At 70.2% G+C, this 57134-nt stretch carries 50 protein-coding genes (1 of these 50 running past the window's edge); 26 read left to right on the top strand and 24 right to left on the bottom strand.

Translation table 11 applies throughout. The features are described from left to right. The 4 genes from truB to ACWD4B_RS16805 form a co-directional block, all read left to right on the top strand. On the top strand, nucleotides 1-783 hold the 3' portion of the coding sequence (truB, locus tag ACWD4B_RS16820; protein WP_451421440.1) for a tRNA pseudouridine(55) synthase TruB. It extends 120 nt beyond the left edge of the window; the window shows 783 of its 903 coding nt (coding positions 121-903); the start codon falls outside the window, past its left edge; the stop codon is at nucleotides 781-783. 224 nt (nucleotides 784-1007) lie between these two features. Next, entirely contained in the window at nucleotides 1008-5234 is a 4227-nt protein-coding gene (locus ACWD4B_RS16815) for a trypsin-like peptidase domain-containing protein (RefSeq protein ID WP_451421439.1), read from the top strand. 50 nt (nucleotides 5235-5284) lie between these two features. Then, nucleotides 5285-6250, top strand: coding sequence for a bifunctional riboflavin kinase/FAD synthetase (locus ACWD4B_RS16810; protein WP_451421438.1), 966 nt, complete (start codon nucleotides 5285-5287; stop codon nucleotides 6248-6250). A gap of 145 nt (nucleotides 6251-6395) precedes the next feature. Next, nucleotides 6396-8162 (top strand): acyl-CoA dehydrogenase family protein, encoded by a 1767-nt coding sequence (locus ACWD4B_RS16805; protein WP_451421437.1) that lies wholly within the window; start codon nucleotides 6396-6398, stop codon nucleotides 8160-8162. Between the two features lie 37 nt (nucleotides 8163-8199). Here ACWD4B_RS16805 and ACWD4B_RS16800 read toward each other — a convergent pair whose 3' ends face one another. The 3 genes from ACWD4B_RS16800 to eccE all read right to left on the bottom strand — a co-directional run bounded on the left by ACWD4B_RS16800 (nucleotide 8200) and on the right by eccE (nucleotide 13441). Then, nucleotides 8200-11016, bottom strand: coding sequence for an SCO5717 family growth-regulating ATPase (locus ACWD4B_RS16800; protein ID WP_451421436.1), 2817 nt, complete (start codon nucleotides 11014-11016; stop codon nucleotides 8200-8202). A gap of 317 nt (nucleotides 11017-11333) precedes the next feature. Continuing rightward, the gene (locus tag ACWD4B_RS16795; protein ID WP_451421435.1) at nucleotides 11334-12077 is read right to left on the bottom strand and encodes a hypothetical protein; all 744 of its coding nucleotides are present in this window, start codon (nucleotides 12075-12077) and stop codon (nucleotides 11334-11336) included. Further along, the gene (gene eccE, locus ACWD4B_RS16790; protein ID WP_451421434.1) at nucleotides 12077-13441 is read right to left on the bottom strand and encodes a type VII secretion protein EccE; all 1365 of its coding nucleotides are present in this window, start codon (nucleotides 13439-13441) and stop codon (nucleotides 12077-12079) included. The genes ACWD4B_RS16795 and eccE overlap by 1 nt, the downstream gene beginning before the upstream one ends. 169 nt (nucleotides 13442-13610) lie before the next feature. On the opposite strand from eccE, the gene eccB reads away from it, so the two are divergent. The 4 genes from eccB to ACWD4B_RS16770 are packed head-to-tail and all read left to right on the top strand — an operon-like array spanning nucleotide 13611 to nucleotide 19387. Continuing rightward, the gene (gene eccB, locus ACWD4B_RS16785; RefSeq protein WP_451421433.1) at nucleotides 13611-15176 is read left to right on the top strand and encodes a type VII secretion protein EccB; all 1566 of its coding nucleotides are present in this window, start codon (nucleotides 13611-13613) and stop codon (nucleotides 15174-15176) included. 12 nt (nucleotides 15177-15188) lie between these two features. After that, the gene (gene mycP / locus ACWD4B_RS16780) at nucleotides 15189-16424 is read left to right on the top strand and encodes a type VII secretion-associated serine protease mycosin (RefSeq protein ID WP_451421432.1); all 1236 of its coding nucleotides are present in this window, start codon (nucleotides 15189-15191) and stop codon (nucleotides 16422-16424) included. A 46-nt stretch (nucleotides 16425-16470) separates the two neighbouring features. After that, nucleotides 16471-17943 carry an outer membrane protein assembly factor BamB family protein gene (locus ACWD4B_RS16775; protein ID WP_451421431.1) on the top strand — a complete coding sequence of 491 codons (1473 nt, stop codon included), beginning with the start codon at nucleotides 16471-16473 and terminating at the stop codon, nucleotides 17941-17943. A gap of 40 nt (nucleotides 17944-17983) precedes the next feature. Then, a complete protein-coding gene (locus ACWD4B_RS16770) occupies nucleotides 17984-19387 on the top strand; it encodes an outer membrane protein assembly factor BamB family protein (RefSeq protein ID WP_451421430.1) in 1404 nt (467 codons plus the stop codon). Between the two features lie 51 nt (nucleotides 19388-19438). Here ACWD4B_RS16770 and ACWD4B_RS16765 read toward each other — a convergent pair whose 3' ends face one another. Then, nucleotides 19439-19699, bottom strand: coding sequence for a DUF397 domain-containing protein (locus ACWD4B_RS16765; protein ID WP_451421429.1), 261 nt, complete (start codon nucleotides 19697-19699; stop codon nucleotides 19439-19441). 173 nt (nucleotides 19700-19872) lie between these two features. Here ACWD4B_RS16765 and ACWD4B_RS16760 point away from each other — a divergent pair, with 173 nt between their 5' ends. The 5 genes from ACWD4B_RS16760 (at nucleotide 19873) to ACWD4B_RS16740 (ending at nucleotide 23923) form a co-directional block, all read left to right on the top strand. After that, nucleotides 19873-20298 (top strand): hypothetical protein, encoded by a 426-nt coding sequence (locus ACWD4B_RS16760; RefSeq protein ID WP_451421428.1) that lies wholly within the window; start codon nucleotides 19873-19875, stop codon nucleotides 20296-20298. A gap of 13 nt (nucleotides 20299-20311) precedes the next feature. Then, on the top strand, nucleotides 20312-21841 hold the full coding sequence (locus ACWD4B_RS16755; RefSeq protein WP_451421427.1) for a WXG100 family type VII secretion target: 1530 nt from the start codon (nucleotides 20312-20314) through the stop codon (nucleotides 21839-21841). Nucleotides 21842-21876: 35 nt separating this feature from the next. Beyond that, on the top strand, nucleotides 21877-23088 hold the full coding sequence (locus ACWD4B_RS16750) for a S8 family serine peptidase (RefSeq protein WP_451421426.1): 1212 nt from the start codon (nucleotides 21877-21879) through the stop codon (nucleotides 23086-23088). A gap of 109 nt (nucleotides 23089-23197) precedes the next feature. Continuing rightward, nucleotides 23198-23587, top strand: coding sequence for a WXG100 family type VII secretion target (locus ACWD4B_RS16745; RefSeq protein ID WP_451421425.1), 390 nt, complete (start codon nucleotides 23198-23200; stop codon nucleotides 23585-23587). A 51-nt stretch (nucleotides 23588-23638) separates the two neighbouring features. Then, entirely contained in the window at nucleotides 23639-23923 is a 285-nt protein-coding gene (locus ACWD4B_RS16740; RefSeq protein WP_451421424.1) for a WXG100 family type VII secretion target, read from the top strand. Nucleotides 23924-24113: 190 nt separating this feature from the next. On the opposite strand, the gene ACWD4B_RS16735 is transcribed toward ACWD4B_RS16740, so the two are convergent. Both ACWD4B_RS16735 and ACWD4B_RS16730 read right to left on the bottom strand, forming a co-directional pair. Continuing rightward, nucleotides 24114-24323: a DUF397 domain-containing protein gene (locus tag ACWD4B_RS16735; protein WP_451421423.1), complete on the bottom strand. Its 210-nt coding sequence runs from the start codon at nucleotides 24321-24323 to the stop codon at nucleotides 24114-24116. Between the two features lie 8 nt (nucleotides 24324-24331). Then, nucleotides 24332-25213 (bottom strand): helix-turn-helix domain-containing protein, encoded by an 882-nt coding sequence (locus ACWD4B_RS16730; protein ID WP_451421422.1) that lies wholly within the window; start codon nucleotides 25211-25213, stop codon nucleotides 24332-24334. Here ACWD4B_RS16730 and ACWD4B_RS16725 point away from each other — a divergent pair. Further along, nucleotides 25107-25895, top strand: coding sequence for an ATP-binding protein (locus tag ACWD4B_RS16725; RefSeq protein WP_451421421.1), 789 nt, complete (start codon nucleotides 25107-25109; stop codon nucleotides 25893-25895). The two genes, ACWD4B_RS16730 and ACWD4B_RS16725, sit on opposite strands and share 107 nt — an antisense overlap. A 230-nt stretch (nucleotides 25896-26125) precedes the next feature. Here ACWD4B_RS16725 and ACWD4B_RS16720 read toward each other — a convergent pair whose 3' ends face one another. The 5 genes from ACWD4B_RS16720 to ACWD4B_RS16700 are packed head-to-tail and all read right to left on the bottom strand — an operon-like array spanning nucleotide 26126 to nucleotide 29605. Further along, nucleotides 26126-26647 carry a hypothetical protein gene (locus ACWD4B_RS16720; RefSeq protein WP_451421420.1) on the bottom strand — a complete coding sequence of 174 codons (522 nt, stop codon included), beginning with the start codon at nucleotides 26645-26647 and terminating at the stop codon, nucleotides 26126-26128. Between the two features lie 23 nt (nucleotides 26648-26670). Next, nucleotides 26671-27198, bottom strand: coding sequence for a hypothetical protein (locus ACWD4B_RS16715; RefSeq protein ID WP_451421419.1), 528 nt, complete (start codon nucleotides 27196-27198; stop codon nucleotides 26671-26673). Continuing rightward, nucleotides 27198-28505, bottom strand: coding sequence for a hypothetical protein (locus tag ACWD4B_RS16710; RefSeq protein ID WP_451421418.1), 1308 nt, complete (start codon nucleotides 28503-28505; stop codon nucleotides 27198-27200). The genes ACWD4B_RS16715 and ACWD4B_RS16710 overlap by 1 nt, the downstream gene beginning before the upstream one ends. Nucleotides 28506-28543: 38 nt before the next feature. After that, complete coding sequence (locus ACWD4B_RS16705; RefSeq protein ID WP_451421417.1) at nucleotides 28544-29014, bottom strand: hypothetical protein; 471 nt, start codon at nucleotides 29012-29014, stop codon at nucleotides 28544-28546. A 36-nt stretch (nucleotides 29015-29050) separates the two neighbouring features. After that, nucleotides 29051-29605, bottom strand: coding sequence for a M55 family metallopeptidase (locus tag ACWD4B_RS16700; RefSeq protein WP_451421416.1), 555 nt, complete (start codon nucleotides 29603-29605; stop codon nucleotides 29051-29053). Between the two features lie 294 nt (nucleotides 29606-29899). On the opposite strand from ACWD4B_RS16700, the gene ACWD4B_RS16695 reads away from it, so the two are divergent. Together ACWD4B_RS16695 and ACWD4B_RS16690 are read left to right on the top strand one after the other, a co-directional pair. Then, on the top strand, nucleotides 29900-30334 hold the full coding sequence (locus ACWD4B_RS16695) for a hypothetical protein (protein ID WP_451421415.1): 435 nt from the start codon (nucleotides 29900-29902) through the stop codon (nucleotides 30332-30334). A gap of 450 nt (nucleotides 30335-30784) precedes the next feature. Beyond that, nucleotides 30785-31102, top strand: a complete 318-nt coding sequence (locus tag ACWD4B_RS16690) for a hypothetical protein (RefSeq protein ID WP_451421414.1) — start codon at nucleotides 30785-30787, stop codon at nucleotides 31100-31102. Between the two features lie 446 nt (nucleotides 31103-31548). Here the strand turns inward: ACWD4B_RS16690 and ACWD4B_RS16685 are convergent, their stop codons facing one another. The 7 genes from ACWD4B_RS16685 to ACWD4B_RS16655 form a co-directional block, all read right to left on the bottom strand. After that, nucleotides 31549-33711 carry a hypothetical protein gene (locus ACWD4B_RS16685; protein ID WP_451421413.1) on the bottom strand — a complete coding sequence of 721 codons (2163 nt, stop codon included), beginning with the start codon at nucleotides 33709-33711 and terminating at the stop codon, nucleotides 31549-31551. A gap of 40 nt (nucleotides 33712-33751) precedes the next feature. After that, on the bottom strand, nucleotides 33752-34183 hold the full coding sequence (locus ACWD4B_RS16680; protein ID WP_451421412.1) for a hypothetical protein: 432 nt from the start codon (nucleotides 34181-34183) through the stop codon (nucleotides 33752-33754). Between the two features lie 120 nt (nucleotides 34184-34303). Continuing rightward, nucleotides 34304-34588, bottom strand: a complete 285-nt coding sequence (locus ACWD4B_RS16675; RefSeq protein WP_451421411.1) for a hypothetical protein — start codon at nucleotides 34586-34588, stop codon at nucleotides 34304-34306. A gap of 106 nt (nucleotides 34589-34694) precedes the next feature. Continuing rightward, a complete protein-coding gene (locus ACWD4B_RS16670; RefSeq protein ID WP_451421410.1) occupies nucleotides 34695-35525 on the bottom strand; it encodes a M55 family metallopeptidase in 831 nt (276 codons plus the stop codon). Nucleotides 35526-35555: 30 nt separating this feature from the next. Then, nucleotides 35556-36212, bottom strand: a complete 657-nt coding sequence (locus tag ACWD4B_RS16665) for a TetR family transcriptional regulator (protein WP_451421441.1) — start codon at nucleotides 36210-36212, stop codon at nucleotides 35556-35558. A 147-nt stretch (nucleotides 36213-36359) separates the two neighbouring features. Then, nucleotides 36360-36788: a thiol-disulfide oxidoreductase DCC family protein gene (locus ACWD4B_RS16660; RefSeq protein ID WP_451421409.1), complete on the bottom strand. Its 429-nt coding sequence runs from the start codon at nucleotides 36786-36788 to the stop codon at nucleotides 36360-36362. A gap of 5 nt (nucleotides 36789-36793) precedes the next feature. Then, nucleotides 36794-37228, bottom strand: a complete 435-nt coding sequence (locus ACWD4B_RS16655; protein ID WP_451421408.1) for a hypothetical protein — start codon at nucleotides 37226-37228, stop codon at nucleotides 36794-36796. Nucleotides 37229-37526: 298 nt separating this feature from the next. Between ACWD4B_RS16655 and ACWD4B_RS16650 the strand changes: the two genes are divergently transcribed. Further along, entirely contained in the window at nucleotides 37527-37892 is a 366-nt protein-coding gene (locus ACWD4B_RS16650) for a hypothetical protein (protein WP_451421407.1), read from the top strand. A 132-nt stretch (nucleotides 37893-38024) separates the two neighbouring features. Here ACWD4B_RS16650 and ACWD4B_RS16645 read toward each other — a convergent pair whose 3' ends face one another. From ACWD4B_RS16645 to eccCa, 4 genes are all read right to left on the bottom strand, one after another. Next, nucleotides 38025-38564 (bottom strand): DinB family protein, encoded by a 540-nt coding sequence (locus ACWD4B_RS16645; protein WP_451421406.1) that lies wholly within the window; start codon nucleotides 38562-38564, stop codon nucleotides 38025-38027. A gap of 117 nt (nucleotides 38565-38681) precedes the next feature. Beyond that, on the bottom strand, nucleotides 38682-39494 hold the full coding sequence (locus ACWD4B_RS16640; protein ID WP_451421405.1) for an SAM-dependent methyltransferase: 813 nt from the start codon (nucleotides 39492-39494) through the stop codon (nucleotides 38682-38684). A gap of 35 nt (nucleotides 39495-39529) precedes the next feature. After that, nucleotides 39530-40189, bottom strand: a complete 660-nt coding sequence (locus ACWD4B_RS16635) for an HAD family hydrolase (protein WP_451421404.1) — start codon at nucleotides 40187-40189, stop codon at nucleotides 39530-39532. Between the two features lie 295 nt (nucleotides 40190-40484). Next, on the bottom strand, nucleotides 40485-44444 hold the full coding sequence (eccCa, locus tag ACWD4B_RS16630) for a type VII secretion protein EccCa (RefSeq protein ID WP_451421403.1): 3960 nt from the start codon (nucleotides 44442-44444) through the stop codon (nucleotides 40485-40487). A gap of 185 nt (nucleotides 44445-44629) precedes the next feature. Here eccCa and eccD point away from each other — a divergent pair, with 185 nt between their 5' ends. The 6 genes from eccD to ACWD4B_RS16600 all read left to right on the top strand — a co-directional run bounded on the left by eccD (nucleotide 44630) and on the right by ACWD4B_RS16600 (nucleotide 51733). Further along, a complete protein-coding gene (gene eccD / locus ACWD4B_RS16625) occupies nucleotides 44630-46039 on the top strand; it encodes a type VII secretion integral membrane protein EccD (protein WP_451421402.1) in 1410 nt (469 codons plus the stop codon). 305 nt (nucleotides 46040-46344) lie between these two features. Then, nucleotides 46345-46632 (top strand): 30S ribosomal protein S15, encoded by a 288-nt coding sequence (gene rpsO, locus ACWD4B_RS16620; protein WP_336417128.1) that lies wholly within the window; start codon nucleotides 46345-46347, stop codon nucleotides 46630-46632. A 263-nt stretch (nucleotides 46633-46895) separates the two neighbouring features. Continuing rightward, nucleotides 46896-49118 (top strand): polyribonucleotide nucleotidyltransferase, encoded by a 2223-nt coding sequence (locus ACWD4B_RS16615; protein WP_451421401.1) that lies wholly within the window; start codon nucleotides 46896-46898, stop codon nucleotides 49116-49118. Beyond that, nucleotides 49115-50491 carry a M16 family metallopeptidase gene (locus tag ACWD4B_RS16610; protein ID WP_451421400.1) on the top strand — a complete coding sequence of 459 codons (1377 nt, stop codon included), beginning with the start codon at nucleotides 49115-49117 and terminating at the stop codon, nucleotides 50489-50491. Before ACWD4B_RS16615 ends, ACWD4B_RS16610 begins: the two co-directional genes overlap by 4 nt. A gap of 29 nt (nucleotides 50492-50520) precedes the next feature. Next, entirely contained in the window at nucleotides 50521-51273 is a 753-nt protein-coding gene (gene dapB / locus ACWD4B_RS16605) for a 4-hydroxy-tetrahydrodipicolinate reductase (RefSeq protein ID WP_391151834.1), read from the top strand. A 4-nt stretch (nucleotides 51274-51277) separates the two neighbouring features. Further along, the gene (locus ACWD4B_RS16600; protein WP_390782080.1) at nucleotides 51278-51733 is read left to right on the top strand and encodes a hypothetical protein; all 456 of its coding nucleotides are present in this window, start codon (nucleotides 51278-51280) and stop codon (nucleotides 51731-51733) included. A gap of 69 nt (nucleotides 51734-51802) precedes the next feature. On the opposite strand, the gene ACWD4B_RS16595 is transcribed toward ACWD4B_RS16600, so the two are convergent. Together ACWD4B_RS16595 and ACWD4B_RS16590 are read right to left on the bottom strand one after the other, a co-directional pair. Beyond that, nucleotides 51803-52318: a hypothetical protein gene (locus ACWD4B_RS16595; RefSeq protein ID WP_451421399.1), complete on the bottom strand. Its 516-nt coding sequence runs from the start codon at nucleotides 52316-52318 to the stop codon at nucleotides 51803-51805. A gap of 113 nt (nucleotides 52319-52431) precedes the next feature. Then, nucleotides 52432-52677, bottom strand: coding sequence for a hypothetical protein (locus ACWD4B_RS16590; RefSeq protein ID WP_336417102.1), 246 nt, complete (start codon nucleotides 52675-52677; stop codon nucleotides 52432-52434). Between the two features lie 185 nt (nucleotides 52678-52862). Here ACWD4B_RS16590 and thyX point away from each other — a divergent pair, with 185 nt between their 5' ends. The 3 genes from thyX to ACWD4B_RS16575 all read left to right on the top strand — a co-directional run bounded on the left by thyX (nucleotide 52863) and on the right by ACWD4B_RS16575 (nucleotide 56603). Next, nucleotides 52863-53633 (top strand): FAD-dependent thymidylate synthase, encoded by a 771-nt coding sequence (gene thyX, locus ACWD4B_RS16585; protein WP_451421398.1) that lies wholly within the window; start codon nucleotides 52863-52865, stop codon nucleotides 53631-53633. Nucleotides 53634-53830: 197 nt separating this feature from the next. Further along, entirely contained in the window at nucleotides 53831-54730 is a 900-nt protein-coding gene (gene dapA, locus ACWD4B_RS16580) for a 4-hydroxy-tetrahydrodipicolinate synthase (protein ID WP_451421397.1), read from the top strand. Nucleotides 54731-54917: 187 nt separating this feature from the next. Next, nucleotides 54918-56603, top strand: a complete 1686-nt coding sequence (locus tag ACWD4B_RS16575; RefSeq protein WP_451421396.1) for a ribonuclease J — start codon at nucleotides 54918-54920, stop codon at nucleotides 56601-56603. Nucleotides 56604-57134 lie beyond the last annotated feature (531 nt).

Raw genomic sequence — 57134 nt, 5'->3', positions numbered from 1 at the left:
GCCGGGACCCTCGACCCGATGGCCACCGGTGTGCTCGTCCTCGGCGTCGAGCGGGCCACCAAGCTCCTCGGCCACCTCGCGCTGACCGAGAAGGAGTACGTCGCGACGATCCGGCTCGGCCAGAACACCGTGACGGACGACGCGGAGGGCGAGATCACCTCGTCCACGGACGCCTCCGGGGTCACCCGCGAGGCGATCGACGCCGGGATCGCCAAGCTCACCGGCGCCATCATGCAGGTGCCGTCGAAGGTCAGCGCGATCAAGATCGACGGCGTGCGCTCGTACAAGCGGGCACGCGACGGCGAGGACTTCGAGATCCCCGCCCGCCCGGTGACCGTCTCCTCCTTCGTCGTGCACGCCGTGCTCCCGGCCGAGGCCGAGGACGGCACCCCCGTGCAGGATCTGCTGGTCTCCGTCGTCTGCTCCTCCGGCACTTACGTCCGCGCCCTGGCGCGCGACCTCGGCGCCGACACCGGAGCCGGCGGGCACCTGACGGCCCTGCGGCGCACCCGCGTCGGGCCGTACCGCATCAACGACGCCCGGACGCTCGACCAGCTCCAGGAGGAGCTGACCGTGATGCCCGTCGCGGAGGCCGCTGCCGCGGCCTTCCAGCGCTGGGACGTGAACGAGGAGCAGGCCCGCCTGCTGGGCAACGGCGTGCGGCTGCGGCTGCCGCTCTTCGAGGGCAGCGGCCCGATCGCCGTCTTCGGCCCGGACGGCCGCTTCAAGGTCCTCGTGGAGAACGAGCAGGGACGGGCCAAGAGCCTGGCCGTCTTCAGCTGACACCGCTCACCGTGGGACGGGGAGGTGTCACCGGACACGCTCCCCGCCCCACGATCCCCCTCCCACAGCTCTCTATCCATCCCGGGTCCTTGATTCACCCCAACGGGCAGGCGCTCGAAGTGAACCAGGGGGGTGGAAGGGGGCGCGTTCAGGATGTGATCTGGCCTCGCCGATCATCCGCTGCCTACCGTCGTGTGTACGAGCACGGCGGGGAGGTTCGACGGATGAACGGACGGCGGGCCGACGCGGAAGACTCTCTGGTGCGGATCCGCGATCTCGCCGGGCGTGTGCGGGGTACGGGATTCCTCGCCGACGACCGCGGCACGCTGGTCACCAGCCACGAGGTCGTCGACGGTCTGGCGCGTCTCGTCCTGCATGCTCCCGGCGAGCTGACCTGCGTGGTCGGCGCGGAGAACGTCGTCGCGCTGCCCGAGTGCAACCTGGCCCTGGTCCGCACGGAAGGGCTCGCCGTCCCCCCGCTGCCCATCGCGGCGGCGGAGCCGGTGGCGGGCGGGGCGGAGGTCCGGCTGCGGACGAGCCGCTGGCAGACGGCCCGGGTCGTCGGCCACGCCGAGATCACCTACACCGCGACCGACCGCTTCCACCTCCTCGGCTCCGCGCTCGAGCTCTCGCTGCCCGGGCGTGCCCAGCTGCGCCTCGGCGAGGAGGCCACCGGCGGGCCGGTCCTCGACGCGGGAACGGGCGCGGTGATCGCCGTTCTCGGCACCGCCCACCACTCGGACCGCCGCGCGGGCGGCTTCGCGATCCCGCTGCGCGCCGCGGCCCGCACGACGGCCGGCGGCCCGCTCGCGGACCTCCTGGAGCGCAACGCGGCCACCGTCCCGGCCTACGGCAGCGAGCTCAACCTCGCCGGCGCGCTGCACCTCACCGCCACCTCGCTCGGTTCGGTCGTCACCCCGCGGCCCTGGCGCGAGCCGGTCGAACGGCCGGACGCGGAGCGGGAGTTCGCCCGCTTCCTGGACCGCGGGCCGGACGCGCCGGATGCCCCGGAGGAGCACAGCGGACCGGGCAGCCCTGTCAGCCCCGTCCGTGTATTCGGCCTCGTGGGCGACCCCGGCACGGGCCGGACGACCGAGCTGGGCGCACTGGCCGCACGGCGGGCGCGCGGTGCCGAGCCCGCGCCCACCCTCTGGCTGCGCGGCGCCGATCTCCAGGTGGGCGACGAGAGCGTGCGCGACGCCGTCGCGCGCGCCCTGGAGGCGGCCGGCCGGATCGTCTCCGCCTCCGCGGGCGCGGCAGGCCTCGTCGGCGGCACGGCCGCGCCCACCCCGGAGGCCGTCGCCGAGCTGGGCCACCGGGTGGGGCGCCCGCTGCTCGTCCTCCTCGACTGCCCCGAGGAGATGCCGCCCGTCCTCGCCCACGGCCTGGCCACCTGGACCGGGGCCACCGCCGAGTGGCTGGCCGCGACCGAGACGCGGATGGTCGTCGCCTGCCGACCGGAGCACTGGGAGACGGCCGGCGCCCTCTTCCCGCCCGGCATGCTGCACACCCCGGAGCACGGCCCGGAGGGCGACGATCCCCGCGCCCTGCCGCCCTGCTCCCGCATGGGCGGGCTCAACCCCGGCCAGGCCGCCGCGGTCCGCGCCTCCTACGGCATCCCGCCGGATGCGATCGATCTGGCCGACGCCGGGCACCCGCTGGCGCTGCGGCTGCTCGCCGAGGTCCGCGCCGCCCTGCCCGACGGCACCGCGGGCGGCGACGGCACGGGCGAGGCCGCGCCGGACCGGTGGGAGGTCTTCTCCGGCTACCTCGACCTGGTCTGCCTGCGGATCGCCGTCCGGCTCGCCGCCGCGCGCCGCCCGCCCCTGCGCGGCACGGCGGTGCGCCGGCTGGCGGCCCGGGTGGCCGGGCAGGTCCACGAGGCGGCCCGGCGGTGCCTCGGCCCCGGGCAGGGCGAGCTGGAGCGGGAGGCCTTCGAGGAGCTCTTCCCGTGGCGCACGGGCTGGGCCTCGGCCGTCCTCACCGAGGGCCTGCTCGTCCCGGCGGGCACCGGGTACCGCTTCGCGCACGAGGAGTTCGCCGACTGGCTCCAGGGCGCCCACCTCGACCTGGACGCCGCGCTGTACGCGCTGGTCCACCGCTGGTACGAACCGGAGGGCCCGCCCGCGGAGGCGCCCGTCCGGCTGCCGTCCCGGCCGGGCAACGGCCCGGCGCCCGCGCCCGCGGGCCACGTCCCGCCCCCGCCCGGCTCCTCGCCGCGCCCCACGGCGGCCCGCCGCAGGCGGCGCGGCGACCCGCCGGAGCCGCCCAAGCCGCTGCCCGTGCCGCGGCACCGGATCGGCCCGGTCATCCAGGCCCTCCTGCTGCTGGCCCGCCGCTCCGGCCCCACCGAGCTCTCGCGCCGGCTGACCGCGCTGGTCCACGCGGTGGAGACGCTGGCCGGCGGGCGGCGCGGCGGTGCCGGGGCCGACGACCGTGGCAGGGCCGTCAGCGATCCGTCCTGGTGGGCGGCCCATCTGCTGGGCGAGGCGCTGCTGCGGGTCCCGGACGCGACGCCCTACATGGGCGTGCTGAGGCTGCTCGCCGAGCGCATCACGGCCCTCTCCCGGGCCGCCGGGGGCTTCGACAACGACCGGGACCGCACGCTGGGCGGCCTCGCCGAGTTCGGCCCCTGGTTCTGGCTCCGTCTCAAGCTCGACCTCGCCGACCGCCTCGACCTGCTCCGTCTGCTCGTCCCCGCGGACGGCCCGCCCCGCGGCTCGGCCCAGGCGGCCGCCGCCCGGGTCCTGGGCGGCAGCACGGCGGCCCGCGCGGAGGCGGCCCCCAGGGGGCTGCGCGGGCGGGCGGCGGCCCCCGCATCGTCCGGCGAACCGCCGGAGGCCCCCGCGGTTCCCCGGGCGCGGACGTCCAAGTGGGAGCGGGTGGGCCGGATCCCGACCCGGGCGGAGGCCGCGGCGGGGGCCACCGTGCCGGAGGTCTCGCCCGAGCCGTGGACCCGCAGCCCGGAACAGGCCGAGGCCGGCCGGTCCGGGGACGGCATGGCCCCGGAGCCGTCCGGCAGCGCCCCGCAAGAGCCCGCCGCCTCCGCGGCGCCGTGCACCGGCACCGTGCCACCGCCGGAGGCACACGGCACCGTGCCGCCGCCGGAGGCACACGGCAAGCGCCCCGCCCCCCAAGCCAACCGTTTTCTCCCCGCCGTCGCCACCCTCCTCGCCCACGACCCGTTCGCCGCCCAGCCGCTGCTCTGCCGCTGGTTCACCGACGACCGGCCCCTGCAGACCGCGCCCGGCGCCGGGCCCCGCCCCACCGTGGCCACCGCCGCGCAGGCCCTGCTGCACACCCACCGCCGCCGGGCCGTCGACGACCTCGCCGAGGCGCTCGTCGACGCGGGCCACCCGAAGGCCGACGAGCTGCTGGCCGCCCTCGCCGAGGACGAGCCCTCCGCGCTGTGCCGGGCCGTCGACCGCTGGGCGCACGACGAGCGCCTGGAGCGGCACGTGGCCGCGGCCGCCTACGGGCTCGGGACCGCGCACCACGTCACCACGGAAGCCGACCGCGAGCTGCTCCGCTTCTCCGCGCTCGCGCTGCTCGCCCGTCCCGCCGAGGGCTCCCTGCACGGGGCCGCGCTGGGCCTGCTCGTCCTGGACGGCGAGACCCGCGAGCGGCACCTGCCGCAGGCCGTCGCCCGCTTCGCCGCGGGCGACCCGCACCTGCCGCCCGACGTCCTCGCCCCGGCCCTGAGCACGCACCCCGAGCCCGTCCTGGCCGCCTTCCGCGCGCGGCTGTACGAACCGGGGGAGGGGCCCGCGGCCGTGCTGCGCACCCTCGCCCGGGTCACCGCCCCGTCCCTGGCCCGGCACGCCGCCGCGCTCGTGCGGGAGCACGTCGACCACCGTCCCGAGGGCGCGGCGAACGCGGCCGAGTTCGTCGACCGGCGCCTGGAGGACGGTCCGTCGGCCCGCGCGGTCCTCTTCCCCCTCGTCGTCTCGCTGCTGCGCACCCGCCCCCCGCAGGTCCGCCGGGCCCTGGCGCCCGTCCTGGCGGCCCCGGGCAGCGCGGTCTCGCGCCCGCTGCGGCAGGAGCTGCTGGAGGTGCTGCTGGAGCGCGAGGAGTTCGGGCCGTACGAGCGGGACGTCACGGTGCTCGACGCCCTGCTGCGGGCCGTCGCCAAGGGCGCCCCCGAGCGGCTGGAGAGCCGTACCCGTGATCTTGTTCACCGCACCGGCCTGTTGATGTCCCGCACCCCGGAGGGTGCCGCGTGCTTCGACCGGCGGGTCACACAGCTGGCCCGGGAGGTGCCGGTGTTCGGCAGCCAGGTGCGCGGCTGGCTGAAGGAGGCCCCGGCGCTGTGGGCCGTGGTCGTCGGACCGAGCGCCCGGATCCGGCTCACGGCGGATGCACAGCACGTGGAACGGGAGCGGAGCGGGGGTGACGGGGAGGCGACCGACCCGGCCGATGCGGGGCGCCGTGAACCGGCATGGCACTCTTAGTTCTGCGTAATCGACAGACAAAGGTTCGGGTTCGGCGAGGAGCGGGCACAGTGCAGCGCTGGCGTGGCTTGGAGGACATCCCCCAGGACTGGGGGCGCAGCGTCGTCACCATCGGCTCGTACGACGGTGTCCACCGCGGACACCAGTTGATCATCGGGCGTGCGGTGGACCGGGCGCGGGAACTCGGGGTGCCGGCGGTCGTCGTGACCTTCGACCCGCATCCCAGCGAGGTGGTGCGCCCCGGCAGCCATCCTCCGCTGCTCGCGCCGCACCACCGCCGGGCCGAGCTGATCGCCGAACTGGGCGTGGACGCGGTGCTGGTGCTGCCGTTCACGGCGGAGTTCTCGCAGCTGTCCGCCGCCGACTTCGTGGTGAAGGTCCTGGTCGACAAGCTGCACGCCAAGCTCGTCGTCGAGGGCCCCAACTTCCGCTTCGGCCACCGCGCCGCGGGCAACGTCGACTTCCTGAAGGAGCTCGGCGGCACCTACGACTACGACGTGGAGGTCATAGACCTCTACGTCACCGGCGAGGCGGGCGGCGGTCTGCCCTTCTCCTCGACCCTGACCCGGCGCCTGGTCGCCGAGGGCGACGTCGCGGGCGCCATGGAGATCCTCGGCCGCCCGCACCGCGTCGAGGGCGAGGTGGTGCGCGGTGCACAGCGCGGCCGCGAGCTGGGCTACCCGACGGCCAACGTGGAGACGGTTCCGCACACCGCGATCCCGGCGGACGGCGTCTACGCGGGCTGGCTGAACGTCGGCGGCGAGGCCATGCCCGCCGCGATCTCGGTCGGCACGAACGTCCAGTTCGACGCGACGGAGCGGACGGTCGAGGCGTACGCGATCGACCGCGTCGGCCTCGACCTCTACGGGCTGCACGTGGGCGTCGACTTCCTCGCCTACCTGCGCGGGATGGAGAAGTTCGACTCCATCGAGGCGCTCCTGGAGTGCATGGCGGACGACGTGAAGCGGGCCCGCGCGCTGGTCGCGGCGCACGAGACGGCGGTCACCGCGGGCTGACCGCAGGACGGTCGCGCGGACGCTCCGCGGGCCGGGCCGAGGCCCTCTTCCTCGGCCCGGGGCACGCCCCTTACGCTACGGACAAGGCTCTCACGAGCGGGCAATACCGGCAGTTCCGTTCAGTACCTCCGTTACTGAAAGCCAGGTGCCTGTGGACCTTCGGGGAATGCTGCGCGGCGCCGACTCCGACGCCCTGCACAAGGAACTCCAGGACGTCGTACGCAGCGAGGCGTTCCGTCAGGACGGGTGCGGGACCGACCGCACGGCGCGGGTCTACGGGCAACTGCGCGCGGCCTGCGCCGCGTTGGGCCCGGCACGCGAACTGGCCCTGTATCCCAGGAAGTTGTCGGCGTTCCTGGAGTGGACGGCCGTGGCGGCGCCGGATGCCGTGCCCGTGTTCCTGCTCCACTACCAGCTGGCGGTCGGCACCGTTCTCGCGCTGGGCGAGGGCTGTGCCGGACTCGAGGCGCATCTGGCCGAGTTGGACGACGCCTCCGCGGCCGGCGCCTTCCTGGTGACCGAGCTCGGGCACGGCGGCTCGGCCCACGACCTGGAGACGCGGGCGGTGCACGACGCCGCGACGGGGGACTTCGTCGTCGACACGCCGGCCACGCGCGCCGTGAAGTTCGTGGCCAACCTGGCCCACTCCGGCACGGCCCGGACCGGTGTGGTCGCGGCCCGTCTGATCGCCGGCGGCGAGGACCACGGCGTCTTCCCGTTCGTCATGCGCCTGCGGGAGCGCGACGGCCGCCCCGCCCGGGGCGTCACGATAACGCCCCTTCCGGAGAAGCCCTTTCCGTCGGCGGACTGCGCGGCGGTCTCGTTCGACGGGGTCCGGATCCCCGGCCACAGCCTGCTCACCGGCGGCACCGCCGGGTTCCGTGCCGACGGCTCCTTCCGCAGCAGCATCACCGCACCGCGGGAGCGGTTCCGGCACACGACCGGGCAGCTCTACCACAGCCGGACCTCCCTCGCGGCCGCGGCCATGGCGATGGCCCGGGCCGCCCTGGTCATCACCCTGCGGTACGCCGCGCAGCGGCAGGTCCCGGGGCCGGGCGGCGGCACCGTCCCGATGCTCGCCTACCGCACCGTGCAGCGGGACCTGTTCACCGGCCTGGCCCGGGTGTTCGCCGGGAGCCTGCTGGCGGAGCGCGCCAAGGACACCGTCGCCGTGCCGAGCCTGGACCGGGAGGCGGACGAACTGTTCGTCATGGTGATCAAAGTCCTGCTGACCGAGACGGCCCTGCAGACCGTCCAGGTGTGCCGCGCCCGCTGCGGGGCGCAGGGGCTGTTCACGGTCAACCGGATCGCCGAATTCCTCACCGCCTGCCAGGGGTTCGTCACGAGCGAGGGGGACAACCAGGTCCTGAGCATCGCCGCAGGCCGCCGGCTGTGCGCGGACCCCCGCCACGGTCCCGGCGAGGGGTGCCCCGGCCCCGGCGGTCCGGACGGCCCCTCCTTCTGGTCCGCCCTCATGGCCGAGCGCGAACGGCGCCTCGTCCGCAGCGTCCCGCACCACGACACCGCGTACGGTTTCGACGCGTGGAACGCCCAGGTCCTCCCGGCGGCCGCGCTGGCCGACGCACGTGCCCAACGGCTGGCGCTCGACGCACTGGTGGAGGGCGTGGAACGGTGCACGGACCCCACGGACGCCGAGGCGCTCACCCTGCTCGCCGAGCTCTGCGCCCTCGACCACGGCGACCGGCACAGCGGCTGGTACCTGCGCGAGGGACTGCTCACGCCCGCGCAGGCGGCCCGGACCGAGGAGCGCGCGGTCGAGGTGTGCGACCGGCTGGTGCCCCATGTCCCCGCGCTCCTGGACGCGTTCGGCATCCCGGACGACCTGCTGGCGGCGCCCATAGCCGCGGCGGACTACACGCAGGCGTGGCGCGACGTCCTACACCTGACGTGAAGCGGGGTGGGAGGCGATCGCCTCCCACCCCGTCGTGTCACTGCTGGGGGTTGCCGTACCCCGGGTGCGGCTGCTGCGGCTGCTGCGGCGGTACGGGCCAGCCGGCGCCCGGCTGGGGCAACTGCTCCGGGGAGTACGGGGCGTACGGGCCCGGGGCGGCGCCCTGGCCGGGGAGCTGACCGGCGCCGGCCGGTGCCTGGTACGCGCCCGGCAGGGGCGGCGCCTGGTGCTGCGGCGCGGTGCCCGTGCCGGTCCACAGCCCCTGTTGCTGCTGGGCCCGGACGAAGTCCTCGGCGACCATGGCCGAGAGGTTGAAGTACGCCTCCCGGGTCTTGGGCCGCATCATCTCCAGGTCCACCTCGGCGCCCGCGGCGAGGTGCTCGTCGAACGGCACGACGACGACGCCGCGGCAGCGGGTCTCGAAGTGCGACACGATGTCCTCGACCTTGATCATCTTGCCGGTCTCGCGGACGCCGGAGATGACCGTGATGCTGCGCGAGACGAGCTCGCCGTAGCCGTGCGCGGCCAGCCAGTCCAGGGTGGTGCTGGCGCTGCTCGCACCGTCGACGGACGGCGTCGAGATGATGATCAACTGGTCGGCGAGGTCGAGCACTCCGCGCATCGCGCTGTAGAGCAGACCGGTGCCCGAGTCGGTGAGGATGATCGGGTACTGCTTGCCCAGGACGTCTATGGCGCGCCGGTAGTCCTCGTCGTTGAACGTCGTGGAGACCGCCGGGTCCACGTCGTTGGCGATGATCTCCAGCCCGGAGGGCGCCTGCGAGGTGTAACGCCGGATGTCCATGTAGCTGTTGAGGTGCGGGATCGCCTGGACGAGGTCGCGGATCGTCGCGCCCGTCTCCCGGCGCACGCGGCGGCCGAGTGTGCCGGCGTCCGGGTTGGCGTCGATCGCGAGGATCTTGTCCTGCCGCTCCGTGGCCAGCGTCGAACCGAGGGCGGTGGTCGTGGTCGTCTTGCCGACGCCGCCCTTGAGGCTGATGACGGCGATGCGGTAGCAGGAGAGCACCGGCGTGCGGATCAGCTCCAGCTTGCGCTGCCGCTCGGCCTCCTCCTTCTTGCCGCCCAGCTTGAACCGGCCCACGGGGTTCTGCTTCTTCGGCTTGGGCTTGCTCTTCAGCAGCCGCTCCGAGGACAGCTCCACGGCGGCCGTGAACCCGAGCGGCGCCCCGTGCACGGACCGCTGCCGCTGCTCGGGCGTCACGGAGGGCCACCCGCCGGACCGCGGGTCGACCGGCGCCTGCGGCATTCCCTGCGGCATCCCCTGCGGGGCTTCGGCGGACGGCGCGAACGGGCCGCCGGGCTGTGCGCCGCCGGGACCGGGGTAGCCGTAGCCGCCGTTGGGCGGGGTGGCGGGGGCGCCCGGCTGGGCCTCGTACGGCTGCGGGGGCGCGGTGGGCTGCGGGGCCTCGGGGGAGTTGGGGTAGCCGTAGCCACCGGGCGCGGGTGCCGGTGCGCTCGGCGGGGCGGCGGGGAGGGCCGGTCCGTTCGGGTATCCGTAGCCGCCGGGCGGGGTGGGGACGGCACCGTACGGTGCGCCCGGACCCTGCGGGCCCGCGTGACCGTACGGACCCTGCGGCGCAGGGCCGCCCCACGGAGCGTTCGCCGGGGCGGCGGCTGCTTCGGCGTCGGGACGGTCGTGAACGTCCTGCGGGACAGGCGGGGTTGCGGCCTGCGCGGATGCATCCTGCGGGACGGGGGACGGGTATGCGGTGCCGTTGTCGGCGGTGGCCGCGGCGGCGGGCTCCTGGACGCCGGGCGGACCGAACGGGGCCTGGGGGGCTTGAGGAGCCGTCGGCGCCTGCGCGTTGTCGCTCTGCGGGGTGGGCGCGGGCGCGTCCTGCGGGGCGGCGGGCGGCTCGATGGTGGTGCTGCTGTCGCTGCCGTCGGCCGCGGTCTCCTGGGCGTCGGCCTGGCCGAACGGGTCCTGCGGGCCGGCCGGGGACGTCGCGTCGTCGCCGTCCGCAGGGGGCGTGGCCGTGGGCTCCGGGGCGGCCGGGGCCGGGACTTCGTGCGGGGCACGGGCGGGCGCGACGGGCCAGTCGTCGCCGTCCTGCGGGGCAGGGGCGTCGAGGGCCGCCGGCTCATCGCCCTGCTGCGTGGGGGAGGCGCTCGGTGCCGGAGCGGCCACGGGCGCGCCGGGAGGCGGGTACCCGTATCCGTCCTGCTGCGCAGGAATGTGCGGCACCGGCACGCCGGGAACCGCGGGCGCGCCGGGGTAGCCGTAACCGCCCTGCGCTGCCGCCGGGTTGGGGGCGGGAACAGCCGGCGCGGCCGGGGCTGCCGGGTACCCCGGGCCGTATCCGTAGCCGGCCGGCGGGGTGACCGGGCCCTGCGGTGCCGGAACCGGCGGGAAGCCCGGCGGCGGCGTGGCGGGCGCCGCAGGCGGGAAGTTCGGCGGCAGCGGCGGCAACGAGGCCTGCGGCGCGCCCGGAACGCTCCACCCCTGCGGGGCGGAGGGGGCGACCGGCTCGGGCCCGGCCGGCTGCACCGGCTCCGGCTCGCGCGGCGTCACGCCGGGGAACCGCATCGTGGACGGGCTCTGCCCGGCACCGCCTTCCGCGACAGGGGCGGTTGGAGCAGCCGGAGCAGCCGGAGCGGTCGGCGTGGTCGGAGCAACAGGGGTGGCAGGCGCGGGCGGCGCGACCGGAGCCGGACCTCCCGCCTTCGCCGGGCCCCCCGCAGGGGACTGCGTGTACCACGCGGGCGGTGTGTAGTCGATCGTGAACTCGCCCGTGTGCTCCGGTTCCAGCTCGTGCTCGGGATCGTGCCCGGCGCCGGGCAGGCCCTCGCCGGCTGTGGTCCCGGCCGCGCGGATCTCGTCCCGATCGCTGCTCACAATGCCTCCTGCTGGTGTGGTCCGGCGCCCATGATTCCTCGTCGGGGCCGACCTGTTCCTGTCGTCCGACTGTCCGGGATTGCCCCGTCTGCTACGCGACAGGCCCCCGGTGCCGGGGATTCTCCACGTGCGTACGCCCACCAAGACTAAACGCCGCCTGTACCGCGGGGGCAGGCCCGCCCCCGGCGCATCGGCGGCCCCCGGGGTCACCTGCCCCGAATCACCGATTCCATGTGACTTCCCCACTCACCGGCCCCAACACCGCCATATCTGCGCCCGATTCGCTCCGTTTCGGGGGAATGGCGGTGTGGTGTCGGTCACTCCATCCGGCGTGCGGCGCCCAACAGGCCCGTCTCCGGCTCGGTCGGCGTCGTGGCGACGTACGTCCGCGCCGTCCGGGTGCACCACAGGGTGACCCCGTCCGGCAGCGTGGACAGCGTCTCGACGTCGTCCGGCGGCAGCCCCATCGAGCGGCCTATGCCGCGCGCCTCGTCCGGCGAGACCCGCTGCACGCCCACGAGGTCCGCGCCGGACAACAGCCGCGGCGTGGTGGGCCCGGGGTAGGGGAGCAGGGTCAGCACGGACTGCCAGGGCGCGGCGCCGGCCCGCCCGCGCGGCGGCCGCACGCCGCAGTCGCGGACGACGAGCACGGGGCTGTGCACCGAAGGGCCTTGGGGCGGCACGCGGCCGACGTCGTGCAGCGTGATGGACTGCTGGCCGCTGTTGGCGGCCTGCGCCAGGGGCGTCCACAGCTCCCGGCGGCCCGTCTCGACCGCGACCCGGGCGCCCGTGGCGACCGTGCGCAGCGCGATGACCTGAGCCGTCCAGGCGCCGCCCACGAGAACGACCTCGTAAGGAGCCGGCCGGCCGATTCCGAGCACGGCCGGTATGCCGTCGGAGCCGGAGCCGATGACGACCCCGTCGTCGCCGACGGGCAGTTCCAGCGCCTCGAACTGCTCGGGCAGCAGCTCGTGCCTGCCGCGCCGCGGCCCGAGCAGCCCGAAGCCGAGCCGCGGCCTGCGGGGTGCAGACACAGCAGACGCAGGGGACCTCCTCGCCATCAGTGCGTCCCTCCCAGTGGCAGCGTCGCCAGTACGCCCGGCACCTGCTCGTGGTCCAGGCGCACCAGCCCGGCCTTCACGGCCCGGGAGGCGCGCTCCAACGCGCGGCCGACCGTGGCCAGTTCGTCGGCACTGCGGCCGCATATCCGTATGTGGCCCGCCAGCGTCGGCGCGTGCCGCCCGCCCTGCATACTGCCGCGTCCCAGCGTGAGGCTCATCGTCGTCGACAGTGCGGGCATCGACGTGAGCAGCGCGGCCAGCTGCGGCAGGGACGCCGCTCCCGGCCCCAGCTGCGGCCAGCGGCCCACCCAGTACGTGGCGTGCCAGCGGTCGTCGCAGCGCCAGGCCCGCGCGGTCTCCTGCGTCCGCCGTGCGGGCGCGCCCGCACGACTCGCCTGGCCCGCCTGCGCGGTGGCCGCAGGGCTGACGTTCGCGGCTGTGGCGAGCGCGGCCGTCAGCCCGTCCTCGGACAACAGTGACGCGGAGAACCCGGCCCCGCGCAGCCGGCTCGCCAACTGCTCGCCCGCCCGCAGCAGACAGCGCTGCGCGCCTTCCAGCCCGCCGCCCCGCGCCGCGACCGCCTCCGGGCACAACTGCGGGTCGAACTTCAGCGCCACCCACGTGAGCCGGGCGGCCGGAGCGCCCGTCTGCTCCTGCAGTGGCGCGTAGTTGCGGGCAGCCAGCGTCTGTGCGGGCAGATGGGGAGCGGGCGCGGGCAGGGCGCTCTGCACCACCTGGACCGACTCCAGCAGAATCCCGTCGACCTCCATCGCGTCCCGCAGCAGCGCGAGCGGAAGCCCCTTCTCCGTGCGGTGCCGCCGCAGCGGCGCGTCCACCGCCTCGACCTGGAGGACGGCCGTCAGGAACGTCCCGTCCCCGACCACGCCGACCTGCCGCTGCTCGCGGTCCGTGAACGAGCCCGTGCGCAGGGCCGGTTCACACTCGGCCACGGGGGCGAAGCGCGGATCCGTCCCCGGCGGAACCGGCTCCGCGGCGGCCCGGCGGGCCCGCCGCCGCAGCGCGGCCGCCGCGAACAGCCACTCCGCGACGGGCCGGCGGCCGCGGCGGACGAGCGCCAGGAGCAACAGGCCCACGGCGACGACCGCGGCGGGCGCCAGCAGCATCGGGCCGGCGATCCAGCCGAGCAGCACCACGGCGGCCGCGAGCTCGACCAGGACGAGCTGTTGCAATCGCACAGGGCCGACGCTGCCCGCCTGCGTGGCGAGGCGCGGGGCCACCAGGCCCTGCCCGCCCGGGGGGACGGCGGCGGGCGCCGTGGCGGACGCACGCGCCCGGCCCCGCCCGGCAGGCCCCTGCCCGCCCGCGGCACCGCGCCCGCTCCGTACCCGCGCAGCGACACCCATCCCCGCCAACGCCCCCTCAAACCCCGAGCTCCGTACCGGGAACCGCCCCCGGCATCGTGTGTCGATCACTTACCGGCATAGTAGAGGGTCGGTATGACAGCGGGACCGAGGGCGGAGCCCGTCGGCGGACCGCCGACGAAGGCCGGACAACGGGGAGATACGGCGACAGATGGCATCACGCCGGGATGAGCTCAACGCCTACACGTTTGCGAAGAAACGGACGGTTGCCGCGTTTCTGCAACCCTCGCCCACCGGCACGGAGGAGGGTGCGCCGCGCCCGCTGCGCACGGTCCTGCCCGGCATCGTCGCCGGGGCCCTGCTCGTCGCGGGCTGCGGCGCCTGGGGCGTGTTCCGGCCGACCGCACCCAAGGGCTGGGACGACCCCGAGGCGCACGTCATCATCGGCAGCGACTCCACCACCCGTTACGTCGTCCTGAAGACCGACGGCAGGAAGCAGCTGCACCCCGTCCTCAACTTCGCCTCGGCCAAACTCCTCCTCACCCCCGACAAATCCACCGTCATCAAGGTGAAGGAGTCCGAACTCGACAACGGCCACATTCCGCGCGGCCCGACGCTCGGCATCCCCTATGCGCCCGACCGCATGCCCGCCGCCACGGAGGCCGGCAGGAAGAAGCAGTGGGCGGTGTGCGAACAGCCCGGCGGCAACGGCAAGACGACCCAGAAGGCCGTCTTCGTCTTCGCCGACCGCGATCCGAAGCTCAAGAAGCTGACGGGCGCGCAGCGGCTGCACGACAACCAGGCCCTGTACGTCCAGGGGCCGGACGACGCCCGCTACCTCGTCGACCCGCAGGGCACCAAGTACTTGCTGGGCGGCGCCGACTGGAGGTCCGCGGACCCCGGTGACCGCAACCTGCTGCTCCGCTCCGTCTTCAAGGACGGCGCCGAACCGCAGCGCGTCACCAAGGACTGGCTCGACACCTTCACCGACGGCGCCCCCATCGCCTTCCCGGACATCCCGGGCGAGCCGGGGGCGAAGGCCGGGGTGACCACGCTGCCGCCCGCGGCCGACCGTGTCGGCACGGTCCTGGAGGCCCCGACGGGCAACGGCACCCAGAACTACGTGGTGCTGCCCGGAAAGGTGCAGCGCGTCTCGGAGTTCGTCGCCAAGCTGCTGCTCGACAGCAGGAAGCTCGCCGTCCTCGACCAGGCGGGCCGCCCCGCGCGCGTGGCCGCGTCGGCCTTCACGCCGGACGGCTCCGAGTTCGCCGGACAGCAGCACTGGCCCGCCCGCGTGCCGGTCCAGGCCAACTCCGTCGACCCGACGGCGGCCGATCCGAGGAACACCGTCTGCAGCATCTTCGGCGGCCTCGACGACAAGGGCGCGCCCCAGCTGTCCACATGGGCCGGCACCGACTACCCGGCCACCACTCCCGACGGCGCCACCAGCGCGTACGTCACCCCGGGTGCCGGGCTGCTGTACCGCCAGGTGACCGGACACCAGACGAAGAACGGATCGGTCTTCCTCGTCACGGACACGGGCCTGCGGTACGCGGTGCAGTCCAACAACGACAGCGGAACGGGCAAGTCGAAGATCGGCGACGTGGGCAAGCAGGCGGCCGAGGACCCCACCGCGCCGCAGGAGGTCAACCAGGCCCAGGTGCGCCTCGGTTACCAGAACGTCGACCCCGTACCCGTCCCGGCGAACTGGTCGGGCTTCCTGCCGACCGGACCGCGCCTGGACACCAACAGCGCCCGGCAGCCGCAGGGTTCGTAGGGCGAGGTGCACATGAGGACGACAGGACGAGTGGCCGTTCTGCTGGTGCTGATGACCGCACCGATGACGGGCACGGGCACCGCAACGCCGGAGGCCCCCGTGTCCCTGGCGGGCAGGGGTCAGTGCACGTACCCGGCCAAACCCATCAAGGGCACGCCCTGGTCGCTGCAGCGCGTCATGCTCGACCAGCTCTGGCAGGACACGAAAGGCAGGCGGCCGGACGGCCGTCCGGTGCACGTGGCGGTCATCGACACGGGCGTCGACGTCACGAACCCCCAGCTGAAGGACGCGGTCGACACCAGGAGCGGGGCGGACCTGCTCTCCCGGCCCGAGGATCCGGACAAGGGCCCGACGGCGGACGTGGTCGGCCACGGCACGAAGGTGGCGGGCATCATCGCCGCCCGCCCGCAGCCGGACACGGGCTTCGTGGGCCTCGCCCCGGAGTCGGTGATCATCCCCGTCCGGCAGAACGACGAGAAGGGCACGGGCACGTCGAAGACCCTGGCCCAAGGCATCGCCAAGGCCGTGGCCGACGGCGCGGACGTCATCAACATCTCGCAGGACACGACGAAGCCGCTGAGCCCCGACTCGGACCTGGAGCTCGCGGTCAAGGACGCGCTGGCCAAGGACGTCGTCGTCATCGCCTCGGCGGGCAACGACGGCACGGACGGCAGCGTGAAGGAGACGTATCCCGCCGCCTACAAGGGAGTTCTGGCGGTCGGCGCCTCCGACCGCAACAACGAGCGCGCGGTCTTCTCCCAGGCGGGCGACTTCATCGGCGTCGCGGCACCGGGCGTGGAGATGGTCTCGACGGTCCCCAAGGGCGGCCAGTGCGCGGACGACGGGACGAGCTTCTCGGCCCCCTACGTCGCCGGTGTCGCCGCCCTCATCCGTGCGAAACACCCGGACTGGAAGCAGTACCAGGTCGTCGCCCAGATCGAGCAGACCGCGGAACGGGCCGTCAACGGCCGCGACCGCTACATCGGCTGGGGCGTCGTGGACCCGGTCCGCGCCCTCACGGACGACGGGTACCCCATCGACGCGGTGACCCTCGCCAAGGGCCCGGCCCACGACGTCCACCCGCCGGCTCCCGCCCGCCTGGCCCTCGGTGAGACCCCCGAACAGCGTCAGGAACGTCTGGCCACCTACGCCCTGGGCGGAGCGGCGGTCCTGGTCGCGGCGATCACGGGCGTGGCCGTCGTGGTGCGCGACCGCAATCGCAACCGCCGCCGTAGGCCTGCCGCTTGAGGCTCCGGATGACCCGGCCCCCATTCACACGAAGGAACACCCACTCATGACTGACCCCGTACCCCCACAGGGGCCGGGCGCGCAGCGCACGCCCCAGGTGTGGGATACGCGCTTCGATCCACCGTCGTCATCGTCACCGGGCCCGTACGGGCCGTCCGGGCCGCAGGGGTTCGGGCCGGCTCCGGTCTCGTTCGGCCCGGCCGACGGGGGAGGCGGCACGGGTGGCGGCCCGGGTGCCGGCCGCGGACGGCGCAAGGCGCTGATCGTCGTCCTCGCGCTCGTCCTCGTCGCGGGCCTGGGCGGGGGAGGCTGGCTGCTCTGGAACGGGCATGGGAAGGCGGCGAAGAAGCGGAACGCCGGGCCTGCGGAGTCGGCACAGGTCGACACCCGGCTGGACTGGATGATCCCGACCCCGGACAAGGAGAAGGGCGCCGACGTCCACGCCTCGAACCCGATGACCTGGTTCGCGCACGGCAACATCATCCGCACGCGCGACCGGCAGATCACGGCCTACGACATCGAACACGGCAAGGAACAGTGGAACGTTCCACTGGCGGGGGAGGTGTGCAAAGCGGCACGCCGGGCCGACAACGACATGGTGGCGGTGCTGTACGAAAAAGAGAAGTACAAGTGCAACAACCTGATCGTGGTGGACATCAAGAGCGGGCGCGCGAAGTGGGACGAGAAACTCCCCTCCTACTCCACTGACGGGGAGTACATCGACCCCCAGGTCCGCCTGTCGCGCGGCACGGTCAAGGTCATGGGGAAGAGCGAGTCGGCGACCTTCGCGGTTGCCGACGGGAAGGTCCTCGACCATCCGAAGACGAACGTCATCTACGACTGCGCGGAAACGGATGCCCCGACGGATGGAACGATCCTGATATCGGTGGTCAAGTGCGAGAGCAGCAACCGTGAGTTCCTGCGGAAAATCGATTCCGCAACCGGTCGGGTGGACTGGACGTGGAAGGCCCCGGAGGGCCTCGACATCCTGTCGGTCCCGTCCATCGACCCGGTCACGGTCGCCGTCGGCAAGAACGAGGCGGACGGGCCGACCGACCTGTTGAGCGTCGACTCCCGGGGGCGCACACAGGCCACGTATTCCCTCACCGGGCAGGCGGGCGGACACGTCTCGGTACGGGGCGACACCGCCTATCTGGCCACCCAGCCGAAGGAGACCTCGGCGGGCATCAAGCAGAACGAGATCCAGGCCATCGACCTGAAGACCGGGGAGAAGCGCTGGTCCAGCACCGCGGGCGGGAACCGGATCAACAGATCGCTCGATTTCGACGGGGACAAGCTGCTCGTCTACCAGGCACCCCAGGCGGGCGAGGGCGGAAAGCTGGTCGACCTCGACCTGCGCGACGGCTCCCCGTCCGTCCGCAAGAAGCTTCCGGCGGAAAGCAGCTCGATCCAGTACGACGCGGATTTCGGCAGTGAGATCTATCTGCAGGACGACCGGGTCTTCATCGTTGCCGACATCGCCATCCCGAGCAACTACCTGATCATGTCGTTCAAGTGACGGCCGACGACCGCACCGCACCGCACACGGAGATGTACCTGTGTCCCAACCACCACCGTACGGACCGCCGCCGTCGCGGCCTTCGCTGTCCCAGTTCACACACTCCGGCATCACGAAGACCGGCTCGGGACGGCGCACGTACTGGGTCATCGGCCTGGTGATCCTCCTCGTGCTCGCGGGCGGCGGCGCCTATGCCCTGTGGGGCAGGACGGGCAACGGCCCGGCGCCGAAGACCGGCGGCTCCGGTGCAGCACCGGGAGCCCTGGCATGGAGCACGCCCCCGAGCACCGAGCCGTCGAAGAACTCCCGCAATGCGTGGGGCACTTGGTTCACGCAGACGACGGTGGTGAAGGCGGAGCCCGACACGGTGACGTCCTACGACATCAGGACCGGCGAGAAGAAATGGTCCCTGGTACTGCCCGGCACACAGTGCGCGGCTTCGCGGGACGTCGACGCGGACCGTGTGCTCCTCGCCCTCAGATACACGGACGCCTGTGACGCGATGACCGTCATCGACATCCGGCGGGGCAAGGTGCTGTGGACACAGCCGACCGTTCTCCTGAAGGCCGACGATCCCGAAATGGACAACTTCAGGCCGGACAAGTGGCCTGCCGACCTCGCCGTGTCGGTCAGCCAGGGACACGGCCTGATCAGCTGGGCCACGGGCGCCCACATCGTGCGCCTCTCGGACGGCCAGCTGATCGGCGACACGGGAAAGCAGGACGCGTGCACCGACGTCGGCACGGCCGGCGGAGCGCAACTCCTCACACAGAGGTTCTGCGGACACCGGGCGACGTTGCGTTCCCAGAACCTGAAGTCGCTGGCAAAGGGCAACTGGCAATGGGACGGCCCCGAGAACCAGACGATCTCCGACATCCTCTCGACCAAACCCGTGGTGCTGCTCATGAGCGACGCGGACGGCAAGAACATCGGCAAGCCCACCCAGCTGATCGTCCTGGGCGATACGGACGGCAAGGAACGGGCACGCATCCAGCTCCAGCACGACCATGAGAACAGCTACTGCACATCGAGCATGAGCAGGTGCGCGGAATACCTGGTCGCGGGAGACACGGTGTACGTCGCCGGAAAGGGCTCGACGACGGCGTACGACCTGTCCAACGGCCGTGAACGCTGGACGTTCAAGGCGGACGAGAACCGGCTCGCACTCCCGGTATCGGCCGACGCCGAGGAAGCCGGCATCTACGTGGCCGCGACGCCGGAGCGGGAGGGCAAGCTGATCAGCGTGGCAACGCGGACGGGCAAGGAACTCCGCACCACGGACAACACTCCGGACCTCCGGACGACCGAATGGCAATTGGCGCACAGCAAGAGCGCGGTCCCGTATCTGGGTGATGGACGCCTGTTGGTGGTCAACGAGGGCCTGCTGGAATCGCAGGACAACGATGTGATCGTGGCGATCGGGGCGCGGACGGGGCGCGGCTGACACGGCTGTGGGGGCGTGCCGGTGGGCACGCCCCTGCCGGCCTCTGCCGACTCAGGACTCCGGCACCTCGGACTCCGGCACCTCGATGTCGAACTCCCCGTCCCGCGCGCCGAGTACAAAGGCACGCCATTCGGCTTCGGTGTACCGCAGCACGGTGTCGGGATCCTCGGACGACCGCATGCCCACGGCGCCGCCCGGCAGATAGGCAATCTCGACCCGCGCCATGTCGGGCGGGCTGTCGGGGGCGCTGAGCCACTCGACCCCCGAGATGTCCATGGCGTACAGCTCGTCTTTTTCCTGTTCGGTCGCCACTGCGCGGGGCTCCTCGATCGACGGTACGGACGGTAGCGGGGCCGACGCTAGCAACCGGGGCGGGGGCGGGACAGGGGTTCGGGCGACTCGGCCGTTATGTGGTGGGGGATCGCCCTTGCGGGTGACTAGAGTTGACGGTGGTGCTGGGTAGCACCTGTATGGGGAGGGACGGGGTGGACAACCGGGGTTCGGGCGGCGGGTACTTGGCCAAGGAGGCCGAGACGCTGACGACGTTCAAGGGGCGCATCGACGAGCTCTTGGCCAAGCTGGAGAAGTCGTCGGCGTCGCCGAAAGCGATCGGCGATCGCCGGATCTCCAGGGACGCCTATGGCAGGGGCTTCGACTCGGCGCACGATCTTGCTGGGCTCTACGACAAGGTCCATGGACGACTGCAGGAGCTGTCGAAGCTCTTCGGGGACCAGATCGAGGCGGTGGGCCTCGCGGCGCTGATCTCCGATCGCGGATACGACGGTGTCGATGCGGAACAGGCGGCGCGCATGCGGGCGATTCAGGAGAGCACGCAGAAGCAGTACCGGAGCCCGAAGAGCGGCGCAGCGCAGCAGCACACCGGCGATGCCGGCGGGGCCGACGGCTTCTAGGGGGATCGAAGAGATGAGTGCGGGGAAGTTCGACGGACTCAGCCACAACGAGCTCTACGCGATGGTGGCCGATGCCAGTCCGAGTCAGCTGACGGAGATGGGCTCGGCGCTGAGCGAAGCGTCCATGGAGCTCAACGCGATCAGCGACCTGCTGCGGCATCACGTGGAGCGGGTCAAGTGGCAGGGCGAGGGTGGCGACGCGTTCCGCGAGTGGGGCGGGGAGATGGTCAAGCAGGCCGCCAAGTTGGCCGACTACACCGTCTTCGCGGGCAGCTACATCGGCCAGGCCGGCGACGGCCTGTCCGAGGTGAAGTCGGCCATGCCGAAGCCGGATCCGGCTGCGGAGTGCTTGACCGATCCGGAGAAGGAGCAGGCGCGGCTGAAGGTGACGGAGTCGCATCGTCAGGAAGCGATCAACCTGATGAACAAGCTCGACTCCTACTACCGGGTGGCGCATGAGGGGCTGGCTGGGTTGGAGGAGCCGGAGTTCAGGCCGATTCATCTGGCCGAGATTGGTGTCGGTGAGTGGGAACGACCCTACGACGGACCGGAAGTTTTTGGGGGTAAGGGAATGGGAGGCAGCGGCGCTTACACTCCTCCGACCAGTGTTGCAGCTGACTCGACCAGGACTGCGCATGCCGCCGGGCCGCAACATCAGGGCAGCGCAGTGGGTGCGTCTGCAGGAGTGATGGGCGATGCAGTAGTTGGTGCGCACCCTCATTTTCCTTCGGGAGCGGACGGTGTCGCGGGAACGGCTATTGACTCGACCGGGATTGCTGCCCCGCCATCGAATGCAGGGATGAGGTCGGGTAACGCTGTGGCACCGGGCACCCTGAATCAGGCTGGTGGGACTGGGCCAGTAGGGCCCGTTACGCCGAGCGCGCCGCTTCTGGGCATGCCTTCTTCTGGAGCAAGCCGAACCGTAGCCGAACTGCCGGGTGGTTCCAATGCGGTCGGGAGTTCCAAAGGCGGTATCTCGGTACCGCGGTATGGCGGCATTCCCCGAACCGGTGCAAGTGACGGAATCATCGGCGGCACGCCGACACGGTCAGGCGGTGATGTCGGCGGCCAGCGGTTGCCACGTGGGACGGTTGTCGGAGAAGAACCCGGTGCGATGAACCGGGGCCCCGCGGGGGCGGGGGGACATGCCGGTGCGCCTGCTGGTGTCCCGAGCTCGGAACGATCCGGACCGAGCCGTAGGTTGGCCAGGGAGCCGGGCGGTGTTGTGGCTGGCCCGTACGGTAGCGGGCAGTTGCCGTCGACAGGGTCGAGACTGCCACGGGGAACCATTGTCGGGGCGGAGCACGACATCCGCGGTGGTGCCACAGACATGCCTCGTACATGGCGCGGAGATCGCGAGGACTTCACGCCGGGCGGTTCTGGGCTTGTGCGCGAGAATCCGACCCCGGGACCGCTGCACTCCGGTGCCGCAGGGGGCAGCGGTAGCCGTCGTCGCGCTGTCAGTAGGCCCGATTACCTTACAGAGGACGAGGAAACGTGGTCGGGCGGCCGGCGCGATACTGTCCCACCCGTCATCCAGTGACTCACTGCCCGGCTATTCCAAGGAGAAACCGACTCATGTCGCCCACGACCAGGACGGGCCGACAGCGTGCGGTTTTTGCGTTGTCTGCACCGAGCGTCGTACTCGTGTCGCTCGGCGTCCTGGCTCCCCAGGCGACAGCGGACGATATGCGCTCGCGGGAGTGGCACTTGGATGCCATGCAGGCGGATGACATGTGGAAAGTCAGTCGAGGAGAAGGTGTGACGGTCGCAGTTCTCGACTTCGGCGTTGACGCATCTGTTCCTGAGCTCAGGGGTCAGGTGTTGGACGGCATCGACCTGTCCAGCGGGCCAACTGGCGCTGATCGTGATGAAGATGGACACGGCACGAACATGGCGACCCTGATTTCCGGAACAGGAGCGGACGGTGGCGTACAGGGACTTGCGCCCGGGTCGAAGATCTTGCCGGTCAAGGTTGCTGGCAAAAGCAACCAGGTATTCACTGACTCTGACTCTAAGTGGGACAGGGCGATTCGCTACGCGGTGGATCACGGCGCTCGGGTGATCAGTATTTCAATGATCTCTCCTGGGCTCGTTGGCGATTCAACGAGGACGGAGGCGGCGGTCAAGTATGCCCTTGATAAGGGCAGCCTGATCTTTGCTGGTGCGGGAAACGACGGCGACAAGGGAAATGTTGAAAATTTCCCGGCATCGTTTCCTGGAGTGGTGTCAGTAAGTGCCGTCGACAAGGATCGTAAGGTCACAAAGTGGTCGAACAGTGCAAGCCATGTGACGCTTGCGGCTCCCGGCGAGAATATTCCGGAGCGTTGCACCAAGGCCTCTGGCTTCTGTGACTCCGGGGGAACGAGCCAGGCCACGGCCCTCGCCTCCGCCTCCGCAGCCCTGATCTGGTCCAAGCACCCTGACTGGACCAACAATCAGGTCCTGCGCGTCATGATGGACACGGCTGGCAAGCCGGCTACCGGAGGAGTGCCCAGCATCTACCTCGGTTACGGTATCGTCCGCCCCCGCAAGGTCCTGGTGGACGGCGAAGGCAACCCGGGCCCTGCGGACGTCAACCCGCTGCTGGCGGCCAGCCAGTCCGCATCGCAGAAGCCCTCTTCCTCCGGTGACGCGAAGCCGTCGGGTTCGGCCCATGACTCCGCGGCTGAGTCAAAGCAGGATGAAGGCGGTACGGCCTTTCCGTGGCCGGGCATCGCCATCGGCGCGGCAGTTGTCGCCGCGGTCGCAACCGGCATCGTGTTCCTGCGGCGGCGCGGACAGCGCTAGTCGCGACAGCACAGCCCACAACTTGGCCCGAATGTAATGGCCATATCAGTCAGGCAAGGGTGAGCCGAACAAATTCGGCTCGTACGTAACTCATGGGGGAAGGCGAAGCATGTCGAACATTCAGCAGATTTCAGACGAGTCGTTCAACAAGTTCGAGAACACGCTCAAGGAGGCCAGCGCCGCTCTCTCGGCCAACCTGAAGTCGCTGGTCGGTGTCATCGACACCGCCAAGGGGGCATGGCAAGGGCAGGCCGCCGATGCATTCGTCCAGGCACAGCACGCCCTGAACGAGGACCATGACGCACTGCGTCGCCTGCTCGACGGTATTCACGAGGCAGTGAGCCTGACTCGCAAGTCCGCCCACGCCAACGACGGCGACGTCATGGCAAGCATGCGGGCCATCGACGTGAATGGCGCTGCTCCGGGGGGCCACCTTGCCCCTCACAGCCACCAGACAGGGCTGAGCGCTGGCCTTGACAGCAAGCTCAACCTCTACTGAAGCGCCAAAGACAAGAATCAACCAAGCTATTTCACGAAGGTGGGGGACAGCATGTCCGACATCAAGGTTGTCTACGGTGGCATGGAGCACACCGTCGGCGGAATCTCGGCCGCTGCCAATGTGGTTCAGCAGCAGCTCGACACTCTCTGGAAGGCCGTCAGCGATGTGACGCACGGGTGGCAGGGTGAGGCCGCTGACATGATGCAGGCTGCCAAGAGTCAGTGGGACGCCCGTGCCCAGCACATCCAGCAGGTCCTCGAAGACGTCGCCAAGAAGGTTGACCACGGCAGCACGTCCTACCGCGAGACCGACCGTAAGGCTGCTGGGCTCTTCTGAGCAGCGGCACCGAGCAGGGGACAGTGGGCTGGAGTGTGCCACTCTCCCCTGCGTGTGCCGCGCTGGCACGGTGGGCTAACCACGGTGAGCCAACTCTTCATGCCGGTCAGGCCGGTGATCCTGCAGCAGGCACCGACTGCGGCGTTCAGACCAGCTGAACGCCCCCCCACCTGGCGCCCAGCCGCGGAGATCACGACTCGGCGCCCGCCGGATGGCTGCCCACGGTGCGGGCGACATGTCTGAGCAAGGCATGCAAGACCGCAGGACGCACTGCGAGAACGCCGGCCGGGCGGTCGCTCTCCCGAAGACGCACCGTTCTGTTGTGGTCAACAGCCAATTCAATGCAGTCGTCTTGGCCACTGCCACTGAACGATGACTTGCACCATATGAGGTCAGGCATGGGATCCTTCAGAGCTTCTGCAGGAGGTGCTGTACCAAACTCAGCGAGTCTTGAGGAGCATGAGACCCACGGCTGCTCCCCGAGTCAATCGGAGGAAGTGCCAGTTCGGCCAGATCAACAAAGATCCCTGCATATTTGGCTGCATGTTCCCGCTCTCGAAGGACAGCAGAGCTCACCGGCTGCTCCAGCCGTACTGTGTCCAACTCTGCTGTGGACCCGCCGTAGATGGCAAAAGATCGGCTGACCGCAGAGAGGGGTCCTGCGCAGAACGGGAAGATCTGCACGGTGACGTGGGGAAGCTCGGCTGCTTCAACAAGCCGGGCAAGCTGAGCATGCATGACCTTGGGGCTGCCCACCCGGGTGTGGAGGGCCCCTTCGTGAATCACGGCGTGATACGCAACCGGGGAATCGCCCCGTAGAACGCGCTGTCGCTCCATGCGGAACTCGACATAGCGATCGACAGGAGCGTCCTTGCCGTCGGCCGTTTCGCAAACAGCCCGCGCATAGTCGGGGGTCTGCAGCATGCCGGGGATGAGCAGCAGTTCATGAGCACGGATGCTGCCGGCGCGCGCTTCCAGTTCTGCCAGATCGAGGATCGGCAGCCCCATCACGTCACGGTAGGCATCCCACCAGCCCTTGCCGCGATCTTGCGCCATGATCATGAGCCCCTCGAAGAGAGGGCCTTCGGAACAGCCGTAGGCGCGAAGAAGTTTGTGCAGCCCGTTGCGCGGCACGTCGACTCGCCCTGACTCGATGTTGCTCACCCGCTGCCGGTCGGCATCGATGACCGCTGCGGCCTGGTCGCCGGAAAGACCGGCGCGAGTACGCAGCCGCCGCAGCTCGGCGCCCAGCCGCCGCTGCCGTTCGCTCGGTTGGCTCCTGGGTGGCATGCATCCCTCCTTGGTGGCGCCCACAGTCTCGCCCGCCCCACGACTCGTGGTCCACGCAGGCGTTCCCGTCCCACTCGTCCGAAGGAGGAACAGGGGAAGAGGTTGCAACTTACGCAACCACATCCCTAGCGTCGAAGACGAACCGCCCTACCCGGCCCATAAGCCGGAAGTGCACCGCGCCCGCTTGCCGTCCGGGCGCGGCACCGCCACCGCATCCACCGGGAGGGCAACGGTGAACCCGAGGAGCCACACTATGTGCCCCATCACCACCACACGCCTCACCCACCCCCGCCCCGACTTCTTCCTCGTCTTCCCACCGTCTGCCGCCTGGGTCCGCACCGCCCGGGAAGCCGTACGCACGGCCCTCACTGCCGCTCATCGCGACGACCTCATCGATCTCGCGCTGCTGCTCACGTCGGAGGTCGTGACGAATGCGGTCAACGCCTGCCGCCGCAGCGGCTGTTCGGCGCCCATCAGCCTTCACGCCGACTGGGCCCCCGGCGGGGCGCTCCACGTACTCGTCCACGACGGCGCCCCAGGTGTCCCGAGCCGACGACAACCCACTTCCGTCGAACCGGGTGGCAGAGGCCTGTTCCTCATCAGTGCTTGTGCTGAGGAGTGGGGTGTATGCCGACACGGACCTGGGCCCGGCAAGGCAGTCTGGTTCACGCTGGTGCGCTGACCGGAGGCCGCCTGGACCGGAGAGCCTGCTCCCTGGTCTCATATCCTCGCTTCCGTTGCTTCATCCGCGAGGCGAACTCCGTCCGTAACGAAGTGCCCGGCAAGCCAAGCAGCGGAAGAGGCCGACCGGCGAACAACAGTGACCGCGGCTGGGGTAGTACCAGTCGGCGGGATGAGTCAACCATCCCGGGGGCGCCACTGCATCGCACAGTCGCGGGATTCACCGACCGGTCACCACTTGCCCATGCGCATCACTCCGCGCCAGGTCCATCCCGCGCCGAGGACCGCGTCCCGCAGAGGGTTCTTCATATCCCGCGTGTCGTAGCGGAACGTCTCGACCTTGTGTCGACGGCCGTCGGGTCCGCGCTCGTAACCTCCCCTCCAAGAAACCTCGAGTACCTGCCCACGGCTGTACTCGCGCGACTCGGCCCATACGCCTGGGTTCCCCGCCCACGTCACCGTCCACTGCTCGTCGACGGATAGCACTTCGCGCTTCAAGGGGACGAACCGCATTCGGATCTTGAGCTTCCGCTCCACATGCTTAGGGGAGGAGGAAGAGCCGTAGGCGGGCTCCCAGACCTGCCACTCGGCCACCAGGTCGGCCTTGTCCGCGGAGTGGGCGTGACGCACGACGAACGGTACGTCCGGGCCGTTGATCGCGAGGAGTGCATCCCGCAGCTCCATGGCGGGAAGTGGTGTGACGCCACTGTCGGGGTACTTGGTGCCGGTCATCTTGTCCCGGATGCCGTCCATCTTCTTTCGAAGGCTACCCATCGCTAAGCCCCCGCCCCGGTGTTCGGGCGCACCGTGCGTACGAAGTCTTGGAAATCACCCAGGACGCTCTCATGCTGGGCTGTGGTGGCGGTCAGAGCCAGGCGGATCACTGCGCGCTTGTGCGGCTCCTCGGTGTCCGGCATGGACAGGTACACCTGGGATTGCACGAGGTCGTGGCGGGCGGCGCCGACGACGGCCGAGAAGGTCACATGCTGGGCCAGGGCAGGTACGTCGGCGGAGCCGGCTTCACGGCGGTCGGCCACCACCACCAACTCGGCGATCGTGCGCAGGCGCTCCACCGATTCGTCGGCGAGCTCGGCCAACGTCGCTTCGTCCGGCCGGTATTCGCCGTCGACGGTGATGTTGGCGGTGAACCCGCCGTCGGGCTGTGCGTACACCGCGGCGAAGGCGACGCCTGTGGCGTCGAACCCCTCCGGACGGGCCGGGAGCCAGCCCTCCCGCAGGCGGAATTCGATCGGCACCGGCAATTTCATGGCCACCCCGGGCCGTCCTTCCGTGGAGAAGTGCATCAGAACCAACTGGTGACGGTGTGCTTGACGGAGCGGGCGGCGTCACCGACTGCCTCGGCCACATCGTCGGCGGCCTTGACCAGCTTGTGTGGGTCGACGGTGATCTCGAGTCCCACTCCCGCGCCCTCTCCAGGGGAGGCGCCCGCCTTGCCGCCGAGCTTCCACACCCCGGTCTCCTCGTCTTTCTTGAGTCCCCACCAGGCCTCCTCGCCAGGGCCCTCCCATTCCTCGGCTGTGGCGCCGATGCCGATCCCGGCAGCCTCCAAACCCCCGGTTACGCTGGTCTTTTTCCCGGCGAATACCTTCGCGCCGACGGTGAACTCCTCTTTGGTGGCCTTGGCGTTGAGCACGCCTTCGGCACCCTCGAACCCTTCGGCCCGCCCGTAATATCCGACCTGCCCGTACTCGGCCCGGCCCTCGGCCATTGCCCGTTGCCCCACGGACCCCTCAGCCTTGGCGGCGGCGCCTTTTTCGTTGAAACCGTAGTTCGCGGAGGCCCTGGCTCCCCCGTAGACGTCGGCGGACCCCGAGAGCTTCAACGGCCCGTTGGAGGCGGATCCTTGCGCGGTGATGTGGAAGAGGTCGGCGTACGCCTTGACCGAGCCCTCCTTGCCGGACTTGGGGCCGTCGGAGACGGAAAGTCCGACAGCCGGACCGGTCACCGTAACCTTGCCCTCGGTCTTCCACCCGTCAGTCTTCGTGGCGACCACATCCGGCGCTCCGGCCTTCTTCAAGTCGCCCTCGGCATGGGCGTTGAACCCGCTGAAGGCGCCGACGCCCGCCGAGGCGTCGGTCGCGGCGCGGCCCAACGCCCGCTTGACGCCCTGGTCGACTTCGTCCACGGCATGCACCGCCCTGGCGATGGTGTCGGTCCACTCCTGCTCCGCCTGCCGGGCCCGGGCCACGAGCGTCGGGTAGTCCGGGTCGTGTTGGAGGGCGTACTGATCCTGCGCGGAGAGCTTCTCAAAACCGACGTAGGTGGCCTTCCCCGAGCTGTCGACCTTGAAGTCCTGCACCTCGGCCTCGGCAACCAGATCCTTCACGGCCTTCTGCAGCCCGGTCAGCTCGGTGTGCGCCTGCCTGATGAGGCCGGCAACGGCCAGTGCCTCCTTCTGCGCCGCCGCGTATTCGGAAGCCGTAGCAGCAGAGCTGTCCTGATGCGCGGCGAAGGCCTGCCCCTGCCACTTCCCGTTGGCCAGGGCGCGTTGCACGTTCTTTTCGTAGTCGCCCTTCAGCTCGCCGAAGCGCTTGCCCATCTTCTGCCAGGCCTCGGACACGTCCAAGAGCGGCGAGAGATCGGTGGTCATCACGTCCTGGTAGCGCAGTGCCACGGTCGAACCCCTGGTCAGTACCGGTCGAGACGGCTGCGGAAAGGTTCCTGTCCGACGCCCGTCGAGTTGAATTGCGCGCCGATAGCGGTGTCCTGGCCCAGGAAGAGGGCGTTCGTGCTGCGCAGCGCGTCCAGCTCCCGATGCAGCCGGTCCATCAGGCGGTTGGCCTGCCCTTGCCACAGGGACATCGCTTCCGACAGGCCCTCGGCCGTCGCCCACGCGGACAGCCCGTGCAACCCGGTGTCCGGCTTCAACAGACTCGACTGCAGAGGGTCCGAACCGGCCAGGGGCGGCTGCACCTTGCTGCCGCCTTCCCCCATGCGGCCGGCGGCCTGGGTGTCCGGCAGCAGGTGCTGCTGCATGAACGTTACGGCGTGCTCCTTGTCGCTCGCGGAGCTCGCCAACGACCCCTGACCACCGCCCACGTCACCGGCATTCGCCTGGCCGAGCTGCAGCCGCTGTTCCGCAGAGCCCCCGGAGCTCATGTGTAAATCCCCCGTCGCGCTTGCGCCCCTACCTGCTCAGCACCGAGCGGGCGCACCACAGGATCCTGGCGTGTACCTTACAGACCTCGCCCAGTGGTTCCTGTCCGCCGGCGCTTTCTCGCCGCGTACCGTGGCTTCCAGCGCATTCGCCCTGGTTCTGTGGGGCCGGGCGTTCCGGCTCGCTCCGCAATCCCCCACGTCAGCATCACGGCCGCAGCGAACCTCCATGGAGCCGTGGTACGAGACGAAGAAGACGGCGTCGAAGGAGGCGTCCAGTCCCTGCATCATGTAGAGGGGCTTGTGCCGTCCGGACAGGCAACGGGCCCGGCCCGCAAGGGTATCGGGGCGTAGGTTGGTCATCTTCGCGTGCGAGTCGGCGCAGGCCAGGCGATCCTCTACTTGTGCGGGCTTGTGGTCGACCTCGATACGGTCACACTCGACACGTCTCACGGATCTGTGTTCATCGATTCTGCGATGTAGCTCGCCAATTACCAACGGCTCCTCGACAAGATGGAGGACAGTGCTCTCGACGAGCATGATTCGCGCAAGCTCATCCATGAAATCGCTCAGCAGATCTGAGAGGTTCACCATGTCCGAGATCCAGTGGCTAGAGCCGCTCTGTGGGAACAGCGGGAACGCTTGCATACAGATCGGCCATATGGTTGACGGTATCCCCATACTCCGCGAAACCGCCCGTCCCCGTGACTTGCTCATTACTACGCGAGACGGTCTGCGTAACTTCATCGAAGCCGCCAAGCGCGGTGAACTTGACCACCTCGTTCAGTTGTCGGTCTGAAAGGGTTCGACAGGCTGCCTATCGAGTCACGTCGCGCGATAGTCTCGCTGTTCAGGCAGTAAGGTCGGCGAAATCATGAGGGGGCAGGAGTGGCAGGCGAAGTGCAGAGCGAAGCGATGGCTCCGGGGTCGATGGGTGCTACGCGCGAAAGCCGTGAGAGGCGCACGCATCAGATTCTGATCTGGCTGCTCGTTGTACTGGCGGCAGGGGCAGTACTCGCCTTGCTGATGCCCGTCAATTTTGAGAAGACGTACGGAGTCTCCGACAAGCAGACCTGGAAGTTGGAGTGTGGTTCAGTTGTCTTCCCTCGTGAGAAGGTCGGAGCCGCGACCTATAACTTTGACTGTGCCGTGGCCCGTACCCAGCGGTTGGGTTACGCAGGGCTCTCCTTGGCAGGAGCCGTTGTTGTTACGGCGATCTGCCTTGCCAAGCAGGTATCGCGTCGAAAAGGTTCGGCAGAGCATGTAGTCGGAGGCGTCCAGGTGCCCGCAAGCGGTGCTGCGGAATCTGTGACCTCGGCGTAGGGTATGGCGAGGTCAAGTGCATGCATATCGCGGAGCGCACGCAAAAGCGCACGGCACCGGGCTGACGGCTCCAGGGCTGCTCGGCGGCGGATACGTGAGTCGGCGCTCTTGGCGAGCACCGCCAAGGACGCGATGGTGCAGCCGCCTCTATGGGGCGATGCCGGCACATCCCATCTTCTTGCCGACTGCGCTGACGAACGACTGGAGCAGAGACATGGAATCGCCGGAATCATCCGACTCGTTGGCCGTTGCGTGGTACCCGGGGCCGATTCTCACTGCAAAGTACGTGTCTTTGCCGCCGCATGAGGCAACAAGGCCCCCTGAGCCAGTGAAGCCACGTGCGTGCCAGCCGTTTGGAACGGGCCTCTGCGTACGGTCCAGCGATTTGCTTATCTCTGAGACCAGGTGCTGATCCCGCACTACGGCGAAGCTGGCGTACGGAGAACGGTCTTGGCTGAGCAACAAATCGCAGGCCCATATGGGACTTGGCATTTTCTGGGCTCGTTCCTGAATGTTCCCGGGCGTCAAGGTGCTGAAGTGGTTGATGGCGAAGCCCCGGATGCCGCATGCATTGAAAAAGTCCGTGTCGGTCGTCGTGGCTGGAGTCTGCAGCTGGGCCGGTGCGCCCAACGTTTCAGTAGCGCAGCCTGCCTGTCGGGCTACTCGGTTCGCGGCTTCTACGAGGAGTCGGGCGAGCCCGAGACGCTTCATCTTGCCGCCGGTAGTGCTGCCTTCGACAACGTACACGTGATGGTTCTTTGCGTCTGAGCTCTCCTTCGGTTGGCATGAGCCCGGCAGCAAGACCCAGCCGGATTCATCCGAAACGGCGCCTGTTGCACCAGTGGAGAAGAATGACATCTTCGCGGGGAAGGGCCATGCTCCGGACGTGAATTGGAAATCAGGAGACTCCGGGGAGCCACCGACTTGTAGATACCTGGTGTCGCTTCCGGGCATCAGTTTGGAGGTCAGCTTGACCTGACACAGGAACTTCGTGTCGTTTCCTCTTGGAGGGCTGCCCAAAGGTGAGTCGTGCAGGCGCCCTGGATGGTTGAAGGCGTCCTCGGTCAGTGCTCCGGGCAATAGTCCATGACACATCTGCCCGGAGCCGAGCAGGTTGGTGTTCCATGTCAGGTTGAGGCAGCCTGTGATGAGAGTGAGGGCGGCGCCCCAAAAGCACAGCTTCTTCCAAGCAGGGAGTGTGCGGAGGCTGCTCATCAGACGGGCGGCCTCAGAGCGCTGAAGCCTGCTTCGCGGCCCGCCGTGTATCCGTGCTCGGCTTCGTCTCTCATCCTGCTCACTGCAGTGGCGTTCCTGTCCATTCCTCGGCCGTCTGCCCACATGTCGATGAGCTCGTAGGTGCCGTCGATTCCGGACGCGTAGTTGGCGCTGTTGTCTGCCCGGGCAAGGTTGTTGGCCTCGGTTATGGCGTCCTTCGACCATTCGTAGGTCAGTCCATCGACGAGCCTCTGAGCTTCGTCCCCGACCACGGGGATCTTGTTGGCGAGTGCCCCCATCCCGTGGTAGCCGTAGCGGGTCATGTCGTTGACCCAGGTGACTTTGTTGTCGCGTTTGTCGGCAATCACGTCGGCACCGATCATGTTGTAGACGCCGCGCACTTTTCCCACTTCTGTTGCCCGGTGGTTCCAGTCGCCGATCTCGTTGCTCGTATCCCCGTGGTGAATTCCTTGGGAGAGGATGTCCGCCGAATATGAATTCTCGGACCTGTAAAGCATGGCGTACGTCTCGTCATCATCAGACACACCCCTCAGCACGCGAGTCACGCTGGCCAGGCTATTGGCTATGTGTGAATCTTTGCCGGCCCCTCGGACGTGCTGCGACCCTTGAGTTCCGTTCTGCCCGTGCAGGATGTCATGGGTGTCTGCGACGTAGTCATTGAGGGCTCGTCCCAGAGGCTTCCGCAGATTGGCGGGTAACGAGTCGCCTTGGTGCCCGGCGTCCAGCGTGCCGATGGTTTGCTGCATTACACGGGCCTGTTCCTCGGTGTGGGGGCCAGGTCTCCCCATCGCGCTGTTCGGTTCGCGTCCGGTCGCGGCGGCCTCAATGGCTGATCCCAAGCCGGCTCGGTTGCTCGGATCATCCTGGGTGAGGTGAGTGCCGGAGACATCAAGAGTGATCGTCGGCCAGCTGCGATCGTGGAGCAGATACTGAAGGCGGCTGTTCTTGCCGCCAATCCCGGGGTCAAGGAACGAGGTAGCTGCATCGGGGTCCTTGCTCATAACGCCCAGCAGGTGGTCGAGTGGGTCGTTGCCGATACCGGGGTGACTCTGCCAGCGCGGGTCACTCTCGGCACCGGGGCGGTTCCGCCACTGGTTCCAGATCCCGTGTTCCTTCTTCTCGGTCCCGATGATGTCGTCGCCGAGGTCGTTGAGGAACTGCTTGCCGTAGTGGTTGTGATGCTCCAACAGGCTTACGAACGACTGGTAGCCGTACAACGGATACCGGGTGCTGCCGAAGTTTTTCGAGCCGGCCTTGCGCAGCCCGTCCCGCCACTTGTCGTAGAACGAGGAACTCGCATTCGCGGTGGCGGTGGAGACGGTGCCGGCCAGGCCGGCTTCCATGTTCTCGTAGACCTGGTGACGGGCCTTGTCGTTGGAGAGCGCCAAACCGTTCAGTTTGTTCGTCAGCTCGATCGTGCCGTCTGGCCCGATGTTGTCCAGAAAGGTCTGGCTGGACTTCGTGTCCTGCGCAACGTCGCGGAAGAGCCACTGTGCCTCGGCCAGTTCATCTGCATCCAGGTGCTTGCCGGAGTTGAGCCGCTTGGCCAGGCGGGTGGCCTCCGCAACCTCCACCTTTCTGAGGTCGCCCTCCGCCCCCGCATTGAAGCCCTTGCCGCCGGTTCCGTCGAAGAAGTCCGCGTCCCGGACAGCCGCCGTCAGCGCGAGTTTGACGCCGTGATCCGCGTCGTCGAAGGCCTGGACGAGCCCTGATATCTGCTGGGCCCAGGACGATTCCGCCGCGGCGATCTTGGCGATCTGGGTCTGGTAGTCGGGGTCGTGCCGGGCCGTGGGGTCGTCCCGCAGCGTGTACCTGACGCGCCCATCGCCGCCGACCTTCATGTTCTGCTTCTCGGCCTCGGCAACCGCCGACTTCAGCTTGCCTCGAAGATTCGTGAACTGGGCGTGCGCGTCCCGCAGCAGAGAGGCGACTGCACGTGCCTCTTTCACCGCCGCGGAGTACTGATCGTGGGTCTGCTGCATGTTCGGTCTGGCGAACTGGTTCGCCACGCCGGTCCAGGAGCCGTCGTCGCCGATGCTCTTCACCTGACTGTCGTACGCCTGCTGGACCTTTTCGAAGTCCTTTGCCGCCGCATCCCACTTCTCTGCCGCCGTGGTCAGCAGGGAGAGGTCCGCAGTCATGGCCTCGTGATATGTGAGCATGGCTTGCTCTGTCTCCCCCTCAGTACTTCGACAGGCGTGACTGCTGCAGCGGGCTTACCGCCGAGAACTGGCCGCCGATCTGGCCGTCCATCCCTGTGAACAGGCGGTTCGTCCCGGCCAGTGCTGCCTTTTCCGCCGAGAGCCGGGCCTGTAACGCCTTCACCGACGAACGCCAACCGTTCAACGCCGCTGTGAGACCGGCCCCGGTCGCCCACTCCTTCAAGCCCTTGGCCGCGGCCTCCGCTGCCTCGTCCACGAGCCTGCCCGCAGTCTGCGAGTCCGGTTCGATGTGCTGCTCCAGGGCAGCCACCGCGGACCGTTTCTTCTCAGCTGAGGACTTGAGGTCTGGTGCGCCTCCACCACTGGTGCCGCCCGGTACCGAAGCGCCGTTCAACCGTGTTCGTGCCTCCGCCTGCGAACGGAGCTCAGCCCACTCATCCTCGAACGCCACGGATCTCCCCCCCATGCCCCGGAATGCCCTCAAGTTGCCTCTGGGGCAGGGCACTCGTGCGTTCGAAGCTAACAGGACGGTGTTCCCTGCGCAGCACTCTTGTTGATCTTTTGTCGCGCTTCACGGGAGTGACGGGTGTTCCGTTCCCGGGTCGGGAGCAGGAGGAGCGTCGGGCGCGCCCGACGGGGCGGTCCAGTTCGGTTGCGTGTCTTCCGGCGGCGGACTCCACGTAGGGGAAGGCGGCGGTGCGAAGGGGCCAGCTTGATTCTTCATGAGAATCAGCATCACCACCACGACGATCACGCTGATGACGGTCAGAGCAAGGCCGATCGGGCTCTCGAGGTTGTACTCGTAGCGGCCGGTGTAGTTGTTGCGCTTGAAGACCGGCTCGTCGTCACGATTCACGGGCCGGATCGTATGCCGAACGTTCTCGCTCGGACCCCCGTCAGGTCCGAGCGGAATACGGTCTTGGAAGACGTGTCGGTACCGCCCTGGACGGTTGCCCCCGTCCTCACTCCGCAATCCCCCGCGTCAGCATCACGACCGCAACGAACCTCCGGTACAGCCGGATCGGGTCCTCGTCCGTCATCCGGACCGTCACGGCATCCTCGCGCACGACGCCCGCGATCCACGTCGCCATCTCGGCGAGGTCCGGGTTGCGGAACCGTACGGTCAGTGTGGCCGGCAGGGTGATGCGCGGGGGTGCGGACCGGGACACGTCCAGGACCGCCTCCCGTGCCGCCTCGTGGATCAGTTCGCGGGCCGCAGTCGGGTGGAGGCTGTCGGCGGCGAAGCGGGATACCGACGACTTGACCACGGCGCTGCGGATGCCCGGGCAGAAGGGCTCGATCTCGGCGGCCGTCGTGTCGTCACCGGTGATCAGCACCACCGGCACGCCGTGGCCCAGGGCCACCAGCGCGTTGATGCCGCTCTCCCCGGCGGTCACGCCGTTGAGCCGGACCTCGCTGATCGCCAGGGGGTTGTACGTGTGCGAGAGCGTGGCCGGCGCGCCCGTCATGGAGCCGTGGTACGAGACGAAGAAGACGGCGTCGAAGGAGGCGTCCAGTCCCTGCATCATGTAGAGGGGCTTGTGCCGTCCGGACAGGTAACGGGCCCTGCCCGTAAGGGCGTCGGGGCGTAGGTTGGCCATCTTCGAGTGTGCGTCGTTGACCAGGAATTCCGTCGCACCGGCTGCCATCGCCCCCTCGATCGCGGCGTTGACCTCCTGCTGCAGCAGGTTCCGGTAGTACGCGTAGTCGCCCGTGGCCTCCGCGGGCCGGCACTGCGACCAGTCGACGACGCCTGCGGTGCCCTCCATGTCGGAGGAGAGGAAGATTTTCACCCTCACACCAGTGCCCCGGCCGGGGGACTCCTACCGGCCGTCTCCCTGTCGCCGCTGCGCCGTCACCGTCTGCGCCATCCCCGGCAAGAAGTCCGTGAACAGTTCGTGCACCTCGTGCACGAGCGGCCGCAGCACCCTGAACCGGGCCAGCGAGACGCCCCGCGTCGTCAGGCGGGCGCCGCGGTCGGCGAGGCGGCGGCTGCGTTCGCGGGCGGGGGAGCGGTCGAAGACCCAGTAGAGGACCAGGCCCATCTGGGAGAGCCACATCAATTCCGGGAGGACGTCCGCGAGTTCGTCCGGGACCTTCGCCTTCGAGCCCGCCAGGACCTCGCGGTGGACCGCGATGGCCGCTTCCCGTGCGTGTTCCGACTCGGCGGAGAAGGGGCTGAGCGGGCTCTCCGGGTCCGCGGCGTTCTTGAAGAACTGGGCCGCGAACTCGTGGTACGGCTCCGCGATGTCCAGCCACGCCTGGAGCACTCCGGCCAGGCGGGCGTGCAGATCGGTCTCGCGGTCCAGGACGGCGCGGGCCGCCGTCTGGTGTTCGGCGGCGATCCGGTCGTAGAAGCCCTGGATCAGGTGCTCCTTGCCCGCGAAGTAGTAGTACGCGTTCCCGACGGAGACCCCGGCCTCCTTGGCGATGACCCGCATCGTGGTCTTGTCGTAGCCCCGCTCCTGGAAGAGCCGCATCGCGGTCTCCAGGATCAGGGTGCGGGTCTGCTCGCTCTTCTCGGTCTTCGGCTCGGTCCTCGGTGCGGTCTTCCGCTCGGGTTTCGGCTCGGGCTCGGCCGGACGGGGCTCGTTCTCTGGTGGCACGGTGCAGAGCCTAATCCGCACTCATTCCGGGGCCGCACAACCGGTGGCCGCGCACCGCTGCGCCGCGCGGTACTTGGCCGCGGCCAGCACCGCACCCCGCGCCAGGCGGAGCCCGGACGGGGAGCTGAGCCGGTGCGCGAGCGGTCGGTGTTCGGCGAGTGCCCAGAGGCAGGTGACCCAGGCCGCGGCTCCCCGGTAGACCTGGCCGCCGTCGCCGACGACGGTGATCTCCTCGGAGGCGGCCGCGTGGTCCAGGCCGGGGAAGCGGCGCCGGGCCTCCTCCGACCCCACCGGCACCAGGTCGAGCGGCACCAGCTGCGGTTGCCGGGCGAGCCAGTTGCGCAGGTGGGTGCAGAGCGGGCACTGCGCGTCGTACAGCACGGTGAGCCGGCGGACCGGGACGCTCAGCGCGTCCCGGCCTGCAGCAACAGCGGCGGCCGTCGTCGTCATCGGACTCAGTGCCCGGTCGGCGCGGCCCACGGACCCTGCGGGGCGGCGGGGCCCGTCCAGCCCTGCGGCGGGACCGGCGGGATCTGCTCCCGCTCCATCATGCCGCGGCGGCGGAACTTGTTGAGCGCGAAGACGTTGCCCAGGTGCATCACGCCCAGGACGAGCAGGACGACGCCGAGCTTCTGCGACAGCGCCTCGAACACCCCGCGGGCGTCGGCGATCCTGTCGTCGTCCTGCAGGTACAGCGCGATGAACCCGAGGTTCACGAGGTAGAAGCCCACCACCAGGAGGTGGTTGACGGCCTCCGCGAGCTTCTCGTTGCCGTGCAGCACATCGGCGAGGAAGACCTGCCCGTTGCGGCTGAGTGTGCGTGCGACCCAGACCGTGAGTCCGACGCTGACCAGCAGATAGATGACGTACGCGACGACTGTGAGGTCCATGTCTTGTCCCCACCCTTTCTTGAACACGTTCAAAACTGCGTCGGTCAGGACTGTAGACCTGTTTTTGAACGCGTTCAACTTGGCGGTGTCGGATGTGACCCGAGGGTCAGGAGTCCAATTTCGATCCTGGTCAAAACGCTTGGTGCGCCATTGGGGTGCGCGGGACATTGGGGCTGCCCGAGGACGCCCCACTCGTCACGGGCAGACCACGGATCAGGCGCGAATCAGGCGCGGATCAGGCACCAGACCAGGTACCAGACCAGGCACGAACCAGGCACGATCCCAAGGGGGAACCACCATGCGCAGGACGCTGAAGACCGCCGCGGCACTCGCACTCGCCGTCGGCGCGTTCACCACGGTCGGCGCGACCGCCGCCTCGGCCCGGCCCGCGGACTCCAGTCACGGATGTCCCTCCGGCGACGTGTGCTTCTACCCGGGCGCCGGGTGGAACAACGACCAGCCGACCAGCACGTACTACAAGTACGGGACCTACAACCTCAGCAACATGTACGGGACCTACCGCATCTACAACAACCAGACCGGCGGCGCGACCATGCGCACCTGCACGGGCTACAACGGCGCCGGCTGCCAGGGCTACCTGCCCGCCGGGTGGTACATCGACAAGGACATGACGCCGATCAACTCCATCACCCTGGAGCCGTAGCCGGGTCATCGGCCGGGGTGGCCATCGGGTCATCCGCCGAGGTATTCGCCGAGTCATCCGCCGGGTCGTCCACGATGCAGCGGACACGTACGCGCGGGCCGGTCCTCCTGTCGGGGAGGGCCGGCCCGCGGCTCATACGCCGGTCGTGCCGTCGATGCGCTCGCGGATCAGGTCCGCGTGACCGTTGTGCCGCGCGTACTCCTCGATCATGTGCACCATGATCCAGCGCAGCGAGACGTCCCGGAAGCCGATCTGCGCGGCGTCCTGCTCGGAGAGCTGGCCGGAGTCGTCCAGCGAGGCACCGGACGCCGTCGCCCGGCTCGCGTCGGTCTCGGCGCGCCAGGCGGCCAGCGCCTCGTCCATGCCGTGGTCCGCGGCCGCGTCCGGGTCCGGCGCGAACCCGTAGGCCTGCGCCTCGCCGTACGCCAGTGCAACATCGCGACCGGCGAACACCTTCTGGAACCACTGCCGTTCGACGTCCGTCATGTGCCGGACGAGGCCGAGCAGGGTCAGCCGGGACGGCTCGGCTGAGGCGCGGCGCGTCTGCGCGTCGTCGAGCCCCGTGCACTTCAGCGCGAGCGTGGCGCGGTGGAACTCCAACCAGCTCTCCAGCATGGCGCGTTCACCGGCCTGCGGGGGCGGGATCGTGCGTCCGTCCGGCGTCTTGGTCATGGCACTCACCCTGGCATGCTCCACCCGCCATGGACAGGGTGCGACCACCATGGACAGGGTGCGACCGCCCGGTGCCGGGTGCATCAGGTCTCTGCCGGGCCGTGCGCCGACGCACGCTCAGCAGCGGGTGGAGACGTGGAATCCGGCCATGTCCGGGCCCGTTCCGGACCAGGACCGCCCGTAGCGGGCGGCCACGGCGTCCAGCGGGTGCGTCCCGACGTGCCAGCCGTGCCGGCCCAGCCAGTCGCCGAGCCCGGTGCCGAGACCGCCCTTCCAGAGCGAGGTGAGGTGGGCGATGCTCGGATCGCCGGCGCCCGCCGCCGAGACGTCGCGCCCGCGTTCGTGCGCGAGCCGGCTGCCGGGCGCGGCGAGCCCGCCCAGGGTGTCCAGCAGTCCGGCGGCCTGCTCCCCGGTGAGGTAGACGAACAGCCCCTCGACCAGCCAGGCCGCCGGCGCCTCCCGGTCGAAGCCCGCCGCGGCCAGCCGGGCGCCCCAGTCCCCGCCGGTCAGGTCGACGTCCAGCGCGGTCCGTTCGCAGCGCGGTCCGGCGCCCTGCCCGTCCAGGACGCGCTCCTTGAACTCCAGCACCGGCGGCAGGTCCAGCTCGTACAGCCGCACCCCGTCGGGCCAGGGCAGACGGTAGGCGCGGGTGTCCAACCCGGCGGCCGGCAGCACCACTTGGCGGATGCCGTCGGCGGCGGCCCCGAGCAGGTAGTCGTCGTAGAAACGGGTACGGATCACCGTGTAGTGGGCGAGCGACAGGGCGTACGGGCCGGGCTGCCGACCGGGGGTGTATCCGGCGGCGGTGACGAAAGCCCTCGCGTACGGATCCGTGAAGAGCCCGCCGGGACGCTCGCTCTCCAGCGCGCGCACGTGGGCGACGGTCAGGGCCGTCCTGCTGACGGGGCTCAACGGGCCGGGAGTTGTCATGAGGACCGAGGATACGAGCCGGCGGCCGGAGCCCGTCAGGCGCCGTTCAGCAGCGCGGGCAGTTTGCGCATGTCGTCGAAGACGACCGTGCCGGGTCCTTCGAGCCACTGCGCGGGGATCAGCCCGCCCGCGTACCCGAAGGAGCGCATGCCCGCGGAACGGGCCGCCTGGACGCCGTACTTGCTGTCCTCGACCACGACACACGCCTCGGGCGCCACGCCCATCGCGGCTGCCGCGTGCAGGAACAGGTCGGGTGCGGGCTTGCCGTGCGCGACCTCGGTCGCGCTGAAGATACGGCCCTCGAAGCGGCCGTACAGTCCGGTGATGCCGAGGGTGTGGCGCATCTTCTCGTGCGTGCCGCTGGAGGCGACGCACGTGGGGAGGCCCGCCGCCTCGATCGCGTCGAGGGCCTCGGCGATCCCCTCGACCGCGGCCAGCCCGGCGTCCATCGCCTCGTGGTGCAGCCCCCGGAACCGCTCCTCCCAGAGGCCGGCCTTCTCCTCGCCTATGTGCGCGGCGATCTCCGCGCGGATGGAGGCGGCCGAGCGGCCCATGAACCGCTCGACGACCTCCTCCTCGCTGAGCGGCCAGCCGAGCTCCGCCCCCAGGCGGACGTTGACGCGCGCGGCGATGGGCTCGCTGTCGACGAGCACGCCGTCGCAGTCGAAGATGACGAGTTCCACAGGATCGATCATGCGGGCCACCGTACGTCAGGCGACGAACCAGACACGTTCGATCTTCTCCGACCCCACGTCGTACATCGCGACCGCGGTCCGCGCCTCGCCGCGAACAGCTCGCGGTAGCGCTCCCGGAAGGCCGGTCCGGAGCGGTCGGGGCTTCGCCCCGTAAGGGGCGCGGGGAACTGCGCGACCAGCCACAGACGGCTCGCAGCCGACGCACCACCCCAAGGGTCCGGGGCGAAGCCCCGAGAACCTCGACTGCAGGTGCGTCGTGGCTGGTCGCGCAGTTCCCCGCGCCCCTTACGGGGCCCTACTCCTCCGGCACCCACCCCACCTGCACCAGCGGTGTCCCCCGCTTGCGGGACACGAAGAAGCCCCGCCCCGGCGGCATCGGCCGCGGCCGGACGCCGCCGAGGATGTCGCCCTCGCCGGGGTCGCCCGACAACACCACGCCCTGCGCGCCCAGTTCCTTGATGCGCTGCATGAACGACTCGAACATCGAGCGCGACGCACCCGCCGAGCTCCGCGCGACGATGAAGCGGATGCCGACGTCCCGGGCGAACGGCAGGTTCTCCGTCAGGACCGCCAGCGGGTTGTTGCCGCCGGCCGCCACCAGTTCGTAGTCGTCGACGAAGACGAAGAACTGCGGGCCCTTCCACCAGCTGCGCTCCCGCAACTGCTGCGGCGTGATGCCCGGCTGCGGGGCACGCCGCTCCATCAGGCCCTTCAGCGCGTTCGCGTGGACCGTCAGCGACGAGGCGATCGGCGCGTACTCCAGCAGGTGCGACGGCGGGACGACGTCCAGCAGCGTGCGCCGGTAGTCGCCGACGACGATCTTCGCCTCGTCGGGGCCGTACCGCTCCGTGATCTGCTTCGCCAGCAGCCGCAGCAGGGCCGTCTTGCCGGACTCGCTCTCGCCGAGGACCAGGAAGAAGGGGTCGGTCTCGAAGTCCACGAAGACCGGTTCGAGCCGGGTCTCGTCGATGCCGATGGCCACGCCGCGCTGCGGGAATTCGGAGCCCTTGGGCAGTTCGGCCGCGTCGAGCCGGCGGGGCAGCAGCCGCACGTGCGGGGCGTGCGGGCCGGACCAGGCGTCGCGCACCGCGCCGGCCAGCGCCGCCGTGGCCTCCGTCGTGTCGCCCGGGTCGTCGCTCCCGTCGATGCGCGGCTGCGCACCCATGAAGTGCAGCTTCTCGGGCAGTTGGCCGCGGCCGGGCACCCCGGCGGGGACGTTCGCGGCGACCTTGCGGTCGAACTCGGAGTCCATGGTGTCGCCGAGCCGCAGCTCCAGCCGGCCCAGCAGCTGGTCCTTGAGCGCCGGGCGGACCTCCATGTTGCGCGAGGCGGTGATGACGACGTGCACGCCGTAGCCCAGGCCGCGGCCCGCGATGTCCGTGACGACGCCCTCCAGCATGTCGTACTCCTGCTTGAAGGCGCCCCAGCCGTCGACGAGCAGGAAGACGTCGCCCCAGCCCTGCTCGGCGAACTCGCCCAGCGCCCGGCGCCGCCGGTACGAGGCGATCGAGTCGACGCCCCGGTCGCGGAAGAACTCCTCGCGCCGCGCCAGGATCCCCGCCACCTCCGCCACCGTGCGGCGCACCCGCTCCGGGTCCAGCCGCGAGGCCACCCCGCCGACGTGCGGCAGGCCGGCGACGGCACTCATCCCGCCGCCGCCGAAGTCGAGCCCGTAGAACTGCACTTCGGCCGGGGTGTGCGTCAGCGCGAACGAACTCACCAGCGTGCGCAGCAGCGTCGACTTGCCGGACTGCGGGCCGCCGACGACGAGCATGTGGCCCGCCGCGCCCGAGAAGTCCCGGTAGAGCACGTCCCGGCGCTGCTCGAAGGGCTTGTCGATGAGGCCCAGGGGCACCACGAGGCGCCCGAGGCGCGGGTATTCGGCGGCGGTCAGGCCACGGCCCGGCACCACCGACAGCGGCGGGAGCAGCTGGTCCAGGGACGGCGCCTTGTCCAGCGGCGGCAGCCACACCTGGTGGGCCGGCGGGCCCTGGCCCTCGATCCGGCGCACGACGACGTCGAGGACGGTGTCGGCGAAGGCCTCGTCCTCCCCGCGCTCCGGGGCCGCACGCAGGGCGGCCGGATCCGGGGCGGCATACGTGACCGGGACCGGCTCCGCCGTGAACAGCACCGGGCGCCGCTCGACCGGCAGCCGCCCGCCGTCGCCCGCCGCGGCCGCCGTGGCCGAGCGGTAGGTGCCGGAGACGTACGCGGCCTTGAAGCGCGTCATCTCGTCCGTGCCGAACTTCAGGTAGCCCGAGCCCGGCACGGAGGGCAGGTGGTACGCGTCCGGCACGCCCAGCGCCGTCCGCGACTCCGCCGCGGAGAAGGTCCGCAGACCGATGCGGTACGAGAGGTACGTCTCCAGACCGCGCAGCCGGCCCTCCTCCAGGCGCTGCGAGGCCAGCAGCAGATGCACGCCCAGCGAGCGGCCGATACGACCGATCTGGATGAACATGTCGATGAAGTCCGGCTTCGCCGTCAACAGCTCGCTGAATTCGTCGATCACCAGGACGAGTGAGGCCAGCGGCTCCAGCGGGGCACCGGCCGCGCGCGCCTTCTCGTAGTCGTGGAGGTTCGCGTAGTTGCCCGCCGACCTCAGCAGCTCCTGGCGGCGCTGCAGTTCGCCGGTGATGGAGTCGCGCATGCGGTCGACGAGCGTCAGGTCGTCGGCGAGGTTGGTGATGACGGCGGCGACGTGCGGCAACGTGGACATGCCCGCGAAGGTCGCACCGCCCTTGAAGTCCGCGAGGACGAAGTTGAGCGTCTCCGAGGTGTGCGTGACGGCCAGGCCCAGCACCAGGGTGCGCAGCAGCTCCGACTTGCCGGAGCCGGTCGCGCCGACGCACAGGCCGTGCGGGCCCATGCCGTCCTGCGCCGCCTCCTTGATGTCGAGCATCACGGGCGCACCGTCCTCGCCCACCCCGATCGGCACGCGCAGCCGCTCGGCCGCCGAGCGGGGCCGCCAGGTGCGCGACACCTCGATCGAACCCGCGTCGCCCAGGCCCAGCAGATCGGTGAAGTCCAGGTTGGCGAGCAGCGGTTCATCGCCGTCGCCCCCGCCCGTGCGCAGCGGTGCCAACTGCCGCGCGAGCGCCTCCGCGGCCTCGGGGGAGAGCGTGTCCGGCACGCCGTCGTACGCGGCCACCTGCGAGAGCAGCTGCAGCGCACCCGGCCGGACGACCACGGACAGTCCGCCGCGCGGCTCGTCCAGTCCGCCCTGCACCAGCTCCACGATCGTCACGCCCTGCAGCCCCTCGGGAGCCGCGAACACCGAACCCGGCGGCACCATCGCGCCGTCCAGCACCACCACGACGTGCGGCTGGTCGAGCACCGGCTGCCCGTCCCGGCTGAACCGCGAACGGCCCTCCAGCCGCGGCATCAGCAGCTCTTCGAGCTCGCTCAGGTCGTCACCGATCAGCCGCCGCGGGCCCGTGCCGTCCACGGCGCCCGGAACCTGCACGTGCGGCAGCCACTTGGCCCACTCCCAGTGCGCCATCGCCCCGCGCGCCGGGACCACCGCCACGACCAGGTCCTCCGGCGAGTGCAGCGTCACCAGCTGCGCGACGAGCGCCCGCGCCGTGCCCTGCACCGTCTCCGGTTCGCCCGAGAGCGTCACGTGGTAGAAGGCGCGCAGCGACAGGGCGACCGGCATGCCGTCCAACGACGCGTGCGTCGCCAGGAACTGCTGCATCGCACCGGCCGTCAGCGGCTCCAGCTCGTCCACCGGCGCGGTCTCCGGAGCCACCAGGGGAGTGGCCAGCTGCTGCGCGCCCAGCCCGACGCGCACCTGCGCGAAGTCGTCGTCGGTCGCCCGCCGCTCCCACAGCCGGCTCCCCTCGGCGACCACGGACCACAACTGGTCGGGGGAGGGGTGCAGATAGAACTGCGCATCGCGCTGCGCCCGGGCCGTCCGGTGCACGGTGCGCCGCGTCTGCGCGAGGTACTTGAGGTAGTCGCGGCGCATGTCCGCCAGCCGCCCCTGCGAGCCCTGACGGTGCCTGACGAGCATCGCGACGGTCATGCCGATCGTCGAGAACATCATCATGACGCCCATGATCTTCATCATGGGCGCGGCGCCGGGCATGAAGAAGTACACCATCGACGAGGCCATGCCCAGCGTGGGCAACAGCTGCATCAGCATGCCCTCTTGCGGCCCGCGCGGCAGTTCGGGCGGCGGTTCCAGGCGGAGTTCCTCGCTGGGCACCTCCGGCGGGTAGGCCCGCGGCTGGCGCTTGACGACGACCTGGCTCACCGGATGCCTCAACCCCTCCGCGCGGTGGGGCAACAGTGCCGCGCGGACGCCCCTGTGGCGTCGGCCTCCCCCCGCGAGACGGCGATCCTACCGACGCGCAGGTCCGCGGCCCCGATAGGGTGACCGCCGCGCGTATGCACGAGCGAACGGCATGCGTCGTTGTACCGATTCAGGGGGCCCACAAGGTGAACACGTCCGCTGCGACCGGATTCTGCAGAGTGACCGTCGTCGCACCCGACAGCCGGATCGACGTCGCCCTCCCCGACGACATCGCCGTCGCCGACGTGTACCCGGAGATCCTGCGCCTGACCGGGCAGACCCAGCCCGCCGGCGCACCCACCGGCTACCACCTCGTCCGCCGCGACGGCACCGTCCTCGACGGCGCCCGCTCGCTGCTCGCCCAGCGCGTGCTCGACGGCGACCTGCTGTCGCTGCGCCCCTTCGCCGAGTCCCTCCCGCCCGCCGTCCACGACGACGTCAGCGAGGCGGTCGCCTCGGCCGTCACCCGCGGGAACAACCTCTGGAGCAGCCAACTCCTGCGGGGCACCGGCCTGTTCGGCGGCGCGCTGCTGCTCGTGCTGATGGCGTTCGCGCTGTGGTTCGCCGACCCGGTGCGGCACGACATGCACGGCCTGCCGGGCGTGGCCGCCGCCGCGGCCGGCGTGCTGCTGGCCGCGTTCGCGGGCGTACGGGCCCGGGTCTACGGCGACCGCGGCGCCGCCGTCGCGCTGGGCCTGGCGGCCCTGCCGCACCTCATGACCGCGGGCTCCGGGGTCCTCGCCCTCGACCCCGGGCACGGAACCGGGCGGCTGCAGTTCCTGCTGGGCTGCGTGGCCGTCCTCGTCGGCTCCGTCGCGCTGACCGCCGCGATGCCGGGGGGCGACGCCCCCTTCGTCGCCGCCGTGGTCGCCTCGGCCACCGGCACGCTGGCCGCCTTCGGGACGATCCTCACCGGGGCCGCACCCTCGGGGGCCGCGGCGGTGTGCGTGGTCCTCGCGATCGGGGCACTCGCCTTCCTGCCCGGGCTCTCGGCGCGGGTCGCGCGGCTGCCCGTCGGCTACGCGGCGCCGCGTTCCGCGACTGCGGACGGCGAAGGCTTCCGGGCCGAGCCGGTCGATGCGGAGCGCATCGCGGTACAGGTGCAGCGGGGTCACGAGCTGCTGCTGGGCCTGGTCGGGGGCTGCGCGGCCGTCGCCGTCGGCGCCACGGCCGTCCTGGCCTTCTCGGCCGGGCCCTGGGCGCAGGCCCTGGCCCTGGCCGCCGGCCTGGCGCTGCTGCTGCGGGCCCGGCTCTTCCGCTACACGGCCCAGGTCGGCTCGGTGCTCGGGGCGGGCCTGCTCGCGCTGGCCCTGCTCGTCGTGGGCATGGCCCTGCCCGGCTCCACGGACATCCGCACGGTCTGGCTCTCCGCAGCCACGGCGGCGGTCGCCGCGCTGCTGACCGGGGTGGCACTGATCGTGCCGGGCAAGGGGGTGTCCCCCTTCTGGGGACGCTTCACGGAGCTGGCGGAGAGCACACTGCTCCTGGCACTGGTGCCACTGTGCCTGGGCGTACTGGACGCGTACGGGACGGTACGGGGGCTGACGGGGGCGTAGGGGGTGCCCCGGTCCCGCCCTTTCACCGTTTCCTGAGGGCTGCCGCCCCCAGCCCCCCGCTGATCGCTGCTCCGGCTGAAATGGCGCCCCATAAGGGGCGCGGGGAACTGCGCGACCAGCCACGCACGGCCCGCACGGACCCACCGGGTGCACCTGGTAAGGTGCGGGGTGGTCGTTTGTGTACGCGCCCCCGGAGTCACCTCTGGGGTCAGCGCCCAGCGATCCCGCCTCCCGAGTAACGGAAGCCTTCCTGAGACAGAGACCAGGGGCGCTCGGTGGCCAAGAACACTCAGAAGGAGTACCGCGTGTCGCTCGACGCCGCTACGAAGAAGCAGATCATGGCCGAGTTCGCCACCAAGGAAGGCGACACCGGTTCCCCCGAGGTCCAGGTCGCGATGCTCACCCGTCGGATCACCGACCTGACCGAGCACCTCAAGACCCACAAGCACGACCACCACTCCCGCCGTGGTCTGCTGCTCCTGGTCGGCCAGCGCCGCCGCCTGCTGCAGTACCTGGCCAAGAAGGACATCACGCGCTTCCGCGCCCTGGTCGAGCGCCTCGGCATCCGCCGCGGTGCTGCCGGCGCCAAGTAAGACGCCATGAAGGGAGCGGTTCCCGCCCACGGGAACCGCTCCCTTTGCGTATCTCGTGGGAAGCAGAAGCTTTGTAGTCTGGTCCCACAACGCAAAACCTGACGAGGAGGAGCGCCGGTCTCTCCGCCGGTCCTCGGTAGTGGCCCCCGGAACAGGGAATTCCGGGTGCTTCGATCGAAGACCGGCCCGCACGGAGCATGAAGCGCCCTCCGCCACCGTCCCCCGCCACACGGGCAGGGGACGCAGACGAGGAGATATCCCTGGTGGAGAACGAGACCCACTACGCCGAGGCCGTCATCGACAACGGCACCTTCGGCACCCGCACCATCCGCTTCGAGACGGGCCGCCTGGCCAAGCAGGCCGCCGGTTCCGCCGTGGCGTACCTGGACGACGACACCATGGTGCTGTCGGCCACCACCGCTTCCAAGACCCCGAAGGACCAGCTGGACTTCTTCCCGCTGACCGTCGACGTCGAGGAGCGCATGTACGCGGCCGGGAAGATCCCCGGTTCCTTCTTCCGCCGTGAGGGCCGCCCCTCCGAGGACGCGGTCCTCACCTGCCGTCTGATCGACCGCCCGCTGCGCCCGTCCTTCAAGAAGGGCCTGCGCAACGAGATCCAGATCGTCGAGACGGTCATGGCGCTCAACCCCGACCACCTCTACGACGTGGTCGCGATCAACGCCGCCTCCTGCTCCACGCAGCTCGCGGGCCTGCCCTTCTCCGGCCCCGTCGGCGGTACCCGCGTTGCCCTGATCAAGGGCCAGTGGGTGGCGTTCCCGACCCACACCGAGCTCGAGGACGCCGTCTTCGACATGGTCGTGGCCGGCCGCGTGCTGCCGGACGGCGACGTCGCGATCATGATGGTCGAGGCCGAGGCCACCGAGAAGACCATCCAGATGGTCAAGGACGGCGCCGAGGCCCCGACCGAGGAGGTCGTGGCCGCCGGTCTCGAGGCCGCCAAGCCCTTCATCAAGGTCCTGTGCAAGGCCCAGGCCGACCTCGCCGCCAAGGCCGCCAAGCCGACCGGCGAGTTCCCGGTCTTCCTCGACTACCAGGACGACGTCCTGGAGGCGCTGACCGCCGCGGTCAGGACCGAGCTCGCCCAGGCGCTCACCATCGCCGGCAAGCAGGAGCGCGAGGCCGAGCTGGACCGCGTCAAGGGTCTGGCCGCCGAGAAGCTCCTCCCGGAGTTCGAGGGTCGCGAGAAGGAGATCTCCGCCGCGTACCGTTCGCTGACCAAGTCCCTGGTCCGCGAGCGCGTCATCAAGGAGAAGAAGCGCATCGACGGCCGCGGCGTGACGGACATCCGCACGCTCGCCGCCGAGGTCGAGGCCATCCCGCGCGTCCACGGCTCGGCGCTGTTCGAGCGCGGCGAGACCCAGATCCTGGGTGTCACCACGCTGAACATGCTCCGCATGGAGCAGCAGCTCGACACCCTCTCCCCGGTGACGCGCAAGCGCTACATGCACAACTACAACTTCCCGCCGTACTCCGTCGGTGAGACCGGCCGCGTCGGTTCGCCGAAGCGCCGCGAGATCGGCCACGGCGCCCTGGCCGAGCGTGCGCTCATGCCGGTGCTGCCGACCCGCGAGGAGTTCCCGTACGCCATCCGCCAGGTCTCCGAGGCGCTCGGCTCCAACGGCTCCACCTCGATGGGCTCGGTCTGCGCCTCCACCATGTCGCTGCTGAACGCCGGTGTGCCGCTGAAGGCCCCGGTCGCCGGTATCGCCATGGGTCTGATCTCCCAGGAGATCGACGGCAAGACGCACTACGTCGCCCTCACCGACATCCTCGGTGCGGAGGACGCGTTCGGTGACATGGACTTCAAGGTCGCCGGCACCAAGGAGTTCGTGACCGCGCTCCAGCTCGACACCAAGCTCGACGGCATCCCCGCCTCGGTCCTGGCCGCCGCGCTGAAGCAGGCCCGCGACGCCCGCCTGCACATCCTCGACGTGATGATGGAGGCCATCGACCGTCCGGACGAGATGTCCCCGCACGCCCCGCGGATCATCACCGTCAAGATCCCGGTGGACAAGATCGGTGAGGTCATCGGCCCCAAGGGCAAGATGATCAACCAGATCCAGGAGGACACCGGCGCCGAGATCACGATCGAGGACGACGGCACCATCTACATCGGTGCCGCCGACGGCCCCTCCGCCGAGGCCGCCCGCACCACGATCAACAGCATCGCCAACCCGACGATGCCGGAGGTCGGCGAGCGCTACCTGGGCACGGTCGTCAAGACCACCACCTTCGGTGCGTTCGTCTCCCTCATGCCGGGCAAGGACGGCCTGCTGCACATCTCGCAGATCCGCAAGCTCGCCGGTGGCAAGCGCGTGGAGAACGTCGAGGACGTGCTCGGGGTCGGCACCAAGGTCCAGGTCGAGATCGCCGAGATCGACCAGCGCGGCAAGCTCTCCCTGATCCCCGTGATCGAGGGCGAGGACGACAACGCCGACGACAACAAGGACGAGTCCGCCAAGTGACCCGTAGTCCCCGGAAGACGGCCCGCACCTCCTCGGAGGGGCGGGCCGTCGCCCGTACCCAAACGCTTCTCAAGGGCGAGAACGGCATCGGCACGGTCCGCCGGACCACCCTGCCCGGCGGCCTGCGGGTCGTCACCGAGACGCTGCCCTCCGTGCGCTCCGCGACCTTCGGCATCTGGGCCAACGTCGGCTCCCGCGACGAGACCCCGACGCTCAACGGCGCCACGCACTACCTGGAGCACCTGCTCTTCAAGGGCACGGCCAAGCGCAGCGCGCTCGACATCTCGGCCGCCATCGACGCGGTCGGCGGCGAGATGAACGCGTTCACGGCCAAGGAGTACACCTGCTACTACGCACGGGTGCTCGACACGGACCTGCCGCTGGCCATCGACGTCGTGTGCGACATGCTCACCGGCTCGCTGATCACCGCCGAGGACGTCGACGCCGAGCGCGGCGTGATCCTCGAAGAGATCGCCATGACCGAGGACGACCCGGGCGACTGCGTGCACGACCTGTTCGCGCACACCATGCTCGGCGACACCCCCCTCGGCCGCCCGGTGCTGGGCACCGTCGACACGATCAACGCGCTCGGCCGCGACCAGATCGCCCGCTTCTACAAGCGCCACTACGACCCGACCCACCTGGTCGTGGCCGCCGCGGGCAACGTCGACCACGCCAAGGTCGTCCGCCAGGTCCGGGCCGCCTTCGACAAGGCCGGAGCCCTGACCCGCACGGACGCGGAGCCGGTCGCCCCGCGGGACGGCAGCCGCACGATCCGCACCGCCGGCCGCGTGGAGCTGCTCGGCCGCAAGACCGAGCAGGCGCACGTCGTCCTCGGCGTCCCCGGCCTGGCCCGCACCGACGACCGCCGCTGGGCGCTCGGCGTGCTCAACACCGCCCTCGGCGGCGGCATGAGCTCGCGGCTGTTCCAGGAGGTCCGGGAGAAGCGCGGACTGGCCTACTCGGTCTACTCCTACACCTCCGGCTTCGCCGACTGCGGCCTCTTCGGCGTCTACGCCGGCTGCCGCCCCGGCCAGGTCCACGACGTGCTCAAGATCTGCCGCGACGAGCTGGACCGGGTCGCCGCCGAGGGTCTGCCGGAGGACGAGATCGCCCGCGCCATCGGCCAGCTGTCCGGCTCCACGGTCCTCGGCCTGGAGGACACCGGTGCGCTGATGAACCGCATCGGCAAGAGCGAGCTGTGCTGGGGCGACCAGATGTCGGTCTCCGACATGCTCGCCCGCATCGCAGCCGTCACCCCGGACGAGGTCCGCGAGGTGGCCCGCGATGTACTGGGACAGCGTCCTTCGCTGTCCGTCATCGGCCCGCTGAAGGACAAGCAGGCAGCCCGCCTGCACGAGGCCGTTTCGTAATCCGAGGGCAAGCAAGGGAAGCAGGGACGATGAGCAAGCTGCGCGTGGCCGTCATCGGCGCCAAGGGCCGCATCGGCTCCGAGGCCGTACGGGCCGTGGAGGCCGCCGAGGACATGGAACTGGTGGCCGCGCTGGGCCGGGGCGACAGCCTTCAGACCCTGACCGGGGCGGGAGCCCAGGTCGTGGTCGAGCTGACCCACCCCGACTCGGTGATGGACAACCTCGAGTTCTGCATCGCCCACGGCATCCACGGCGTGGTCGGCACCACCGGCTGGACCGAGGAGCGCCTCGCGCAGCTGAACTCCTGGCTGGACGCCAAGCCGGGCACGGGCGTGCTCATCGCCCCCAACTTCTCCATCGGTGCGGTCCTGACCATGGCCTTCGCCCAGCAGGCGGCCCGGTTCTTCGAGTCCGTCGAGGTCGTCGAGCTGCACCACCCGAACAAGGCCGACGCCCCCTCCGGCACCGCCACCCGCACCGCGCAGCTGATCGCCGCCGCGCGCCGCGAGGCGGGCTGCGCCCCGCAGCCCGACGCCACGACCACGGCCCTGGAGGGCGCGCGCGGCGCGGACGTCGACGGGGTGCCGGTGCACGCCGTGCGGCTGCGCGGCCTGCTGGCGCACCAGGAGGTGCTCTTCGGCGACACGGGCGAGACGCTCACCATCCGCCACGACTCGCTGCACCACAGCTGCTTCATGCCGGGCATCCTGCTCGGCGCGCGGCGCGTGGTGACCACCCCGGGCCTGACCTTCGGCCTGGAAAACTTCCTGGACCTGGGCTGAGGACATGCGCGCAAAGATCATCTACTTCGCCCTGGCAGCCGTCCTGGTCGTCTACTTCGTCCTGGTCGGCAGCCGCGGCGTGATGCTGATCGAGCAGGGCACGGTGATCACCGTCGCCTTCGGCGTCGCCGTGCTCGTCCTGCCGTTCATCGGAGCGTGGTTCCTCTACAAGACCACCAGGTTCGCGCGCGACGCGAACCGCCTGGCGCGGGAGCTGGAGGCGGAGGGCGGCCTCCCGGTGGACGAGCTGGTGCGCACCGCGAGCGGCCGCATCGACCGGGACTCGGCGGACGAGGTGTTCCGGCGCCGCCAGGCCGAGACCGAGGCGGCACCGGGGGACTGGCGCTCGTGGTTCCGCCTGGCGGTGGCGTACCACGACGCGCGGGACACCCCGCGGGCGCGCAAGGCGATGCAGCACGCGATCGCCTTGCGTGACGGGAAGGCAGCCCGCGCCCTCTAGGGGCGCGGGGCCGCTGCATCATGCGGCTCCGCCGCGTGGGCGCGACCAGCCCAGGACGACCCGCAGCCGTCAGACGTGCTCGGCGACCCGCTCCTCCAAGGCGGCCACGGCCTCGCCGAAGGCCAGCGGCCGCTCCAGGAAGTCCGCCCCGTGATCGGTGACGAGCACGGGGAACGGCTCCACGACGAGGGCCCGCCCTTCGACCCGCCGCGGCAGCCCGAGCCACCGCACCTGCTGCTCCACCACCCGCACCGCGCCGACCTCGGCCCACGGCAGGGTCCTGGTCGACAACAGCCGGATCTGCCGCAGCCCGGCGGGGCTGAACCAGATGCCCGTCCGCACGAGCCGCACTGCCAGGGCGATCAGGGCGACGGCGATCACGGCGCACACTCCGGCGAGGAGAAACGCTCCGGCAAAGGCGATGATCACTGCCGAGCAGAGCACGTACGCCGCGAGCAGCAGCACCAGTGCCGTGCCCCCGACCCGCAACGGCCCGGGCCGGTACGGCCGCCGCCACCGCGCGGGGTCCTCGTACACGGACACGGCGGGCGCATCGCGGTCGGCAGTCAGAAAGGGCAGGGGCACGACGATTCCTCACTCACACGCACGCTCGAAGGTCTGTGCCGGGTGAGGTTACCTGCTGATCGAAAACAGTCGGGCCCCGGAGCGAAACCGCTCCGGGGCCCGACTGTTTTCGATCAATGGCCGTCCTTGGCCTCGGACTGTTGCGTGTGGTGCGCGCTCTGCGGGCCGGCCGTCTGCAGTGCGGGCCAGCCGAAGAGCAGCGCACCGACCAGTCCTGCGGCCACCGTCAGCCCCACGAGGGCACGTCCGGCGACCTCCGAACGGCTCGCGCGATCCGGGGGCGGCGGCGTGACGTTGCTGCGGTAGCGCTCGGCCTCGGCGACGAAGGCGAACGGCACGGGCTCTCGCCGGCGGAACATGGTGGGCTCTCCTAGGAACCTCGACGTGTGGTGTCACACATAAGGACGTACGAACGCCGCTCACGGTGCCCGATTTCCGCGACTTCTGTGAAAAATCTCAACCGGCGCCCCTCTTCCCCCGGCTCGCCCCGGCGTCCCCCGGCCCGTTGTCAGTGGTGGCCCGTAGGCTGGTCGCCGCCCGAGCAATGCAACTGGAAGGACCGCCGGTGACCGACAGCACCACCGAGGACGCCAAGGCAGACAAGCCGACGTTTCGCAGCGACGTGACGGTCGAGCTGGTCAAGCACAGCGCCGCCGACAGCGATGTGCTGTGGGCCGCCCGCGTCTCCACGGCCGGCGAGCAGTCCCTGGAAGAGATCACCAAGGACCCGGAGCGGTCCAAGGGGCTCATCAACTACCTGATGCGCGACCGCCACGGCAGCCCCTTCGAGCACAACTCGATGACGTTCTTCATCAGTGCTCCGATCTTCGTCTTCCGCGAGTTCATGCGGCACCGCGTGGGCTGGTCGTACAACGAGGAGTCCGGCCGCTACCGGGAGCTCCAGCCGGTCTTCTACGTCCCGGGCGAGTCCCGCAAGCTGGTCCAGGAGGGCCGCCCTGGCAAGTACGTCTTCGTCGAGGGCACCCAGGCGCAGCACGAGCTGACCGCCCGCGCGATGGAGAGCTCCTACCGGGACGCCTACGAGGCCTACCAGGAGATGCTGGCCGCGGGCGTCGCCCGCGAGGTGGCCCGGTCGGTCCTGCCGGTCGGTCTCTTCTCCTCGATGTACGCCACGTGCAACGCCCGTTCGCTGATGCACTTCCTCGGCCTGCGCACGCAGCACGAGCTGGCGGCGGTGCCCTCGTTCCCGCAGCGGGAGATCGAGATGGTGGGCGAGAAGATGGAGGCGGAGTGGGCCAGGCTCATGCCGCTCACCTACGAGGCCTTCAACAAGAACGGCCGTGTCGCTCCGTAGCCGACGACGACCGCCCGTGCCTGCCGGCGCGGGCGCCGGGCGCCCGTCAGGTGTCCGTATTGCGGCATTTCGGCACCTTCATCTAGGCTGAAAAAACGGACCCGGTACTGCTTGAACCCCCGAGCAGGCAGTACCGGGATCCCTTTGGCACTCCCCGAGGGAGCACCTCACGGTGAGCAACGAGTAGCGTGGGCCCCATGGCTCCGACCTCCACACCGCAGACCCCCTTCGGGCGCGTCCTGACCGCCATGGTCACGCCGTTCACCAGCGAGGGTGCGCTCGATCTCGACGGCGCGCAGCGGCTCGCCCGGCACCTCGTCGACGCAGGCAACGACGGCCTCGTCGTCAACGGCACCACCGGTGAGTCCCCCACCACCAGCGATGCGGAGAAAGCCCAGCTCGTACGTGCCGTGGTCGAGGCGGTCGGAGACCGTGCCCATGTCATCGCCGGAGCCGGCACCAACGACACCCACCACAGCACCGAACTCGCCCGCGCCGCACAGGACGCAGGCGCCCACGGTCTCCTCGTCGTCACGCCCTACTACAACAAGCCCCCGCAGGAGGGCCTCGTCCGCCACTTCACGGCGGTCGCCGACGCCACCGACCTCCCGGTGATGCTCTACGACATCCCCGGCCGCAGCGGCGTCGCCCTCGAGACCGAGACCATCGTCCGGCTCGCCGAGCACCCGCGCATCGTGGCCAACAAGGACGCCAAGGGCGACCTGGCGGCCGCGAGCTGGGCACTCTCCCGCTCGGGCCTCGCCTGGTACTCCGGCGACGACATGCTCAACCTGCCGCTGCTCTCCATCGGCGCCGTCGGTTTCGTCTCCGTCGTGGGCCACCTCGTCGCCCCCGAGCTGCGGGCCATGCTCGACGCCCACCGCTCCGGCGACGTCGCCAAGGCCGCGGAGATCCACCAGCAGCTGCTCCCGGTCTTCACCGGCATCTTCCGCACCCAGGGCGCCATGACCACCAAGGCCGCCCTCGCCCTCAAGGGCCTGCCCGCAGGACCGCTGCGGCTGCCGCTCGTCGGCCTGAGCCCGGAGGAGACCGAGCAGCTCAAGCGCGATCTCGCGGCCGGCGGGGTACAGCTGTAACAGGGGAAGCGGCCGGGACGGCCGCCGCGCCGGACACCCAGCGTGACCGCGGCGCACCACAGACTTCACAACTCAATACGCAGCACCACGCAACACCACACATCACTTGACACCACTGCAAGTGCACGAAAGGTCACGCGCGCCATGTGCCCCCGGGGCATATGGCACGCGTGGTGAGGAGAGTCTTTTGAGTCACCCGCACCCTGAACTCGGCCCGCCGCCGCAGCTGCCCGAGGGCGGCCTGCGCGTCACCCCGCTCGGTGGCCTCGGCGAGATCGGCCGCAACATGACGGTCTTCGAGTACGGCGGCCGCCTGCTGATCGTCGACTGCGGAGTGCTTTTCCCCGAGGAGGAGCAGCCCGGAGTCGACCTGATCCTGCCGGACTTCACGTCCATCCGGGACCGCCTCGACGACATCGACGGCATCGTGCTCACCCACGGGCACGAGGACCACATCGGCGGTGTCCCCTTCCTCCTCCGCGAGAAGCCGGACATCCCGCTCATCGGCTCCAAGCTGACCCTCGCCCTGATCGAGGCCAAGCTCCAGGAGCACCGCATCCGCCCGTACACCCTCGAGGTCGCCGAGGGCGACCGCGAGCGCCTGGGCCCGTTCGACTGCGAGTTCATCGCGGTCAACCACTCCATCCCGGACGCCCTGGCGGTCGCCATCCGCACCCCCGCCGGCATGGCCGTGCACACGGGCGACTTCAAGATGGACCAGCTCCCGCTGGACCGCCGTCTCACCGACCTGCCCGCCTTCGCGCGGCTCGGTGAGGAGGGCATCGACCTGCTCCTGGTCGACTCCACGAACGCCGAGGTCCCCGGCTTCGTCCCGCCCGAGCGTGACATCTCCGGCGTGCTGCGCCAGGTCTTCGCCGGCGCCCAGAAGCGCATCATCGTGGCCAGCTTCGCCAGCCACGTGCACCGCATCCAGCAGATCCTCGACGCCGCCCACGAGTACGGCCGCCGAGTCGCCTTCGTCGGCCGCTCGATGGTCCGCAACATGGGCATCGCCCGCGACCTGGGTTACCTGCGCGTCCCGGCCGGCCTGGTCGTGGACGTCAAGACCCTGGACGACCTGCCGGACGACGAGGTCGTGCTGGTCTGCACGGGCTCCCAGGGCGAGCCGATGGCCGCGCTGTCGCGCATGGCCAACCGGGACCACCAGATCCGGATCGTCCAGGGCGACACCGTGATCCTGGCCTCGTCGCTCATCCCGGGCAACGAGAACGCGGTCTACCGCGTGATCAACGGCCTGACCCGCTGGGGCGCCAACGTCGTGCACAAGGGCAACGCCCGCGTCCACGTCTCGGGCCACGCCTCGGCCGGCGAGCTGCTGTACTTCTACAACATCTGCAAGCCGAAGAACCTGATGCCGGTCCACGGCGAATGGCGGCACCTGCGGGCGAACGCGGAGCTCGGCGCTCTCACCGGGGTTCCCAAGGACCACATCGTCATCGCCGAGGACGGCGTCGTGGTGGACCTGGTCGACGGCCGGGCGAAGATCGTCGGCAAGGTCCAGGCCGGTTACGTCTACGTCGACGGCCTCTCGGTCGGCGACGTCACCGACGCCTCTCTCAAGGACCGCCGGATCCTCGGCGACGAGGGCATCATCTCGGTCTTCGTGGTGGTGGACAGCACGACCGGCAAGGTCGTCAGCGGTCCGCAGATCCAGGCCCGGGGTTCGGGCATCGACGACGCCTCGTTCGCGGCCGTCGTCCCGAAGATCGAGGAGGCCATCGCCAGGGCCGCCGCGGACGGTGTCGCCGAGCCCCACCAGCTCCAGCAGCTGGTCCGGCGCTCGGTGGGCAAGTGGGTCTCCGACAGCTACCGCCGGCGCCCGATGATCCTTCCCGTGGTCGTCGAGGTCTGATCCCTGACGTAGCGTCAGCCGTACGGACGGCCGCCCCGGTTCTCGATTTGCATCCGGGCGCGGCCGTCCAGTACGTTTACGACTCCGCCGCGACGGGAACCCTCCCACACTTCGTGTGAGACGGGAACTCCCGGAAGCGGTCGGAAAATCGGCTCGATCAGAATCTGATAAAGTCGGTGAGCCCGGTCCAACAGGGCACTGGAAAAGAATTCCGAACCGGAAACGGAACGGAAAACGGATCTGGTAAGGTTGGAGACAACGAAGGGAAGCGCCCGGAGGAAAGCCCGAGAGGGTGAGTACAAAGGAAGCGTCCGTTCCTTGAGAACTCAACAGCGTGCCAAAAGTCAACGCCAGACTATAAAATATCCCGTCTTCAGCCGTATGGCTGGGACGTGGTTCCTTTGAAAGTCCATCTCCTGCTTTTGTGGGGGGTGGCACACACAGCGAGGACGCTGTGAACGGCCGGGCTTATTCCGCCTGGCTGTTCCGCTCAACGCGAGTGTCGTACCCGATTACGGGTAAGCATTCACG

The sequence above is a fragment of the Streptomyces sp. NPDC002536 genome, assembly GCF_053594995.1.
Note: the sequence above shows the minus strand (reverse complement) of the source record. Positions and strands in the feature narration are given on the sequence as shown.

What these genes read in the sequence shown, in the direction of transcription:
- ACWD4B_RS16815 (WP_451421439.1), top strand. Translation starts at nt 1,008, where the DNA reads ATGAACGGACGGCGGGCCGACGCGGAAGACTCTCTGGTGCGGATCCGC.
- ACWD4B_RS16795 (WP_451421435.1), bottom strand. Translation starts at nt 12,077, where the DNA reads ATGGCGAGGAGGTCCCCTGCGTCTGCTGTGTCTGCACCCCGCAGGCCG.
- eccE (WP_451421434.1), bottom strand. Translation starts at nt 13,441, where the DNA reads ATGGGTGTCGCTGCGCGGGTACGGAGCGGGCGCGGTGCCGCGGGCGGG.
- eccB (WP_451421433.1), top strand. Translation starts at nt 13,611, where the DNA reads ATGGCATCACGCCGGGATGAGCTCAACGCCTACACGTTTGCGAAGAAA.
- mycP (WP_451421432.1), top strand. Translation starts at nt 15,189, where the DNA reads ATGAGGACGACAGGACGAGTGGCCGTTCTGCTGGTGCTGATGACCGCA.
- ACWD4B_RS16775 (WP_451421431.1), top strand. Translation starts at nt 16,471, where the DNA reads ATGACTGACCCCGTACCCCCACAGGGGCCGGGCGCGCAGCGCACGCCC.
- ACWD4B_RS16755 (WP_451421427.1), top strand. Translation starts at nt 20,312, where the DNA reads ATGAGTGCGGGGAAGTTCGACGGACTCAGCCACAACGAGCTCTACGCG.
- ACWD4B_RS16750 (WP_451421426.1), top strand. Translation starts at nt 21,877, where the DNA reads ATGTCGCCCACGACCAGGACGGGCCGACAGCGTGCGGTTTTTGCGTTG.
- ACWD4B_RS16745 (WP_451421425.1), top strand. Translation starts at nt 23,198, where the DNA reads ATGTCGAACATTCAGCAGATTTCAGACGAGTCGTTCAACAAGTTCGAG.
- ACWD4B_RS16740 (WP_451421424.1), top strand. Translation starts at nt 23,639, where the DNA reads ATGTCCGACATCAAGGTTGTCTACGGTGGCATGGAGCACACCGTCGGC.
- ACWD4B_RS16735 (WP_451421423.1), bottom strand. Translation starts at nt 24,323, where the DNA reads ATGCCTGACCTCATATGGTGCAAGTCATCGTTCAGTGGCAGTGGCCAA.
- ACWD4B_RS16725 (WP_451421421.1), top strand. Translation starts at nt 25,107, where the DNA reads ATGACCGCTGCGGCCTGGTCGCCGGAAAGACCGGCGCGAGTACGCAGC.
- ACWD4B_RS16730 (WP_451421422.1), bottom strand. Translation starts at nt 25,213, where the DNA reads ATGCCACCCAGGAGCCAACCGAGCGAACGGCAGCGGCGGCTGGGCGCC.
- ACWD4B_RS16720 (WP_451421420.1), bottom strand. Translation starts at nt 26,647, where the DNA reads ATGGACGGCATCCGGGACAAGATGACCGGCACCAAGTACCCCGACAGT.
- ACWD4B_RS16715 (WP_451421419.1), bottom strand. Translation starts at nt 27,198, where the DNA reads ATGCACTTCTCCACGGAAGGACGGCCCGGGGTGGCCATGAAATTGCCG.
- ACWD4B_RS16710 (WP_451421418.1), bottom strand. Translation starts at nt 28,505, where the DNA reads ATGACCACCGATCTCTCGCCGCTCTTGGACGTGTCCGAGGCCTGGCAG.
- ACWD4B_RS16705 (WP_451421417.1), bottom strand. Translation starts at nt 29,014, where the DNA reads ATGAGCTCCGGGGGCTCTGCGGAACAGCGGCTGCAGCTCGGCCAGGCG.
- ACWD4B_RS16700 (WP_451421416.1), bottom strand. Translation starts at nt 29,605, where the DNA reads ATGGTGAACCTCTCAGATCTGCTGAGCGATTTCATGGATGAGCTTGCG.
- ACWD4B_RS16685 (WP_451421413.1), bottom strand. Translation starts at nt 33,711, where the DNA reads ATGACTGCGGACCTCTCCCTGCTGACCACGGCGGCAGAGAAGTGGGAT.
- ACWD4B_RS16665 (WP_451421441.1), bottom strand. Translation starts at nt 36,212, where the DNA reads ATGCGGCTCTTCCAGGAGCGGGGCTACGACAAGACCACGATGCGGGTC.
- ACWD4B_RS16660 (WP_451421409.1), bottom strand. Translation starts at nt 36,788, where the DNA reads ATGACGACGACGGCCGCCGCTGTTGCTGCAGGCCGGGACGCGCTGAGC.
- ACWD4B_RS16655 (WP_451421408.1), bottom strand. Translation starts at nt 37,228, where the DNA reads ATGGACCTCACAGTCGTCGCGTACGTCATCTATCTGCTGGTCAGCGTC.
- ACWD4B_RS16650 (WP_451421407.1), top strand. Translation starts at nt 37,527, where the DNA reads ATGCGCAGGACGCTGAAGACCGCCGCGGCACTCGCACTCGCCGTCGGC.
- ACWD4B_RS16645 (WP_451421406.1), bottom strand. Translation starts at nt 38,564, where the DNA reads ATGACCAAGACGCCGGACGGACGCACGATCCCGCCCCCGCAGGCCGGT.
- ACWD4B_RS16640 (WP_451421405.1), bottom strand. Translation starts at nt 39,494, where the DNA reads ATGACAACTCCCGGCCCGTTGAGCCCCGTCAGCAGGACGGCCCTGACC.
- ACWD4B_RS16635 (WP_451421404.1), bottom strand. Translation starts at nt 40,189, where the DNA reads ATGATCGATCCTGTGGAACTCGTCATCTTCGACTGCGACGGCGTGCTC.
- dapB (WP_391151834.1), top strand. Translation starts at nt 50,521, where the DNA reads ATGAGCAAGCTGCGCGTGGCCGTCATCGGCGCCAAGGGCCGCATCGGC.
- ACWD4B_RS16600 (WP_390782080.1), top strand. Translation starts at nt 51,278, where the DNA reads ATGCGCGCAAAGATCATCTACTTCGCCCTGGCAGCCGTCCTGGTCGTC.
- ACWD4B_RS16590 (WP_336417102.1), bottom strand. Translation starts at nt 52,677, where the DNA reads ATGTTCCGCCGGCGAGAGCCCGTGCCGTTCGCCTTCGTCGCCGAGGCC.
- thyX (WP_451421398.1), top strand. Translation starts at nt 52,863, where the DNA reads ATGCAACTGGAAGGACCGCCGGTGACCGACAGCACCACCGAGGACGCC.
- dapA (WP_451421397.1), top strand. Translation starts at nt 53,831, where the DNA reads ATGGCTCCGACCTCCACACCGCAGACCCCCTTCGGGCGCGTCCTGACC.